The organism is Methylobacterium sp. FW306-05-D, assembly GCF_058782155.1.
Genome location: NZ_JBYSXL010000006.1, coordinates 56,184 through 111,813 on the forward strand (window position 1 = coordinate 56,184; position 55,630 = coordinate 111,813).

Here is a 55,630-nt window from a genome sequence, read left to right on the forward strand (position 1 = left end):
CGCCGATGAGCCGGTCTTCGGCGACGACGAGCTTGCGGTAGAGGCCGAGGCCGGGGTCCGACATCAGCACGGTCTCGGCCCCCTCCGGCGCCTCGATCTGGCCGGCGGAGAACACCGGCAGCCCCGAGACCTTCAGGCTGGTGGAGAGGGCGGTGCCGAGGTAGCTCGCCTCCTCGCCGACGAGGTGGCGGCTCAAGGCCTCGGCCTGCTCGTAGGCAGGCTCGACGAGGCCGTAGACCTGGCCCCGATGCTCCGCGCACTCGCCGAGCGCGTAGATGCGGGCATCGGAGGATTGCATCCGGTCGTCGACCGTGATGCCGCGCGCGGTCTCGATCCCGGCGTCCCGGGCCAGCGCCACGTTGGGACGCACGCCGACCGACATCACCACCAGGTCCGCCGGCAGGACCGTGCCGTCGGCCAGGACCAGGCGCTCGACCCGGCCGTCGCCCTCGACCGACGCGGTGTCGGCCTTGAGCAGCACCCTGACGCCGCGGGCCTCCATGGCCCGCTTCACCAGCCCGGCGGCGGCGTGGTCGAGCTGGCGCTCCATCAGCCGGTCCATGACGTGCAGGAGCGTGGTGTCGACGCCGAGCCGGGCAAGGCCGACGGCGGCCTCCAGGCCGAGGAGGCCGCCGCCGATCACGATGGCCCGGGCGTGCGCCACCGCCGCCCTGCGGATGGCGGCGACGTCGGCGAGGTCGCGGAAGGTCAGCACGCCGGGCAGGTCCATGCCGGGCTTGGGCAGGCGGATCGGCAGGGAGCCCACCGCGAGGACGAGCTTGTCGAAGGGCAGGACGTGGGCCTCCCCCACCATCACCAGGCCGTTCTCGCGGTCGATCTCGGTGACCGGCGCGCCGGTGATGAGCCGGATGCCGTGATCCGCGTACCAGTCGAGGCCGCGGAAGGCGCAGGCGCCCTCGTCGACTTCGCCGCCGAGCAGGGACGAGAGCAGCACGCGGTTATAGGCCGCCTGCGGCTCGGCCCCGACGACGGTGACGTCGTACAGGCCCGGCGCCCGCTCGGTGAGGCGTTCCAGGAAGCGCAACGACGCCATGCCGTTGCCGATCACCACCAGCCGTTCCCGCATCGTCCGAGACCCGTCCCTCAGGCCGCGATGGCGGGCTTGGCGTGGCGCGCGTAGAGGAATTCGAGCACCTCGGCGCGGGCGTGGGTGTAGGTGGCGTCCTCCACGAGATCGAGGCGGCGGCGCGGGCGCTCGAGGTCGACCCGCAGGATCTCGCCGACGGTCGCGGAGGGGCCGTTGGTCATCATCACGATGCGGTCGGAGAGGAGCACCGCCTCGTCGACGTCGTGGGTGATCATGATCACGGCGTTCTTCAGCCGGGCATGGATGTCCATGAGCGAGTCCTGGAGATGGGCGCGGGTGAGGGCGTCCAGCGCCCCGAAGGGCTCGTCGAGGAGCAGCACTTTCGGCTCCATCGCCAGGGCCCGCGCGATGCCCACGCGCTGCTTCATGCCGCCCGAGATCTCGCTCGGGCGCCGGTCGGCGGCGTGGGTCATGTTCACCAGCGACAGGTTGTGGTCGATCCAGGCATTGCGCTCGGCCCTCGACTTCTTGCCCTTGAAGACCTTGTCGACGGCGAGCGCCACGTTCTCGCGCACGGTGAGCCAGGGCAGGAGCGAGTGGTTCTGGAACACCACGGCGCGGTCGGGCCCGGGACTGTTCACCTCCTTGCCCTCGAGCAGCACCCCGCCGGTGGAGGCCTTGAGCAGGCCGGCCACGATGTTGAGCACCGTCGACTTGCCGCAGCCCGAATGCCCGATCAGCGAGACGAACTCGCCCTTGTCGATCTTCACGCTGACGTCGCGCAGGACCTCGTTGGTCCGGCCCGAGCGGGTGAAGCTGATGCCGACGTTCTCGATGCTGAGATAGCTCATGGGACTGTCTCCTCAGGCCGTCGCGGTGCCGCGGGTGACCAGGGTGCCGACGAAGGCGACGAAGCGGTCGAGGATGAAGCCGATGATGCCGACATAGACGAGGGCGACGATGATCTCGGAGATGTGGGAGGAGTTCCACGCATCCCAGATGAAGAAGCCGATGCCGACGCCGCCGATGAGCATCTCGGCCGCCACGATGGCGAGCCAGGACAGGCCGACGCCGATGCGCAGGCCGGTGAAGATGTAGGGGGCCGCCGAGGGCAGCATGATCTTGGAAAAGAACTCCAGCGGGTTGAGGCGCAGCACCGCCGCCACGTTGCGGTAATCCTGCGGGATGTTTCGGATGCCCACCGCCGTGTTGATGATGATCGGCCAGATCGAGGTGATGAAGATCACGAAGATCGCGGAGGGCTGGCCGTCCCGGAAGGCGGCGAGCGAGAGCGGCAGCCAGGCCAGCGGCGGGATCGTGCGCAGCACCTGGAAGATCGGGTCGAGGCCGCGCATGGCCCATTCCGACTGGCCGATCAGGGTGCCGGTGAGGATGCCGGCGACGGTGGCCAGGGCGAAGCCGAGGGCCACGCGCTGGATGCTGGCGGCGATGTGCCAGAACAGGCCCTTGTCGGTGCCGCCGTTGTCGTAGAACGGGTGGGCGATGATGTCCCAGGCCTCGGTGACGACCCGCGAGGGCGGCGGCAGGCCGGCGCCCGGGCGCGAGCACAGCATCTCCCAGATCACCAGGAAGGCGATCAGCACCACGACCGGCGGGATCAGGTTCTTGGCGATGGTGTTCAGGGTGGCCATCGTGACGAGGGGCGCCCGCTTCGGCTTGGCCGGCGCGGCGGCGGCCGGGCTGGCCGCCAGGGTGGTGGTGTTGGCCATCACGCGATCCTCTTGATGCCGAGGCTGGACAGGTAGGCGGCCGGATCGGCCGGATCGAAGACCTTGCCGTCGAAGAAGGTCTCCTTGCCGCGCGAGGTCGAGGCCGGGATCGCCGTGACGCCGAGGGCCTTCGCCGCCTCGCGCCAGAGGTCCTCGCGGTTCACCTTGGCGACGAGGGCCTTGGTGTCGGTCTGCGCGTCGAACTTGCCCCAGCGGATGTCCTCGGTGAGGAACCAGAGGTCGTGGGACTGGTAGGGATAGGAGGCGTTGTCGTTCCAGAACTTCATCACGAGGGGGCTGTTCTCGACCACGCGGCCGTCGCCGTAGTCGATCGTGCCCTTGATGCGGCCGGCGACGTCCGAGACCGGGACGTTCATCCACTGACGCTTGGCCGCGATGGCGGCGACCTCGTCCTTGTTCTCGGGCTTGTCGCACCATTGCTGGGCCTCGAGCACGGCCATCAGCAGCGCCCTGGTGGCGTTCGGGTATTTCTCCGTGAAGGAGGCCCGCATGGCGAAGGCCTTCTCGGGATGGTCCTTCCAGAGTTCGCCGGTGGTGAGCGCGGTGTAGCCGAGGCCCTGCTGCACGAGCTGGGCGTTCCAGGGCTCGCCCACGCAGAAGCAGTCCATCGTGCCGACCTTCATGTTCGCCACCATCTGGGGCGGCGGCACGACGATGGTCTCGATGTCCTTGTCCGGGTCGATGCCGCCGGCGGCCATCCAGTAGCGGATCCAGAGGTCGTGGGTGCCGCCCGGGAAGGTCATGGCCGCCTTCACCGACTTTCCGGCGGCCTTCTTCTTCTCGATCGCCGCCTTGAACACCTTCGCGTCGAGGGCGACCTTCTGGTCGAGATACTCCTTGGCCACCGAGATGCACTGGCCGTTGGTGTTGAGCCGGGCCAGGATGTGCATCGGTACGGGCACGTTGTTCTGCGTCACCCGGCCGGCCGAGATGAGATAGGGCATCGGCGTCAGGATGTGGGCGCCGTCGATGCCGTTGCCCTCGGAGCCGAGCACGAGGTTGTCGCGGGTGGTGCCCCAGGACGCCTGCTTGAGGACCTCCACGTCGGGCATGCCGTGCTTGGCGAAGAAGCCCTTCTCCTTGGCCACGAAGAGCGGGCTCGCATCGGTCAGGGCGATGAAGCCGAGCTTGGCCCCCTTCACCTCGGGGCCGGCGCCCTGCGCGAAGGCTCCGCCCGGCAGCGCGGTGCGGGCGAGCGCCGCCAGGGACAGCGTCGCGGCGGCACCCTTCAGCAGATCACGGCGGTTGTTGCGGAAACCGTCAGTCATCGAACCCGACATCCTCGAAAGCAATGGGCATCCGTCAAAGAAAAAACCGCCGACCAAGCACATCCATCGAACGCAAGATCTGCGTTCCGTGGGGGACTCGGGTCAGCGGCTCTGCCGACGGATAAGGCTCGTCATCGTTGGCGAGCCCTCCGACATCTGCACGGGGCGTGCCAAGTCGGGTCGGCTCACGGGGCCGGGGCGGTGCGGGCGATGTCGGAATCGTTCCAAGGTCTTCGAGGCGCAGCCGTTTGTCGAGAATGCCTCACCGTCCGAGCCCGCCCCCGGAGCCGGACGAGGCCGCGCCGGTCGCACCGGTCGGATGCGCTGACCCCGATGTCTGCCTCGCCGCGCGCCACCCGCCGCACTGCACAATTCACAGGCAGTTTGCCGGTACGGGCGGCAGCGTCCCGGCTCAGGCGCCGACCGCTCCGGCGTACAGGTCGGTCCGGTAGATCGCGCGGGCGCGGGCGGACAGGGTCGGGGTGGGGACGATCTGGCCGGCGGCGGCCATGCGGTCGAGAAGCCAATCCGCCTGCTCGGGCCGCGGCCGTTCGGCCCCCGCTCCGAACACCACGAACTGCTCCGCCCGCCGCTCGGTCCCGTCCGGGTCGATCACCACGGTGCCGGCCAAGGCCCGGTGGACGAGGCCCGGGTCGATGCCGAGATGGCTCGGATGGGCGAGCAGGCTCGCCAGTTCGTGTCGATTCTCGGGGGCGGCGCACCAGTGCCCCGCCCGCCGCACCGCCCGGACCAGGGCCGCGCAGGTCTCCGCCGCATAGGCCGGCAGGGCCAGCACCTTTTCCGGGCAGTTCGGCGCCAGCTCGCAGCCGAGGGCGATGATGCGGCCGTAGCCCTCGGCCACCGCGACGCTGTTCCAGGGGCTGCCGACGCAGAACCCGTCGATCTGACCCGATTGCAGGGCCTCGGCGATCCAGGGCGGGGGGATGACCACCAGCCGGGTCGCGGCGTCGAGGTCGAGGCCGCCGCGGGCGGCGAACATCCGGAGCTGGTAGGTATGGCAGGAGAAGGGGTGCACGGTGCCCAGGGTCAGGGGCCGGCCCTGCGCGGCCCGCCCGCGTGCGATGCGGGAAAACGCCTGCGCGATCGTGTCGAGGTCCTCGGCCTCCGGCGCCATCTCGGCCCAGAGCGGGCGCGAGACCGTGACCGCGTTGCCGTTGAGGCTGAGCCCCAGGGGCACCACGAGGTCGGTCTCGGGACCGCTGATTCCCAGCGCGCTGGCGATGGCGAGGGGCGCGAGCATGTGGGCCCCGTCGAGGTGGCCCAGCGCCAGCTTGTCCCGGAGCGTCGCCCAGGAGGGCTCGCTGACGAGGTCCACCGCCAGGCCCTCGGCGGCGGTGAAGCCGCCCTCCACGGCGGCGATCAGGGGCGCCGCGTCGATGAGCGGCACGTATCCGAGGGCGAGTCTCATCGGGGCGGGCCTCTCATCCCAGGAGGTCCGCCGCCGTCACGATGGCGCGGGCGATGTCGGCGATCTTCCGCTTCTCGTTCATGGCCTTGCGCCGCATCGTCCGGTAGGCTTCCTCCTCCGAGAGGCCCTTGGCGGTCATGAGGATGCCCTTGGCCCGCTCGATCAGCTTGCGGTCGGCGAGTTCGCCCCGCGCCTCGGACAGTTCGCGCTGCAGCCGCGCGAAGGCGTTGAAGCGCAGGATCGCCACGTCGAGGATCGAGCGGATGCGCTGCGGCTGCAGGCCGTCGACCACGTAGGCGGAAATGCCCGCATCCATCGCCGCCTGCATCATGGGCACGTCCGAGCGGTCGACGAACATCGCCACCGGCCGCTCCACGTGCCGGGACAGGCCCGACATCTGCTCCAGGATGTCCCGGCTCGGGCTTTCGAGATGAATCACGACCACGTCCGGGTTCAGCGCGGCCACCCGGGCGGACAGGTCGGGGGTGTCGGGCAGAACCACGACGCGGGTCGAGCCCGCCGCCGTGAGCCCCTCCTCGAGGATCGCGGCGCGCGCCCGGCTCGGATCGATCACGGCGACGGTCAGGGTCGGCTCGGTCATCGGGATCTGAGGGTGGGTCGGGATGGAGGAAGGGGTTCGGTTCGCAGCCGTTGGCTGGGGACTGCCATGGTCCGTCGGCGGAGAACAGGAAAACCTGCGCGATGACCCGACGGGTGAGGGCCCGGCACGCAAGCGGCGTGCCCGAACGACCGTTACCATCGCGAGAGGAAACAGCCCAGGTTCTGCCGCAAACGGGCCGGCTAATGCCGTCGGCCATCGAACCGATCGCCGAATCGCACAGCGAGGTGACCCGGATGTCAGCGTGCACGCCCCCCGCTCCCTCGGCGTTCGACACGGGCACCGCGCGCGGCGTCACCCCGCCCCTCCTGCCCACCCTGCTGATGGCGGTGATCCTCGGCGCCGCCTCTTATCTCTGTCACGAGCCGGGTCACGAGCCGGCGGCCGTGGCGCCGAAAGCCTCGGCTCCGGCGACGGCGGTCGCGACCGCTCCCCAGGCGGTGGCGGCGACGCCCCACATCCCCGCACCCCTCGCCTTCCAGACCCAGTTCCCGATGGGGGCGCTCGCTCAGGCCGAACCCGCTCCCACGGCGGTCCACAAGGCACTTCCTCGGACGGCGGCGCGCGCCGCGCCGCGCCGGCTCGACGCGGCGCGCGTCGCCGGCAAGGCACCCGCGGCCACGGCCACGGACAAGCCGCTGCCCTTCATGCCGGTGGCCGAGGCCGATGGGACGGTCGCCGCCGCGGAGGACGGCCTCCTGCCCGAGGTCGCCCTGCCCTTCGCACCGACGATCCGGGCCGTGACCCGGGCGGGCGCCGCGGCCGGTGCCTTCGTGGGCGCCGGCGGAGCGGCGATCGGGGCCGAGACCGCCACCCTCGGGGCCGCCGTGTCCGGCTGGGTCGAGCGCCTGCGCTGAGGCCGGGCGCCGTTTCGGGCGGCAGACACGCGGCAATTGCCGCGCCGACCCTGGACCCTGCCCGGTTCGGGGACTAGGTGGACGCCAGCGATGATGCACCGCCGCGCGCCGCGTGACGGTCGGCTGCGCGGACACGAGGACCTGGATGGCCGGACGGATCGAGGATTATGCGCTCGTCGGCGATGGCCGGACCGCTGCGCTGATCGCCCGCGACGGCAGCGTCGACTGGCTCTGCTGGCCCCGCTTCGATTCCGCCGCCTGCTTCGCCGCCCTGCTCGGCACCGAGGACCACGGCTATTGGAAGCTCGGCCCCGCCGAGCCCGCCACCACCACCCGGCAGTACCGCGAGGGCAGCCTCGTCCTGGAGACCCGGCACGAGACCGCCGGCGGCGCCGTGCGGGTGACCGACTACATGCCCGCCAACGACGGCGCGCACCTCGTCCGGATCGTCGAGGGGCTCGAGGGCGCGGTGCCCATGCGGATGCGCCTGCGCGTGCGCTTCGATTACGGGCTCGCCGTGCCGTGGGTCTCGCACAACGAACTCGGCGATCTGCGCGCGATCTCGGGGCCGCACAAGGTGGTGCTGCGCACCCTCGTGCCGACGTTCGGCCAGGACCAGACCACCGTCTCGGAATTCACGGTCGAGGCTGGCCAGAGCGTGGCCTTCACCCTGAGCTACGGCGCCTCCCACGAGGATGACCCGGCGCCGATCCAGCCCCGCAAGGTGCTGTTCGAGACCGACCGCTACTGGCGCGACTGGTCGGGCCGGGCCGCCTCCGGCACCCCCTGGGATGCAATCCTGAAGCGGTCGCTGCTCACCCTGAAGGCGCTGATCTACCAGCCCACCGGCGGCATCGTCGCGGCGCCCACCACCTCCCTGCCGGAGGATCTCGGTGGCGTGCGCAACTGGGATTACCGGTTCTGCTGGCTGCGCGATTCCACCTTCACCCTCATCGCCCTGATGGATGGCGGCTACCTCGACGAGGCGCGCGCCTGGCGCGACTGGCTGGTGCGCGCGGTCGCGGGCAATCCGGAGCAGGCCCACATCCTCTACGGCATCGCCGGGGAGCGCATGCTGCCCGAGATCGAGCTCGACTGGCTCCCCGGCTACGAGAACTCGAAGCCCGTGCGCATCGGCAACGCGGCGGTGGAGCAGTTCCAGCTCGACGTCTACGGCGAGATCTTCGACGCCCTCTACCAGGCGCGCCAGCGCGGTCTCCAGGGCGACGCGGACGGCTGGCGGGTGGGCGAGGCGCTGCTGCGCCATCTCGAGAAGGTCTGGTGCACCCCGGACGAGGGCATCTGGGAGGTGCGCGGCGGTCGCCGGCACTTCGTGCATTCGAAGGTGATGGCCTGGGTCGCCTTCGACCGGGCCATCCGCTCCTTCGAGGAGGCGGAAGGGCACGAGCAGGATGAGATCCGCGCCACCGGCGTGAACCACCGGCCGAGCCGAGCCCGCGACGTGCCGGTGGGGCGCTGGCGCGAGATCCGCGACCAGATCCACGCCGAGGTCTGTGCCAAGGGCTTCGATCCCGAGCTGAACAGCTTCGTGCAGTCCTACGGTTCGAAGCGTCTCGACGCGAGCCTGCTGCTGATCGCCCATATGGGCTTCCTGCCCCAGGACGATCCCCGCGTGGTCGGCACCGTCGACGCCATCGGCCGCACCCTGATGCGCGACGGCTTCGTGCTGCGCTACGACACCGAGAACCAGACCACCGACGGGCTGCCCGGCGACGAGGGCGCGTTCCTGCCCTGCTCGTTCTGGTACGCCGACAACCTCATCGGCCTCGGCCGCTGCGAGGAGGCGCGTGCGCTGATCGAGCGGCTGATCGGCGTTTGCAACGATGTCGGATTGGTGGCGGAGGAGTATGATGTGAAGGCACGGAGGCTCGTGGGCAATTTCCCGCAGGCCTTCAGCCACGTCACGCTGGTGAACACCATTCTCAACTACAGCCGGGCCAAGGGGCCGGCCAAGGAGCGGAGCAGCGGCTCCGCGGATGCCGGATCCCCGGGGGCGGCCATGGCCGCGCCCCAACGGCGCGACGCCTGAGCGTTCGGAACGCGGTCGGCGAACAAGCCCAGAAACGAAGGACGACGAGCAATGAGCGGAGCAGACACCAAGCCGAACGCGGCCCTGAGCGAGATCGACAAGCTCAGCATCGACACGCTCCGGACGCTCGCCATCGACGCGGTCCAGAAGGCCAATTCCGGCCATGCCGGCGCCCCGATGGCGCTGGCGCCGGTGGCCTACACCCTGTGGAACCGCTACCTGCGCTACGACCCGGCGCATCCGCACTGGCCGAACCGCGACCGCTTCGTGCTCTCCGCCGGCCACGCCTCGATGCTGCTCTACGGGCTGATCCATCTCGCCGGCGTCGCCGAGAAGGATAGCGGCAACGCGCCCGCGCTGACCATCGACGACCTCAAGAACTTCCGCCAGCTCGACAGCCGGACCCCGGGCCATCCCGAGTACCACTTCACCACCGGCGTCGAGACCACCACCGGCCCGCTGGGCCAGGGCGTCGCGAACTCCGTCGGCATGGCGATGGGCGGCCGCTTCCTCGGCGAGCGCCTGAACCGGCCGGACCTGCCGCTGTTCGACTACAACGTCTACGCGATCTGCTCGGACGGCGACCTGATGGAGGGCGTCGCCGCGGAGGCCGCCTCCATCGCCGGGCACCTGCGCCTGTCGAACCTGTGCTGGATCTACGACAACAACACCATCACCATCGAGGGCCACACCGAGCTCGCCTTCTCGGAGGAGGTCGCGGCCCGCTTCCTCGCCTATGGCTGGCAGGTCCTGCGCGTGGCCGACGCCAACGACGTCCACGCGATCGCGTCCGCCCTCGAGACCTTCCTCCAGTCCGGCGACCGCCCGACGCTGATCGTCGTCAACTCGATCATCGGCTACGGCGCCCCCAAGAAGCAGAACACCGCCAAGGCCCACTCGGACGCGCTGGGCGAGGACGAGGTCAAGGGCGCCAAGCGCGCCTATGGCTGGCCCGAGGACGCCCAGTTCCTGGTGCCGGACGGCGTCTACGACAATTTTCGCGACGGCATCGGCCGGCGCGGCGCCGAGCTCTACGCCACCTGGGAAGGCTTCTTCCACGAAGCCAAGGCTTCCGATCCGGAGCATGCCGAGGAACTCGCCGCCTACCTCGAAGGCCGGCTGCCGGAGGGCTGGGACCGGGACATCCCGGTCTTCGCGCCTGACGCCAAGGGCCTCGCCACCCGCGAATCCTCCGGCAAGGTGCTGAACGCCATCGCGCAGCACGTGCCGTTCATGCTCGGCGGCTCGGCCGACCTCGCGCCCTCCAACAAGACCAACCTCACCTTCGAGGGGGCCGGCTCGCTCACCCCCTTCGAGCCGGGCGGCCGCAACATCCATTTCGGGGTGCGCGAGCACGCGATGGGCTCCATCGTGAACGGCCTCGGCCTCGTGGGCCTGCGGGCCTACGGCGCCACCTTCCTGGTCTTCGCCGATTACATGCGCCCGCCGATCCGCCTCGCGGCGCTCATGGAGGTGCCGGTCTTCCACGTCTTCACGCACGATTCGATCGGCGTCGGCGAGGACGGCCCGACCCACCAGCCGGTGGAGCAGCTTCTCACCCTGCGGGCGATCCCCGGCCTCGTGACCCTGCGCCCGGCGGATGCCAACGAGGTCGCGGAGGCCTACCGGGTGATCCTGGGCCTGAAGGACCAGCCGGCGGTGCTGGCGCTCTCCCGCCAGCCCCTGCCGACCCTGGATCGCTCGAAATACGCCCCCGCCTCCGGCACCGCCCAGGGCGCGTACGTGCTCGCCGATTGCGCGGGCACGCCGGAAGTGATCCTCATCGGCACGGGCTCGGAGGTCCAGCTCTGCGTCTCGGCCTACGAGGCCCTGACCGCCGAGGGCGTGAAGGCCCGCGTCGTCTCGATGCCCTCCTGGGACCTGTTCGAGCGCCAGGACGAGGCCTACCGCAACAGCGTGCTGATCCCGGATGTGCTGGCCCGGGTCGCCGTCGAGCAGGGCTCGGTCATCGGCTGGGACCGCTACGCGGGCTCGGCCGGCACGATCATCGGCATGCACACCTTCGGCTCCTCGGCCCCGATCAAGGACCTGCAGACGAAGTTCGGCTTCACCCCCGAGAAGGTGCTCCAGGCCGCCCGCGACCAGATCGCCCGGCATCGAAACTAGGGCTGCACGAACGTGGTCGCCTCTCCCGTCATGGGGAGAGGGCACAACCGGTGATATCTATCGGCGACGCGGCTCCAGGCCCGGCGCCCGGACGACGAGGAGTTTTCCATGAACCCGCTCAAGGCTCTCTTCCCCGAACAGGGTCAGGCCGTGTGGCTCGATTTCGTCGCCCGGGGCTTCGTCGCGCAGGGCAAGCTCAAGGCCCTGGTGGACGAGGACGGCCTGCGCGGCGTCACCTCGAACCCCTCGATCTTCGAGAAGGCTATCGGCGGCTCCTCGGAATACGACGACGCCCTGAAGGCCGTGATGGACACGGGCGATGCCCGCGTCATCGACCTCTACGAGGGCTGCGCGGTGGCCGACATCCAGGCCGCCGCCGACGTGCTGCGCCCGGTCTACGATGAGAGCGACGGCGCCGACGGCTATGTCAGCCTCGAAGTCTCGCCCTACCTCGCCCTCGACACCGGGGAGACCCTGGCGGAGGCCCGCCGCCTGCACCAGCTGGTGGCCCGCGACAACCTCATGGTGAAGGTGCCGGCCACCCGCGAGGCCATCCCGGCGATCCAGGCCCTGACCGCCGACGGCATCAGCATCAACGTCACCCTGCTGTTCTCGGTCGGGACCTACGAGGCGGTGGCCCGGGCCTTCATCGCCGGGCTGGAGGCCTTCGCCGCCAAGGGCGGGGACGTCTCGAAGGTCGCCAGCGTGGCGAGCTTCTTCATCAGCCGCATCGACGTGGCCGTCGACAAGGCCCTCGACGAGAAGGGCGGCTTCGACGACCTCAAGGGCAAGGTCGCCATCGCCAACGCCAAGCTCGCCTACCAGCGCTACAAGGCCATCCATGCCGAGCCGGCCTGGCAGGCGCTTGCCGCGAAGGGCGCCAAGGCGCAGCGGCTGCTCTGGGCCTCCACGGGCGTCAAGAACAAGGCCTATTCGGACGTGCTCTACGTCGAGGAGCTGATCGGCCCCGACACCGTCAACACCATGCCGCCGGCCACCATGGACGCGTTCCGCGATCACGGGACCGTCAAGGCCGCCATCGAGAGCGACGTCGCGGGCGCGCAGGCCGTGATGGCGCGCCTCGCCGAGGCCGGCATCGACATCGAGACGGTCGGCGACACCCTGGTCGAGGAGGGCGTTCAGCTCTTCATCGACGCCGCCGACAAGCTCCTCGGCGTAGTGGCGAGCAAGCGGATCGACTTCCTCGGGCCGAAGCTCGATGGGCAGACCCTCGTGCTCGGCGAGACGCTCGGCGCCGCCGCCAAGAAGGCGGTCGAGGAGTGGCGCGCGTCCGGCAAGATCCGCCGGCTCTGGGCCCACGACAAGACCGTCTGGAGCGGGGCCGACGAGGACCGCTGGCTCGGCTGGCTGCGCATCGTCGAGGACGAACGCGAGCACGTCGCCGATTACGAGGCCTTCGCCGAGGAGGTGCGAGCCGGCGGCTTCAGCGACGTCGTCGTGCTCGGCATGGGCGGGTCGAGCCTCGGCCCGGAGGTGCTCGCCGAGACCTACGGCAGCCGCGAGGGCTTCCCCGCCCTGCGCATCCTCGATTCCACCGATCCCGATCAGGTCCGCGAGACGGAAGCCGCGATCAGCCTGCCGACCACTTTGTTCATCGTGGCGAGCAAGTCGGGCTCGACCCTCGAGCCCAACGTCTTCCGCGATTACTTCCTCGGCCGGATGAAGGAGGTCGTGGGGAGCGAGAAGGCCGGCGCCCACTTCGTCGCCGTCACCGACCCGGGCTCGGCCATGGAGAAGGCCGCGAAGGCCGACAACTTCCGGCGGATCTTCTACGGCGTCCCGCAGATCGGCGGACGCTACTCCGTGCTCTCGGCCTTCGGCCTCGTGCCGGCGGCGGCCTCGGGCATCGACGTGAAGACCTTCCTCGACACCGCCCGCACCATGGTCCGCTCCTGCGGCCCGGCCGTGCCGCCCGCCCAGAACCCGGGCGTGCTCCTCGGCACCGCCCTGGGCGCGGCCGCGCTCACCGCCGGCCGCGACAAGGTCACGATCGTCGCCTCGCCGGGCATCGACACCTTCGGCGCCTGGGCCGAGCAGCTCATCGCCGAATCCACCGGCAAGGCGGGCAAGGGCCTGATCCCCATCGACGGCGAGCCGGTCGACGTGCCGGCCGTCTATGGCCGCGACCGCTTCTTCGTCTACCTGCGCCTCGACGGGCGTGCCGATCCCCACCAGGACGAGGCCGTGCGCAACCTCGAGCGCGAGGGGCATCCGGTGGCGCACATCACCCTGGCCAACGAGGAGCAGCTCCCGCAGGAGTTCTTCCGCTTCGAGATCGCCACGGCGGTGGCGGGCGCGATGCTCGGCATCAATCCCTTCGACCAGCCCGACGTCGAGGCGAGCAAGATCGAGACGAAGAAGCTGTTCGATGCGGCCGAGAAGAGCGGCTCCCTGCCGGGCGAGACCCCGATCTTCGCCGACGAGACGATCGCCCTCTACGCGGATGCGGGCAATGCCGGCGCTCTGCCGCAGGCCGTCGAAGGGTTGGAGGCGGCCCTCGCCGCCCATCTCGCCCGGGCGAAGGACGGCGACTACGTGGCGCTGCTGGCCTACGTGGCCCGCAATCCCGGTCACCAGGCGATCCTGCAGGAGGCCCGGGTGGCGCTGCGCGACACGCGCCGCCTCGCGACCTGCCTCGAATTCGGGCCGCGCTTCCTGCACTCCACCGGTCAGGCCTACAAGGGCGGTCCCGATACCGGCGTCTTCCTGCAGATCACCGCAGACCCGTCGGCCGATCTCGCGATCCCCGGCCGCAGCCTCGGCTTCGGCACGGTGGTGGCGGCCCAGGCCCGGGGCGACTTCGCGGTCCTGGCCGAGCGCCGGCGCCGGGCCCTGCGCGTGCACATCAGGGGCGGCCAGGTCGAGGCCGGTCTGAAGCGCATCGCCGCGGCGATCCGGGCGGCGCTGTAGGGTCGGACGGCGGGCTCACCGGCAGCCGAATGAACCCGCAGATCAATGAAGACCCGGCCGTTTCCAGGAGGGAGCGGGCGGGTCTTCGGCGTTCGGGCGGTCCAGGCCGCGCGCGATCAGGTGCGGAGGACCCGTTGGCCTACGACGCGAAGCCGTTGTCCCGGCCCCAGATGATCGCCTCGCCACGGCGGTGGATGCCGAGCTTGCGGTAGAGCGCGGCCGCGTGATTGCGCACGGTGTTGGGGGTCAGGCCGAGGCGCTTGGCGATGGCGCCGTCGCCGAGGCCCTGGCAGATCAGGCGAAGCACCTCCGCCTCGCGTCGCGTCAGATCGGGCCTGGCCGGCGCGGGGTCCGACGCGCGCGATTGGCGCAGGTTGCCGAGCTTCTCGATCAGGCCCCGGCTGAACCAGGAGGTGTCGGCCATCACGGTCTCGATCGCGTCGAACAATTCCCGCTCGGAACGCTTGCGGTCGCTGATGTCCTGCAGCACGGCGAGGAGGCAAACCTCCTCGCCGATGGTGACGCTCTCGGCCGAGACGAGGCAGTCGAGGTCGACGCCGTCGTGGCGGCGCAGGCAGGCCTCGAAGCCGAGGACGCTTCCCTGTACGGCGAGTTCGGCTCCGAAGCGTTCGCGCTGGACGCGATCGGCCCACAGGCCGATCGCGTCCAGCGCCTGGCCGATCACGGCGTCCTCCTCGTGGCCGAAGGTCCGGCTGAAGGCCTGGTTGATCCCGAGAACCGCGAGGCCGTCGGCCCGGCACAGCAGCGTCGGCACGGGGGTCAGGCGGAAGGCTGTGGCGAAGCGCTCCTCACTGTGGCGCAGGGCCGTCTCCGCCTTCTTGCGCAGCTCGAGATCGGCGAAGGTGAAGAGCATGCAGGGCTCGTCGCCCATGTCGATGGGCTGGCCGGCCACGATGACGAAGCGGGTGCCGCCGTCCGGCAGGCGCAGGCAGGCCTCCATCTGCGGGATCGTCTCGCCGGCATTGAGGCGGGCGATGGCGAGGTCCCGGCTGCGGGCCTCGTTCAGCACGTCGATCTCGTAGACGCTGCGCCCGATCACATCGGCGCTGCGGTAGCCCGTCATCTCCAGGAAGCCGAGATTGACCTTCACGTGGCGCAGGTCCGACAGGCGGCAGATCACGGCTGGTGCCGGGTTGGCGCTGAAGGTCTTCTCGAAGCGCTCCTCGGCCTCGAATTGCGACGTGACGTCGGCCAGGATCAGCACGAGGCAGTCGGGCGCGCCGGCCGCGTCGGTGATGACGAGGCTGCGCACGCGCTGGGTCGCGTTGAAATCGGGTCGGTCCGTGCGCCGGACGTTGACGATGACCTCGTCGAAGGTCTCGCCGGCCAGGACCCGCTCGATCGGCGTGCGGGTGATGACGTGGTTGTTGCGGTAGCGCAGGACGAACGTGTCTCGGAACGTCGAGACGGTCCCGCCCAGTTCGGCGAGGTCGGTGGCCCCGTGCATCGCCAGGGCCGCCGCGTTGGCCCAGGTGATGCGCTGATCGGGCTCGATGAGGATGACGCCCTCGGAGAGGCCGGCGATGATCTGGTGCAGCTGAGATCGGTCGACACCCGTCGTCAAAGGTTCTGGCATCCTGCGTACGGAGCGGCGCGCGCGATCGGCGGCGCCTGGGTGCGTCGGCGCCCCTGTGCGAACGAAGCTGTTCCCCAGGATTCAAACGCGGGAGCCCGCGACTCGTTGCCGATTCGGCCCCGCCGGGGAAGCGTGGCCGCTGCTTTGCATGCAATATTCCTGCTCATTTCGTAAGCGGGAGGTTGCGATGTGCCAGGGTGACGATCCGAGTTGCGGCCATTTCGCGGAGCATCGCCGCCGCTTCCTGCGAGACCTCGCGCCGGAGCGGCGGGCCTTCCTGAAGAGCGGCTTCGTTGCCTCGGGCGGGGCGGCGGCCCTGATGGCCGGCGGCCTCACCCTGCCGGGGCCGGCCCTCGCCGAGGTGAGCGCGAAGCGAGCCCTGAAGCAGACGGCGCATTACCACCTGCCCGCCACCGCCGAGACGGTGCACTGGGGCTATTTCAGCCGCAGTCTCAAACCTCAGGTCGAGATCGAGTCCGGCGACTACGTCACCATCGAGACCCTGACCCACCACGCCAACGACGACGCCGAGCGCATGGTCACGGGCGATCCCGGTGCGGAGAGCGTCTTCCTCTGGACCAAGGACAAGAAGGGCGTCGCCCGGCGCGGGGCCGGGCCGGAGGACACCAAGTTCGGACCCGGCGGCGGCCTCGGCGTGCACATCTGCACCGGCCCGGTTGCGATCCGGGGCGCCGAGCCCGGCGACGTCCTGGAGGTGCGCATCCTCGACGTGGCGCCTCGCCCCTGCGCCAACCCGGCCTTCAAGGGCCGCACCTTCGGCAGCAACGCCGCCGCCAACTGGGGCTATCACTACAAGGACATGATCACTGGTGATCGGCCGCGCGAGGTGGTGACGATCTACGAGGTCGACGCCACGGGGGCCCGCGATTGGGCCCAGGCGGTCTACAGCTTCCGTTGGCCCGGCGTGACCGACCCCGCCGGAATCGACCACCCCACCATCGACTATCCGGGCCTGCCGGTGGACCACGCCAGGACGACGCGCAATTTCGACGTGCTCAAGGGCTTCCGGGTGCCGATCCGCCCGCATTTCGGCACCATGGGCCTGGCGCCCAAGGAGGCCGAGATGGTGAACTCCATCCCGCCGAGCTATACCGGCGGCAACATCGACAACTGGCGCATCGGCAAGGGCGCGACCCTGTACTATCCCGTCGCCGTGCCGGGAGCCCTGTTCTCGGTGGGCGACCCGCATGCGAGCCAGGGGGATTCCGAGCTCTGCGGCACCGCCATCGAGTGCTCGCTCACCGGCACCTTCCAGTTCATCCTGCACAAGAAGGCGGATCTTCCGGGTACGGCCCTCGAGACCCTCGATTTCCCGATGATCGAGACGGCCGAGGATTGGGTGCTCTCGGGTTTCAGCTACCCGAACTACCTCGCCGATCTCGGGCCCGACGCGCAGAACGCGATCTTCGCCAAATCCTCCATCGATCTCGCCATGCGCGATGCCTTCCGCAAGATGCGGCAGTTTCTGATGCACGGGCATGGGCTGACCGAGGACGAGGCGATCTCGCTGATGTCCATCGCGGTGGATTTCGGCATCACCCAGGTGGTCGACGGGAACTGGGGCGTCCATGCCATCGTGAAGAAGGCGATCTTCCCGGTGCGGACGACCTGATCCGCTTGCATCGCCCCCGTCAGAGGCGACCGACGCGCAGCGCCAGCGGCCAGCGGATGGCTCGCTGCGCGTCGGGCTCACCCCAGGCCGCCGCCAGGACTTTCCCCGAACGCCACGATCGGCGCTGGCCTCCGGCAGACCGATCCGCTCGGCGGGAGCGGTGCCGTAGGCGACGCGGGCATGCGGAGTCGCGTGGGCGATCTGCTGGCGCTCGCATCGGTGGCGACAACGCGCGCGAACCGATCGGTGAGCGGGACGGAAAGCTGGCCGGTGCCGCAGAGGCGCCGTCGAGAGCCAAGGCGTGCCCCGGCGCGGCCTCCGCGAGGGCGTCGACCAGAGCGCCCGCGGGTAGGTCGGCCGGTGCGCCGCATATCCGGCCGCATGGGTCGAGACATGATCCTTGAAGGTCGTCACCGGCGACGGGCCCCTCGTGATCGAGGCACCCGGCGGAGCGAGGACGACGCGCCACGAGCCCAAGGCCTTCCGGGTCGGTGCCCGGACGACAGGGGCTCGGGGCGTCGGCCTCGATTCGAGGCCTCAGCAGCTCAGGCGGCGTCCTTCGCGACGGCCGAAGACCCGGTAGTGCGCGGCGCCGGATTCCATCTGGCCGCGGTTCACCGCCCGGCGGACATCCGGGTTGCAGCGCAGGTATTCCGCCTCGTCGAAGCCGTAGTCGCGCCGGCCGCGGCCGCGATCCCGGAAGTCGTCGTCGCGATCGCGATATCCGTCGCCCCTGCCGCGGTAGCCGTCGTCGCGGCCGCGATAGCCGTCGTCGTATCCGCGGTAGGGCTGGGCGAGGACAGGGCTCACCGAGCCGAGGATCGTCAGCCCCAGAACCGCTGCTGCACAGAGTGACTTCATGTCCAAGTTTCTCCTTACCGGACGCGGAAAACGGTTGCGCTTGCGTTTTGGTTCAATCCGCCTCGACGATCCGGCCCTCGAGTCCGAACAGGCGACCGAGGCCGCGCACCCGGTTGAGGATTCGGTCTCCGGGCAGGGCGCTCTGATCCGCCGGCAGGGTCAGCGTCACCCGGCCGTCCGCGATGGTGACGGGACTGCGGCCGAGGGCGCCCGCCATTCCGGCCGAGAGCGGGAAAGCGAGGCGCAGCAGGGCTCCGAGCAGGCGGGCGCGCTCGAACAGGCGAGGCCCGGCGAGGTTGCGCAGCATCGGGCTCGCCTTCTCGGGTGCGATGCCCTCGTGACGGAAGTAGATGGCGAGGGCGAGATAAGCCCGGCCCGGGTGGTCGATGCCGACGAAGGCCGCGTGGGTGATGACGTTGACGCTCTGCTCGCCCCGGTAGTCCGGATGGGCCCGCCAGCCGATATCGGACAGGAAACACGCCGCGTGGCGCAGGCGCCGCTCGTCGGCGGTCTCCGGCTGTTCGAGGCTGGCGATGAAGCGGTCGCTCCAGGCGATGAGGTCGCCGGCATGGCCAGGCGAGCGGGCGCGCAGCGCATTCAACTCGGCCGCCGCCGCGAGCAGGGGGTCGGCGAGACGGGCGTCGCGGTCGAGCTGCTCGTAGAGCAGGCCTTCGCGCACGCCGCTGGCCGAGATCGCGAGCTCCCGCGGGCGGCCGATGCGGATGATCTCCTCCAGCACCACCGCACCGTAGGCCAGCAACGGCCGGCGGGCCTCAGAAACGCTCTCCACATCCTGCAGCAGGGCGGCGTCGGTGCGCTCCACCACTTCGAGGAAGTTCAACTCGTCCGAGGGCTCGACGCTGTAGCCGTGCATGACGTGGAGCGGATAGCCCCGGGCCGACTGGTGCAGGCGGGCGAGCGCACGCCAGGTGCCGCCCACCGCGTAGAAGCTGCGTCCGCGCAGGGTCTCCAGCTGCGGCGCGGCCTTCTTCAGGTTCTCTCGGACGATCTTGAGCGCCCTCTTGACCGAGCCCCCGGACAGGTCCTGGAGGGCGAGGCCGCCGAGCGGCATGGTCACGCCCATGCCGACCGTGGCGCCGCGCACGTCCACGAGCTCGAGGGAGCCTCCGCCGAGGTCGCCGACGACCCCGTCGGGGGCATGGAAGCCCGAGATGACGCCGAGCGCCGAGAGCTCGGCCTCGCGCCGGCCGGAGAGCAGCTCGATGCGCTGGCCGCAGGCGGCCTCCGCGGCCGCGAGGAATTCCCGGCCGTTCTCGGCGTCGCGCGCGGCGGCGGTCGCCAGCACGAAGATCCGCGAGACCCGCATGGTGTCGCACAGCACCTGGAAGCGCGCGAGCGCCACGAGCGCGCGGCGCACCGCCTCCTCGTTGAGGCGGCCCGTGGAGAGCACGTTCCGGCCGAGGCCGCACAGCACCTTCTCGTTGTAGAGCGGCGTCGGCGCCCGGGTGAGGCCGTCATAGGCGACGAGCCGCACCGAATTCGAGCCGATGTCGATGATCGCCACCGGCGCGATGTGGTCCCCGGCCCCCGGCAAGGGGTTCCCCTGGAAGGGCCCGGGGCGGGCTGGGTCGAGGCCCATGCGGGCTCCTCTGGACAAACAGTCAGGCACGCCGCCGTCAGCCACGCTGCGCGCGTCGGCTCAGGGCGCGCGGGCTCGACTTCTTCGACGACTTGCCGCGCCCGGACAGGCTCGGGTTCGTCATGAAATACTTGTGCGCGTTGAACGGCTCCTCCCCCTCGGCCGGTTGGATCCGTTCGCTGGCACCCGACGCCAGTACACGCCAGCTCTGGCGGTTGTCGAGGAGGTTGGCCAGCATGATCTGGTCCAGCACCTGCTGATGCACCGTCGGATTGGTGATCGGCAGGAGCGCCTCGACGCGGCGGTCGAGGTTCCGGCTCATCAGGTCGGCGGACGAGATGTAGACCACGGCCTTGGGGTGGGGCAGCCCGACGCCGTTGCCGAAGCAGTAGATGCGTCCGTGCTCCAGGAAGCGCCCGACGATCGACTTGACCCGGATCGTCTCCGACAGCCCCGGGATGCCCGGTCTGAGACAGCAGATGCCGCGCACCACGCAGTCGATCTGAACGCCGGCCTGGGAGGCGTCGTAGAGCGCGTCGATGATCTGCTGGTCGACCAGCGAGTTGCACTTGATCCAGATCGCGGCCGGCCGGCCCGCCTTCGCGTGAGCCACCTCCGCCGCGATGTTCTCGAGAAGTCGCGGCTTCAGGGTGAGCGGCGAGACCGACATCCGCTCCAGCTCGGCCGGTTCGGCGTAGCCGGTGATGAAGTTGAAGATCCGGCTGACGTCGCGGGCCACCGCCGGGTCGGCGGTGAAGAAGGACAGGTCGGTGTAGATGCGGGCGGTGATCGGGTGGTAGTTGCCGGTGCCGACATGGCAGTAGGTGACGAGGCGGTCGCCCTCGCGACGGACCACCATCGACAGCTTGGCGTGGGTCTTCAGCTCAATGAAGCCGAACACCACCTGCGCGCCGGCCTTCTCCAGGTTGCGCGCCCAGCGGATGTTGGCCTCCTCGTCGAAGCGGGCCTTCAGCTCGACGAGGGCGGTGACCGACTTGCCTAGCTCGGCGGCCTCCGCCAGCGCGGCGACGATCGGCGAGTTCGAGGAGGTGCGGTAGAGCGTCTGCTTGATCGCCACCACGTTGGGGTCGCGGGCGGCCTGGGCGAGGAACTGCACCACCGCGTCGAAGGACTCGTAGGGGTGGTGGACGATGAAGTCCTTCTGCCGGATCGCCGCGAAGACGTCGCCGCCGCTCTCGCGGATGCGCTCGGGGAAGCGCGGGTTGTAGGACTTGAACTTCAGGTCCGGCCGGTCGATGCCGACGATCTGCGACAGCTCGTTGAGGGCGAGCATGCCCTCGACGAAGATCACGGCGTCGCTGCCGATCTCGAGTTCGTCGGCCACGAAGGCGCGCAGGTCCTCGGGCATCCCGGCCTCGACCTCCAGCCGGATGACGACGCCGCGGCGGCGCTGCTTCAGGGCCGTCTCGAAGTGCAGGACGAGGTCCTCGGCCTCCTCCTCGATTTCGAGGTCCGAATCGCGGATGACGCGGAACGCGCCCTGCCCGCGCAGGGCGTAGCCGGGGAACAGCCGGCCGGTGAACAGGACGATGACCTGCTCGATGGCGATGAAGCGGGCGGTCGCGTCGTTCTCGGCATCCGGCAGGCGCACGAAGCGGTCGAGCACCGCCGGTAGGCGGATGAGCGCCCGCAGGGTGCGCCCGTCGCGGGGGCGGACCAGCATCAGCGCGATGGTGGAGCCGAGATTCGGAATGAACGGGAACGGATGCGCCGGATCGATGGCGAGTGGCGTCAGGACCGGGAAGACGTGGTTGAGGAAGTAGTCCTCCAGCCACGCCCTGTGCTCCGGCGTCAGGCCGGCGGGCTCCGTCAGCTCGATGCCGGCGCCGAGGAGTTCGTGGCGCAGCTCGCGCCAGCGCGCCTGCTGGTCGAGGGCGAGGTGCGAGACTTCCGTGCCGACGCGGGCGAGCTGCTCGGCCGGGGTCAGGCCGTCCTGCGAGGGCAGGACGAGGCCGGCGCGGACCTGGTCGTGCAGGCCGGCGACCCGCACCATGAAGAACTCGTCGAGGTTGTTGGCCGAGATCGAGAGGAAGCGGACCTGCTCGAGGAGGGGATGGTTGGCGTTCGAGGCCTCCTCCAGCACGCGGCGATTGAACTGGAGCCAGGATAGCTCCCGGTTGACGAACCGCTCGGGGGAGTGGCGCAGGGCGAGTCCCGCCTCCCGCACGGAGTCGCGCGCCTGCGCGCCGGGCCCCGCCTCCACGGGCGTGGGCAAGTCGCCGGCCATGGGCAGGTCCAGGTCGGCATCGGGCAGAGCGTCCGGCACGGCAGGCGGCGGAGTCTCCGGGGACGGCGCCAGGGCCTCGGGCGCATGGTCGGCGGAGGCCCCGGCGCCGGGGGGCTTCGCGGCAGGCGTCCTTGCATCGGATGGCTTTGCCCCAACTGGCTTTGGACCGAGCGTCTTGTCATCGAGCGTCTTGTCATCGAGCGTCTTGTCATCGAGCGTCTTGGCAACGGATGACCGAGCAACCGGGGCCTTCGCGGAGGGGGCCCTGGCGGCCACGCTGGCGGAGGCGGTTCGGCGCATGGCGGGCTGGGCCGGCTGGGCGCGGGCCTGGCTGCCACGGGGGGTGGCGCTCTCCACTGCGGTTGCGTCCGGGTCCATGTCCGCCAAGTGCGTCTCTCCTATGGGTTGCGTGACCGGCTCCCTAGCACGGGCCGGGCCGGTGTTCCTGACAGTTCGATGACAATCACGGCCGCGCGATCCGGTGGATCACGGGCCGTCGACGTCCTCGTCCCCGCTTTCGTCGCCCTCGGTCTCGTCCGTTCCGAAGCCGAGGCGTTCCAGCACCGCCAGCGCCAGGGGCTTGGTGATGCGCCGCCCCCGGCTCAGGGCATCCCGGTCCAGGGCGGTGACCACGTCGCGGGCCCGCCCGAGGGAACGGTCGATCCGCAGGGCGAGGGCCTCGACGATGGCGAGATCCACCACCAGCTGCCGGTCGACGAACAGCTTGACGAGAACGGCGCGCAGCAAGGCGTCGTCGGGCGGCAGGATGGTGGCGCCGGGCGCGAGGCGCAGACGCGAGCGCAGATCCGCCGTGGTCAGGCCCAGTCCCTCCACCGAACTGGCCGAGGTCAGGAGCACCGGGCAGCCGCGCTCACGCGCGAGGTTGAGGAGGTGGAACAGGGCCGCTTCATCGCGGGGCGCACCGCCGGCCGCACCGGCTCGGTCGATGTCCTCGATCACCAGGGCGCCGTTGGACAGGAAGCGCGGGACGGTGGCGGCGGTGATCTCCGAGGCCTGCGCCGTCCAGGCATGGGAGCGCGTCGCCCAGATCGAGGCGAGGTGGCTCTTGCCGCTGCCCGGCGGCCCGGTGAGCAGGCACACCGTGTCGGGCCAGTTGGGCCAGGCCTCGATGAGCGCGTAGGCGGCCTCGTTGGCCGGTCCCACGAGGAAATCCTCGCGCCCGTAGCGCGGGTCGGCCGGCAGGTCGAAGGCCAGTTGCTTCGGGGGGACGGTGTCGCGGGTTGCCATTCAGGGTTCGGGCTTGGACAGGAGCACGGGCGCGTCCGCGTAGTAGAGCGGGCTCTGCAGGTAGCGCTCCAGGACGAAGCGGACCAGCACGCCGATGGAGGCTGCCACCGGGACGGCGAGCAGCAGCCCGAGGAAACCGAACAGCGAGCCGAAGGCGAGGAGGGCGAACATCAGCCAGACCGGGTGCAGGCCGACCGACTCGCCCACGAGCTTGGGCGAGATGATGTTGCCTTCGAGGAACTGCCCGACCACGAACACCCCGATGGTCAGCCCGATATGCAGCCAGTCGGAATCCGGCCAGAACTGCGCCAGGGCGACGCCGGCCGAGAGCAGGAACCCGGTGAGCGTGCCGACATACGGGATGAAGGTGAGGAACCCTGCGATCAAGCCGATGAGCACGCCGAAGTTCAGGCCGACGAAGAACAGGCCGACGGCGTAGAAGGTGCCGAGGATGAGGCAGACCAGCGTCTGCCCGCGGACGAAGCCCGTCACTGCCCCGTCGATCTCGCGCCCGAGGCGCCGCACCACCGGGCGATGGCGCGGCGGAACCCAGCCGTCGAGGGTCGCGATCATCCGGTCCCAGTCGACGAGGAGATAGAAGGCCACCACTGGCGTGACGACGAGGAGCGACGCGATGGAGATCAGGGCCTGGCTGCCCGACCACAGGGACTTCAGGAAGGTCAGGAACCAGGTGCCCCCCTGCCCCACCAGGGTACCGACCTGGGATTGCAGGTCGGTGAGCACGTCGGCCCCGCCCACGCGCTGCAGCAGCGAGCCGGCCCGCTCGGCGAGGATGCCCTGGAGCCGCGAAACCATCCCCGGCAGGGTCGCCACGAGGGCGGAGACCTGATTGGCGGCGAGCGGCACAACGAGCAGCAGGGCGATCACGAGACCGACCACGAAGACCGCTAGGATGAGGAGCGAGGCCGAGAGCCGTCCGAGCCCGAGGCGCTCGAGGCGGTCGGCGATCGGGTCGAGGAGGTAGGCGAGGGCGAGACCCGCCACGAAGGGCAGCATCACGTCGGCGAGCAGGTAGAGCAGCAGGACAAGGCCCACGAGGGCCATCAGCCCGATCATCGCTCTGCCGCGCATCGGCCGTTCCCCGTCCACGTCGTCCGTGACCCAACAGTGGGAACGGGAGGGGACGCGGTCAAGGCTGCGATGCGCGGGCCGAGGGTCCGCCCTCGCCCGCGTCGGCACCCCGGGCGACGCCGCCGCGAAGACCCGATCCCCGCGACGACGGACTCGCGGAGGCGCGCGGGAGCGGTTAGAGGTCGCGGAACACGGACCCTCGGAGAGCGGCGCGGATGACCGGCGAGCCCAAAAACGGAATGACCTACGCGCAGGCGGGCGTCGACATCGATGCCGGCAACGCCATGGTCGAGACGATCAAGCCACTGGTGCGCGCCACCCGTCGGCCGGGTGCGGATGCCGAGATCGGCGGATTCGGCGGGCTGTTCGACCTGAAGGCCGCGGGCTTCCGCGACCCGATCCTGGTGGCGGCCAACGACGGCGTGGGCACCAAGGTCAAGATCGCCATCGAGACGAACCGCCACGACACGATCGGCATCGACCTCGTGGCGATGTGCGTGAACGACATCATCGTGCAGGGCGCCGAGCCGCTGTTCTTCCTCGACTACTTCGCCACCGCCAAGCTGGTGCCGGGGGTCGGCGCCGACATCGTGCGCGGCATCGCGGCCGGGTGTCGTCTCGCCGGCTGCGCGCTGATCGGCGGCGAGACCGCCGAGATGCCGGGCCTCTACGACGGCTCCGACTACGATCTCGCCGGCTTCAGCGTCGGGGCGGCCGAGCGGGGTACCCTGCTGCCGCGCGGCAACATCGTGCCCGGCGACGTGGTCCTGGGTCTGCCCTCTTCCGGCGTCCATTCCAACGGCTTCTCCCTGGTGCGCCGGATCGTCGAGCGGAGCGGCCTGTCCTACGACGACCCGGCGCCCTTCGAGCCCGCCCGGACCCTCGGCGAGGCCCTGCTGGAGCCGACCCAGATCTACGTGAAGCCGCTGCTGGCGGCCCTGCGCACCACGGACGGCATCAAGGCGCTCGCCCACATCACCGGCGGCGGCTTCCCCGACAACCTGCCCCGCGTGCTCCCCGACGGCGTCGGCATCAGCATCGATCTCGACGCGATCATCCCGCCGCCGGTCTTCGGCTGGCTCTCGGACGTCGGCGGAGTCGCCGAATCCGAGATGCTGCGCACCTTCAACTGCGGCATCGGCATGGTGGTGGTGGTGTCGCCCGAGAGCGTGAGCGCCGTCTCCAAGGCCCTCGACCTCGGGGGGGCCTCCCCGGTCCGCCTCGGCCGGATCACCCCGCGCAGGGCCGAGCCCGTGACCTTCGAAGGCCGGCTGGCCTTCTGATGGCGCCCGCCCGCCCGTCATCGCCCGGACGCAGGACCCGCGTCGCCATCCTCATCTCGGGCCGCGGCTCGAACATGGCCTCGCTGATCGCGGCGGCCGAGGCGCCGGACTACCCGGCCGAGATCGTGCTGGTGGCGGCCAACCGGCCCGAGGCCCCCGGCCTCGCCTACGCCTCCGGGCGGGGAATCCCGACGCGCGCCCTCGACCACAGGGCCTATCCGAGCCGGGAGGCCTTCGACGCGGCGCTGCACGCCGAACTGGAGGCCGCCGGCATCGACCTCGTGTGCCTCGCCGGCTTCATGCGGATCTTCTCCGCCGGCTTCGTCGAATCCTGGGCGGGGCGGATGATCAACATCCACCCGTCGCTGCTGCCGCTGTTCAAGGGCGTGCACACCCATGAGCAGGCGCTCGCCGCAGGGGTGCGCCTGCACGGCTGCACCGTGCACTACGTTGTCCCTGAGCTCGATGCCGGCCCGATCATCGCGCAGGCCGCCGTTCCGGTCCGCCCCGGCGACGATCCGGAGGCCCTCGCCGCCCGAATCCTGGTGCAGGAGCACCGGCTCTACCCCCGGGCCCTGGCCCTCGTCGCGGGCGGGCAGGCGCGCCTCGACGGCGCGCGGGTGGTGTTCTCGGAGGGCGTGCCGGATGCGGAGGGTGCGCTGCTGAGCCTGTAGCCGGGCAGACGCCGCGGTCCGCTCATGCGTTCGGCAGGTGGGTCGCCAGGGCTTCGAGAACGGCCATGCGCACGGCGACCCCCATCTCGACCTGCTCGCGGATGAGCGACTGCGCTCCGTCGGCGATCTCCGAGGAAATCTCGACGCCACGGTTCATGGGGCCCGGGTGCATCACCAGGGCGTCGGGCGCGGCCAGCCGCAGCTTCTCGGCATCGAGGCCGAAATAGCGGAAGTATTCCTTCACGGAGGGCACGAAGGAGCCGTTCATGCGCTCGCGCTGCAGGCGCAGCATCATGACGATGTCGCAGCCCTCCAGGCCCTTGCGCATGTCGGTGAAGACCTCGACGCCGAAGCGCTCGATGCCGGTCGGCAGCAGGGTCGAGGGTCCGATCACCCGCACCCGCGCGCCGAGAGCCTGGAGCAGGATGAGGTTCGAGCGGGCCACGCGGCTGTGCAGGACGTCGCCGCAGATCGCGACGCGCAGGCCCTCGATCCGGCCCTTGTTGCGCCGGATGGTCAGGGCGTCGAGCAGGGCCTGCGTCGGATGCTCGTGGGCGCCGTCGCCGGCATTGACCACCGCGCAATCGACCTTGCGGGCCAGCAGGTGCACGGCGCCGGCCGCGTGGTGACGCACCACGATGATGTCCGGCCGCATGGCGTTGAGCGTGGCGGCGGTGTCGATGAGGGTCTCGCCCTTCTTTACCGAGGACGAGGCCACCGACATGTTCATCACGTCGGCCCCGAGGCGCTTGCCGGCGAGCTCGAAGGAGCTCTGCGTGCGCGTCGAGGGCTCGAAGAACAGGTTGATCTGCGTGCGGCCGCGCAGGGTGGTGCGCTTCTTCTCGACCTGGCGCGAGAGCGCGACGGCGTCCTCCGCCCGGTCGAGCAGGATCTCGATGTCGGGTCGGGAAAGCCCCTTGATCCCGAGCAGGTGCCGGTGGGGGAAGCTCTGGGGCGCGGCTGTCATGCTGGGTCCAGGGCTATAGGCCGGGCCCGAGGGACCAGCAAGGGGGCCGGCAGAGGGGTCTCGGCCTGGCGGCCGGCACGGGGCTCAGCCTCCTCCCGGAGCGACCAGCGGGCGCAGGGATTCGGCCAGGTCCGTGAGGCTCAGGCCCCCCTTCTGCAGCACCCGGTCGGCGCGCCCGGCGAGCCGCCTGCGGTCGTCGGCGGTGATGTCCTTGGCCGTCAGCACCACGACGGGGATGTCCCGCCATTCCGCCCGCTCGCGCAGGGCTCTCAGGAAGCCGAAGCCGTCCATCTCCGGCATCATCAGGTCGAGCAGGATGAGGCAGGGCTTCTTGGCCGCGGTCGCCTCCAGGCCGGCCACGCCGTTCTCGGCCGCGGCGACGCGCCAGCCCTCGCGGGTCAGCATCGCGGAGAGGCGCTCGCGCGCGTCCGGATCGTCGTCGATGATCAGCACCGGACCCTCGTGCTCGGAGGGCTTGAACCGCTCCATGGCCGACTTGAGCTGGCTCCACTCGATCGGCTTCTGGAGGTAGTCGGTGGCGCCCAGCGAGAAGGCGAGGTTCTGCTCGTCGAGCACCGTCACCATGATGATCGGGGTCACGCCGAGTTCCGGGTCGGCCCGCAGCGTCCGCAGCACCGACCAGCCGTCCATGCGCGGCATGGTCACGTCGAGGAGGATGACCCGCGGTCTGAGCTCGCGGGCCCGCTCGACGCCCTCGCGCCCGTCGCGGGCGGTGGCGACGGTGAAGCCGTCGCGCTCCAGAAAGCGCGCCAGGAGGTCCCGCGTCGCCGCGTCGTCGTCGATGATGAGGACATGGCCGCCGGGGATCGGCCGCGCCTCGCCCTGGCGATGCAGGACGTTAGGGTCGTGGTGGGCCGCCTCGATCGGATTCGGCGCCACGTAGCTCGCGGGGACCGCCAGGGTGAAGGTGGTGCCGGCGCCCTCCTCGCTCTCCACCTCGATGCGCCCGCCCAGCATCTCGGCGAAGGCGCGGGTGATGGCGAGGCCGAGGCCGGTTCCGCCGAACCGGCGGGTGGTCGAGGCGTCGGCCTGGGTGAAGCGCTGGAAGAGCTTGGCCTGCTGCTCGGGATTCATGCCGATGCCGGTGTCGGTGACCCGGAAGGTGAGCCAGTCGACCCCGTCGCGGGTCGCGCGCGAGACCGCCAGGACGATGCGCCCGCCCTCGGTGAACTTGGCCGCGTTGCTCAGAAGATTGATGAGGCACTGGCGCAGCTTGGTCTGGTCGGTCCGCGCCTCGCCGAGCCCGTCGGCCATCTCCAGGGCGAGGGCGTTGCCCTTCTTGTCGACCAGCGTCTCCACGGTGGCGGCGACGTCGCGGACGGTCTCGGCCACCGGGAAGGTCTCGGCGAAGATCTCCATGCGCTCCGCCTCGATCTTCGAGAGGTCGAGCACGTCGTTGATGAGGCCGAGCAGGTGGCGGGCATTCGCCTCGATCTTGCGCATGTCGGCGAGGAGCCCCTCCTCGCCGAGGTCCTCGATCTCCTCCTGCAGCATCTCCGAATAGCCGATCACCGCCGAGAGCGGCGTGCGCAGCTCATGGCTCATGTTGGCGAGGAACTGGCTCTTGGCGCGGTTGGCCTCCTCGGCCGCCTCCTTGGCGGCCTCCAGGGCGAGTTCGGCCTCCTTGCGGGCGGTGACGTCGGAATGGGTGCCGACCCATTCGCGGATACTGCCGTTCTCCTCCAGGATCGGGACGGCGCGGGCCGACATGATCCGCCACACCCCGTCCTGGCGCCGGACGCGGTGCTCGATCTCGTAGGGCGAGCGGGTCTCCAGGGCCTGGGTCCAGGCCGTGCCGGTGCGTGCGCGGTCTTCGGGATGGATGGAACCCAGCCATCCGTCCCCGGCCGCCTCCTGGGGCGTCTGGCCGGTGAAGCGGGTCCATTCGGAGGGCGTCACCTCGAAGCCGCCCTCGGGATTGGTCGTCCAGACGATGGCCGTGGTGGCTTCGGTCAGCGAGCGGAAGCGCTCCTCGCTGTGGCGCATGCGCTCCTCGGAGAGCTTGCGCAGGGTTTCGTCCGAGACCACGAGGCCGACGCCGTCGGCCTGGACCCGGCCTGCCGCCGCGGCCCCGGTGCGGCCGCGCAGGGGATAGAAGCTCATCTGGAAGTGGCGCACCCCCCGCGGGGCGCTCGGCGTCGGAACCGCCACGTCGACATTGGTGGTCACCAGACCCTCGTCGCGGGCCGCCTTGAGTTTCGGGATCAGCTGTTCCCGAAGGGTCTGCACGTTCGCCCAGATCGGTGCGCCGAGATCGGCGCCGAAGCCGCGCTCGTTCATGGTGGCGAGCGCCCGGTTCATGTGCTGGATCGTCAGGTCGCGGTCGAGGAAGCCGAGGCCGACGGGGGCATTGGCGAAGACCCCGTCGAGGAGGGCGGCCGTGCGCTGCTCGTCGCGCCGGCGCACCAGGGCGAGGCGTCCGAGGAGCCCGACGGCCCCGAGCGCCGAGGCGATCGACACGAGCAGCAGCACCAGGGAGAGCACGCGGTCGCGCGCCTCGCTGGCGGCGAGGACGTCGTTGGCGTGGTCCTGCACGGCCTTGGCGGCGGCCCGCACGCCGTCCATGGTGCGCTTGCCCTCGCCCATCCGGGCCAGCGAGACGGCCGCGTCGTAGCCCTGGTTCCGGCGCAGATCGATGACGTGCGCGGCGTAGCTGCGCTTGGCCTCCACGAATCGGCGCAGGTCGCGCATGTGCTGGGGACCCTGCGCGTCGGTCTCCCGCGTCAGGGCCTCGATGGCGTTGAGCTGGCCGTCGATGGTGTTCTGCGCCGCCTGATAGGGCTCCAGGTAGGGCTCCTCGCCGAACAGAACGTAGCCGCGCATCCCCGTCTCGAGCTCGACCATGTTCGAGAGCAGACGCTCGCTCTCTGTCAGGATCGCATGCTGGCGCGTGCCCTCCATGCGGCTCGCCTCGCCGGCGAGGTAGTTTCCGACGCCCGCCGCCACCGCGACGCCGATGAGCACCAGGGCGAGGGGCGAGCTCGGCACGCCCGCGAGGATGCGCGGCTTGCGCCAGGCACGATCGGGACGCTTCGGGGAGGCGCTGGTCATGCGATGCGGTTCATGGAGTTGGCGCCCTGGGGCGGGAGGGAAGTCCGGCGTGGTCGCGGCGGCGACGGAACCGCAGTAGCAGGATCGGCGTCCCGACGCTCGCAAACGCGCCGGCTCCGCTTCCGTTCATCCAGGCTCCCGCCGCACCGCACGCGAGGCTCGCTCCTCGCTCAATCGGCGCCCTCGTCCGGAATGGCGAGGCGCGTGCCGCAGGCCTTGCAGTGGACCGCATCGCTGTCGTGGCGCTGCAGGCCGCAGGCCGGGCAGGGAAACCGCACCTTGGGCGGGCGGAACAGCACCTGGGCCAGGCGCAGGAACAGCGTCACCCCGAAGATCATCACGGCGACCGAGATCAGGCGTCCGGTCGGACCCGGCAGGGTGATGTCGCCGTAGCCGGTCGTCGTCAGCGAGGTCACGGTGAAGTAGAGCGCATCGATGGCGTTGCCGATCGCCGGGTTGCTGCCGTGCTGGGTCGCGTAGACGATCCCAGTCATCACGAAGACGAAGACCGCGAGGTTGGTGGCCGCCAGGATGGCGTCCTCGTTGGCGCGGAAGATCGTGCTGTCGGTGCGCAGCCGGTCGAGGAGCTGATAGGTGCGGAGCAGGCGCAGGGTCCGCAGGATGCGCAGGAATCCGACCCCCTCCCCGATCACCGGCGCGAGGAACGAGATCACCGCGGCGATGTCCGCCCAGGTCGAGAGGTGCAGGAATTCCCGCGCCCGGTTCCGGCTGATGGCGAGGCGCGCCAGGAAGTCGAGGAGCACGACGAGGCCGAGGGCGACGTCGATCCCCTCGATCCAGGCGTGGCGCGGCAGGAACGAGGTCACCACGACATAGACCACCGTGGCGGCGTCGACGACGAGGAGGCCGTAGCGGAAGCGGTGGGCGCGGTCCGTGGAGCCCTCGTAGAGGGCGGCGATGCGCGCGGTGAGCGTGGTCATGGCGAACGGACGGTCGGGTTCCCGGCGCTCAGCGCCGGAGGCGGTTGCCGAGGACGAAGCCGAACAATCCCATCAGGATGATGCCGGCGGCCCCCTCGATGCCCACCAGCAGGTTGGTGACCCGGCCCACCGGCTTGACGCCGATCTCGGGCGGGTTGGCGGTCATCATGTTGAGGGCGCTGTAGCTGACGAGATCGAGGGGATTGTAGGTCGCCCGCCCGTCGCCCCCCTCGGGGATGAGGCCGCCGGTGAGGCCGTAGAGGCCCGCGAACACGAAGATGAGGATGACGAAGGCGCGGGCGATGCGGGACAGGCTCTCGCCGTAGTCGCAGAGCCACTCCACGAAGCGGTCGGCGACCCACTGATAGCCGTGCCGGGCGAGGTCCGGGCCCGCGCGCCGCTCCCAGGCCGCCCGGGCCTGGGCGCCCGCGTGGAACCGGCCCATCCGGCGCCCGCGCTTGTAGGCCCAGCTCGCCGCATCCTGGCTGCCGATGCTCTTGAAGTTCTGCTCCAGGGCGAGGTAGCTCGCCTGGGCCGCCACGTAGTCCCGGACGATCTCCTCGCCCACAGCGCCGCCGAGCTGGTCCACCCGCATCCGCGTGCCGTTGAGCCAGGCCCCGGCGAAACGGGCGTGGCGCAGGTCGCAGGTGGACAGGTTGAGCCGCACCAGGCTCGTCTCGGACAGGTCCGCCTCCGACAGGTCGGCCCCGTCGAGCTTCACCCCGGTGAAGTTGGCGCCCCGCAGGCGCGAGCCCCTGAGCTGCGTCTTCTTCAGGCTGGCACCCTCGAAGTCCGCATAGGTGAGGTTGACGCCCACGAGCTTGACCTCGTCGAGGCGGGCGCCGCGGAAGTGCGTGTAGTCGGCATCCGCCCCGGTGAAGTCGGCGCCCCAGAGGTCGGCCCCATCGAAGTTGGCCCCATCGAGGAGCGTGCGGCGGAGCTTGGCGAAGCGCATGGCGGCGCCGCCGAAATGGGCATCCTCCAGCATGGCGTCGTCGAAGCAGGCCTCGCCTCCGGCGACGCCCGTGAACCGGGCGCCGCTGAGATCGGCGCCCGCGAAGTTCGCCTCCTCCACCGTGGCGCCGGCAAAGAGGGCAGAGCGTCCGAGGACACCCGCGAGGGTGGCGCCCGCGAGATTCGCCCCGGTGAGGTCCGTGTCTTCCAGGTGTGCGTCGGTGAGGTCCGCCCCAGCGAGGGCGAGGCCGGCCTGCTTCGGGTCCCACCAGGCCGGCGGTTCCGGGGCCTCGGTAAGCCGGGCCGCGAGGGCGTCGCGCCCCAGGGGCAGGCCGCCAAGGTTGTGGGATTCTCCGTCCGGCACGCCTGCGAGACCGCCGGCCTCGAAGCGGGCGAGCAGAGCGTCGACGCGGATGCGCGCGGCTGCGGCCTCGTCGGCGTCAGGCTGCACGACCGGCCTCCCGGCCCATGCGGGCACCATTCCGGACCTCGGGCGTTCCGCAAGGCTTGGCCACGGGGTGCCGGCGACGGCACGGGAGACGACGTGTGGCGGGGACGTGGATGGCACTCGGCCTGAAGGCCTTCGGGATGCTGCTCGTGGTGGCGACGCTGCTGCCGTTCATTCCCAGCAATTCCGGCTTCATCCGCACCTTCGATTTCCCGCGACTGCAGATTGCGGCCCTGATCGTGCCGGTGGTCCTGGGCCTGCTGCTCGTGGCTCGCGACGCCACCGGGGTGACGCTCGCCGCGGGCCTCCTCGCAGCCCTAGCCTACCAGGTGGCCTGCATCTACCCGTTCACGCGGCTGGTCTCGCCGCAGGCGGTCGCGGCCGAGCCGGGGGCCTGCCGCTCCGAAGCCGGCGTGTCGATCATGATCGCCAACGTGCTCGAGTCCAACCGCGCCTACGCACCGATCCTCGAACTCGTCGCGGCGCGGGATCCCGACCTGCTGCTGCTCGTCGAGACCGATGCGGCCTGGGCGCAGGCGCTCGAACCCCTGCGGGCGCGCTATCCCCACGTGCTGGCCCAGCCCCAGGGCAACACCTACGGCCTGATGTTCTATTCCAAGCTCGTCCTCACGGACCCGCAGGTGCGCTTCCTCCTGGAGGAGGACGTCCCCTCCGTCCGCACCGGCGTGACCCTGCGCTCGGGCCAGACCTTCACCTTCTTCGGGGTGCATCCGCGCCCGCCCCATCCGGGCCAGAGCAGTGCCGCGCGCGACGCCGAACTCGTCCTGGTGGCCCGCGAGGTGAAGGCGGAGGGTCGTCCGGCGGTGGTCGCGGGCGACCTCAACGATGTCGCCTGGTCCAGGACGAACGACCTCTTCCAGCGGATCAGCGGGCTCCTCGACCCACGCATCGGGCGCGGTCTCTACCCAACCTTCAACGCGAAATGGCCGCTGCTGCGCTGGCCCCTCGACCACATCTTCTTCAGCGACGACTTTCTCCTCGGCCGGATCGAGCGCCTGGGCCCTATCCAGTCCGACCACTTCCCGATCCTCATCAGCCTGTGCCGCAGCGAGCAGGCCCCGCACCGGCAGGCGGCGCCGGAGGCCACGGCGGAGGATCATACGGACGCCCGGGAGGCCCTGGAGGCCGCGCCCTGAGGGCCGGCACCGCGGTTGCGCGCTCAATGCTGCGCGACCCCCGCCGCCATGTTGATCGCCAGCGCCAGGACGCTGGTGTTGAAGAAATAGGCGTAGATCGTCTGCACCGTCGCCACCCGGCGCATCGCCTTGCTGGTGATGTCGGTGTCCGAGGTCTGGGACGTCGCCCCGATGGTGACGGAGAAATAGAAAAAATCCCAGAAGTCCGGATTCGCGTCGCCGTTGAAGTCCAGGCCGCCGCGGGAGGTGTCGTCGTCGGCGCCGTAATAGAGGTGCGCGTAGTGCACCGTGAACACGACCTGCACGAAGAGCCAGGCGCAGATCATGGTCGCGGCGGCGAGGGCCAGATGGCTCAGGCGATAGGCCTCGCTGCCGTTGCCGCCGAGGACGAGCATGGCCACGGCACCGAAGCTCGCCGCCGCCGCCAGGATCGCGAAGAGGGAGACCGTGAAGGCGCTGTCGTCGAGGCGCGAGGCCTCCGCCCGCAGGGAATCCTGCGACTGATGGGCCGCCTTGCCGACGATGAGCCCGCAATAGACGAGGACGCCGAGGCACCAGCCGATCAGGAGCCGAACCGACAGGTCGGCGAAGGGCAGGACCAGGGCGAGCACCAGGGTGAGCCCGACGCTGACGAGGAGGCGCGGCCGGAGCCAGAAGGCGTGGATGGGATTGAGCATGCGCCGCCTCGACGGAGTGAGCCCTGCTCCTGCGCCCGCAGGTGCCCTATCCGCAAGCCTTGTCGCAGCGTGGTCCACCGACCCGAACGAACCGGGCGATCCAGGGCCGCATCGGCAGAAAGACACGGTAGGCCATCTCGCCCAAACGGAGCGCGCCCGGCAGGCGGGCGAGGCGCGCGAGGAGGCGCCAGCGCGGCAGGACGGACCAGAGCGCGGCGAAGCCGGCGGCGCCCGAGACCAGGGCGCCATCGGGGTGCCGGACGTGGAAGCGGGCTCGGGCCGCATCCCGCGTGAGGCCGGACCCGAGTTCCGCCGGACCCTCGGCACCGACATCGATCCAGGCGACCCGCTCGGCGCCTTCGGAGCGCCGGTACAGCCAGATCTCGGCGGCGCAGAGGGGGCAGGCACCGTCGTAATAGACCGTCAGCGCGGGAGTCGCGGTCTGGAGCGTGGACATCTCCGGGAGATAGGGCGCTGCCCACGACGCGCCACGGCCGCGGATCGCTCCGCGGCCGTGTCGAATTCCCTCAGGGGCCGGCGTCAGCGGCGGGCGAGGGCCTTGAGGGCGTTGCGGCCGGCATACAGGGCCTGGGAGCCGAGGCCCTCCTCGATGCGGATCAGCTGGTTGTACTTGGCCAACCGGTCCGACCGGGCCAGCGAGCCGGTCTTGATCTGCCCGCAATTCGTCGCGACCGCGAGGTCGGCGATGGTCGAGTCCTCGGTCTCGCCGGAGCGGTGGGACATGACGGCGGTGTAGCCGGCGCGCTGGGCCATATCGACGGCCGCCAGCGTCTCGGTGAGCGAGCCGATCTGGTTGACCTTGACCAGGATGGAGTTGCCAGTCTGCTCGGCGATGCCACGCGACAGGCGCGTCACGTTGGTGACGAAGAGATCGTCGCCCACGAGCTGGCACCGGTTGCCGACCCGGTCGGTGAGCAGCTTCCATCCCTCCCAGTCGTCCTCGGACATGCCGTCCTCGATCGACAGGATCGGGTAGGCGTCGACCAGGCCGGCGAGGTAGGCGACCTGCGCCTCGATATCGCGGGTCTGGCCCTCGCCCTCGTAGTGGTAGGCCCCGTCCTTGAAGAACTCGGTGGCGGCGCAGTCGAGGGCCAGGACCATGTCGGTGCCGGGCTTGAAGCCGGCGGCCTGGATCGACTGCATCACGAAGTCGAGGGCGGCCTCGGCCGAGGGCAGGTTCGGGGCGAAGCCGCCCTCGTCGCCCACGTTGGTGTTGTGGCCGGCCTTCTTGAGGGCACCCTTCAGGGTGTGGAACACCTCGGCGCCCATGCGCACGGCCTCGGCGAGCGAGGACGCGCCCACCGGCATGATCATGAATTCCTGGAAGTCGATCGGGTTGTCGGCATGCGCGCCGCCGTTGATGATGTTCATCATCGGCACGGGGAGCACCCGGCCCTGCGTTCCACCGATGTAGCGGTACAGCGGCAGGCCCGCGGTCTCGGCGGCCGCCTTGGCGACAGCCAGCGAGACGCCGAGGATCGCGTTGGCGCCGAGGCGGCTCTTGTTCGGCGTGCCGTCGAGCTCGATCATCGCCTCGTCGATGGCGATCTGGTCCTCGGCATCCATGCCGCCGATGGCGTCGAGGATGTCGGACTGCACGGCATTGACCGCCTTGCGCACGCCCTTGCCGCCGTAACGGCCCTTGTCGCCGTCGCGCAGTTCCATCGCCTCGTGCGCGCCGGTGGAGGCGCCCGACGGAACGGCCGCACGGCCGAAGGAACCGTCCTCGAGCAGCACGTCGACCTCGATGGTCGGGTTGCCCCGGCTGTCGAGGATCTCGCGGGCGGCGATGTTGGTGATCGCGGTCATGCAGGCGCCTTCCGGACGTTTCGGCTTGTCGAGGCCTCAATCCGCATGAGGCCGGGTCCGTCCCGGACGATGCCCATGTGGCCGCGTCCGGGATGGGTGATCCCGCCGAGGCTTATCCGCCAACGCCTCGCGTCCGGCAAGCGCCCTTGGTAGCCTGTCACCTCCGGGCCGACAGATTCTCCCGCATCCGGTCCGGGCCGGATCGCGTCAGCGGTCGCCGGCGCCCGACAGGAGCAGTTCGATCTGCGCCATCCCGTTCTCCCGGGCCTTGGCCTCCGTGGGATGATTGCGGTCGGAGCGCTGAATCAGCTTCCCCTTCCGGCGAATCGCCCACTGGTATGGACTGCCCGGCGCCTTGGGCGGCTGGATCTCCAGGGTGTAGGGGTAGGTGGCCGTGTTATCGTCGCTCATGCCCCCCATATGGCACGCGGACCCCGCGCCTGCCACTCGCCGACGACACTTGGGTGGCGAATTGGTTGGATTTTGGCATAAGGCCTGACGCTCGCGACGAGGTCCGCGTCCCGCCTCCGGAAGATTTTGCCCATGACGCAACCGCCTTCAGGCGCCGAGAGTCTGCAACTCGGACAGATGACGCCCCTGCCCGGCAGTCCGGACGAGGCCCGCCTCGACCGCGTGCCGAACCCCCATCCCGGGACCGACTATCTCGCCCGCTTCACGGTGCCGGAATTCACGTCGCTCTGCCCGGTCACCGGCCAGCCGGATTTCGCGATCCTGGTGATCGACTACGTGCCGGATCAATGGCTGGTCGAGTCGAAGTCGCTGAAGCTCTATCTGACGGCCTTCCGCAATCACGGGGCTTTCCACGAGGATTGCACGGTGGGCATCGGCCTGCGCCTGACGGAGTTGCTGGCGCCGCGCTATCTGCGGATCGGCGGCTTCTGGTACCCGCGCGGCGGCATTCCCATCGACGTGTTCTGGCAGACGGGCGAGCCGTTGAAGTCCGTCTGGCTCCCCGATCCCGGCGTTCCGCCCTATCGGGCACGCTGAGCGGTCCGTATCGGACCTATCGGTCCTCGACGAGAGCGCGTCGAAGCTGCTCGATGAGCTCGCCCTGCGCCTCCGTCGGGCCCGCATGGACGGACCCGACCGTCCGCAACATGTCGACGAGTTCTGCGGTCTCGAATCGCGTAAGCTGGTCTTTCAGGAGCGGGGCCAGGGTCTCGATGACCGCCCACGTCTCCGGGGCCTGGTCCGCCGCATGGCGAAACACCGCCATCCGTGCGGCGAGGTCCTCTTGCGACGCTTCGGTCACTGAACGCATTCGAGACAGTATCTCATTCTCCTGTTCGGGTGTCGGCAGGCCTCGCTTGCGAGCGACCAGCATCATCAGAACGCCTGCGGCATCCGCTGGGTCCCGCAGAGATTTCAATGGCGCGAGGCGGGTTTGAAGGTCGCTGGACCTGAGTCGCCGGCGCCTGCGCCAGTCGTGCAAGGCGTGATCGAGATGAGCCCACCCGTCGCCGTAGCGGAGCCAGTAGGTCAGCCCCGTGATGAGAAGGCTCGCGACCGCGAGAAGGATTGGCATCGACGGCCGCCCGGGTGGTCTGCACGGCACCATTCCATGCAACCGATCCGGTGGTTCTGCAACCTTCGATTTCGCCTGTGGGAGAGGTATAGCCCCCTGGCCGGAGACATCCGCCACCCATGAGAAAGGGCAGCCGGCTCGCGCCGACTGCCCTCCTGAAAGACGGGAACGGAAGGCTTAGTAGCCGTAACCGTAGGCCGGCGCACCGTAGCCGTAGGCCGGGCGGGCATAGCCGTCACGATAATAGGCGTCACGGGCCGCACCGGCGGCGATCGCACCGGCCGCGAGGCCGGCGATGCCGAGGCCGACGGCCGCGCCGGTTCCGATCCCACGACGGCGGCCGCCATAGGCGTAGCCACGACCATAGCCGCGACCGCCATAGACATGCCCGTGGCCGTAGCCGCCATGGCCATAGCCGTGGCCGCGCGGGCCGGCTTCGGCCGAGGTCGCGGCGGCGAGGCCGCCGAGCGAGAGGGTCAGAGCGGAGACGAGGGCGAGCTTGCGCATGGTATCCTTCGGCATTCGAGGACGTATTGGATATTCCAACGCCACGCCGACGCGATCGTTCCCGGAAGCCCCATCGGGCACGCGACGCAGCGCCCGGATCATGCGTCTTGGTGAATCGATCCGGTCCGACGGCCTCCCGCTCCGCCCCGCCTGGATTTGCCGATCCGCGCGCCGGAGCCCGGCTTGCCCCGGAGGGCCTAGCCGGCCGGTCGCGCCTTGGCCAAGCGATCGAAGGCCTGCAACTCGGCGAGCAGCGCCGGCATCGCCTTCAACGGCACCATGTTCGGGCCGTCGGACGGGGCATGGTCCGGATCGGGATGCGTCTCGATGAACAGGCCGGCGACGCCCACCGCCACGGCGGCCCGGGCCAGCACGGCGACGAACTCCCGCTGCCCGCCGGAGGTGGCGCCCTGCCCGCCCGGCTGCTGCACCGAGTGGGTCGCGTCGAACACCACAGGAGCGCCGTGCGTGACCCGGGCCATGATCGGCAGGCTGCGCATGTCGGAGACCAGGGTGTTGTAGCCGAACGAGGCGCCGCGCTCGGTCACCAGGACGTTGGGATTGCCCGCGCCCGTCACCTTGGCGGCCACGTGCGCCATGTCCCAGGGCGCCAGGAACTGGCCCTTCTTCACGTTCACCACCCGCCCGGTGGCGGCCGCCGCGAGCAGCAGGTCGGTCTGACGACAGAGGAAGGCCGGGATCTGGAGCACGTCGATCACCTCGGCCGCGGGGGCGCATTGCGCCGCCTCGTGCACGTCGGTGAGGACGGGCAGGCCGAAGCGCTCCTTGATCTCCGAAAAGATCGGAAGCGCTCCCGCCAGGCCGAGCCCGCGGGCGGTGGTGCCCGAGGTCCGGTTCGCCTTGTCGAACGACGCCTTGAAGACGAGGCCGATCCCGAGCCGGTCGGTCATCGCCTTGAGGGCGTCGGCGATCTCGATCGCGTGGTCGCGACTCTCGAGCTGGCACGGGCCGGCGATGAGCGCGAAGGGCAGGTGATTCGCGAAGGCGACCGAACCGGCGCTGACGGTGGGAGCGGAAGGAGAACTCTCGGGCATGGCGCCCGGTCTAGCCCGGCCGGGCGCCCGCGGGAAGGCCGGCGCGACGGCGAAGCACGCTCCGGGTGCTCGGCACCAGCACGCAGCGGCTGCGCGGCGAGGCGAAGGGATCGGCGTCGGGGGCGGTCTCGCACCGCAGGGCGGCACGGCCCGCGAGGCCCCGCTGCGGCAGCCCCGTCACCAGGGCCTCCTGATGCAGGGCGAGGGCGAGGGCCTCGACCGCCTCGGGCTTCGCGCCGGCCAGCGCCCCGGCGGCGCGGCCGATCACCTCGTAATAGCGGCGACCCGGCTCGCGCTCCAGGGCCGAGAAGACCATTCGGCGCATCCGGCAGTCGAGGCTCATCCGCTCGGCATCGGCCGCGCGGAACACGGCCTGGGTCCCCTCGCGCCCGGCAAGCGACGCGCCGGTGGCCCGGATCATCCGCGCCGTGAGGGCATCGCAGGCATCGACCGCCGCCGCGGGCGCCGCGGCGCCGAGGGCCAGGGGAAGCAGGATCGCGGCGAGCCGGGAGGAAAGCGTCATGGGGTCGATCTAGCGCAGGGGACGTCCACCGCCCACCGCCTACCGCCGCGGACCGATCGAACCCGTGGTTTCGCCCTGGCAGGCTTCGTGGGCGTGGGAGCGCAGGACCCGGGGCAGGTGAACCGGATGGGCACCGACCTCGTCCTCGAAGGTCCCGGTGAGCGCATCGACACCGGCGACGCCCTGGAAGTGGAGCGGCCCGGCTTCGGTTTTCACCGCGAAGCTGATCGCCTTGGTGGCGTCGTCGAGCGTCATGTCTGCGGCCGCGCGGGGACCGGACTGCTCGGCCCCCTCATAGGTCAGTCCGTCGCCGTTCGGCGAGCGACGCAGGATGATCCGCTGGCCGCTGCGCGCACCGGTCTCCTTCAGGGTGCAGAGGTCGGCATAGACGAAGGTGCCGGACGCCCAGGCGGTGCGCGCCTGGGCCGGGGCCGTCTCGACGAGGAGGAGGCAGAGGGCCAGGCCGGGCAGGACCTGCGCGCCGGTGCACTGTAACCGCCTCGCGGTCACCGTCTTCGGGGTCGTCATCGCGTCACCTCCCGGATACGCGCCGCATGATCCGGCGCGGACGTTTCCGGATTGCGACAGGAGTTCAGGCCGCCGGGCGCGCGCGAACCCGACGCTCGGCCTCCAGGGATGCAAGAAGGATGCAGAGGGCGATGCCCTCGGCCGCCTTCGTCACGTCGCCGAGGCTCGGGAAGGTCGGCGCGAGGCGCAGGACGCTGTCCTGCGGGTCGCGGCCGTAGGGCGAGGTCGCCCCGGCCGGGGTCAGGGCGATGCCGGCCTCCTTGGCGAGCCGGACCACCTCGGTGGCCGTCCCTTCGCGGGCTTCGACGGTGATGAAGTAGCCGCCTTCCGGACGGGTCCAGCGCGCCGCGCCGGTGCCGGCGAGATGCCGCTCCAGGGCTTCCTGCACGGCCGCGAACTTCGGTGCGATCAGGGCGCGGTGGGCGTCCATGTGGGCCTGGAGGCCGGCGGCGTCGCGCAGGAAGCGTACGTGGCGCAGCTGGTTCAGCTTGTCGGGGCCGATGGTCTGCTTGCCGGCGCGGGCCAGGAACCAGCGGGTGTTCTCGGGCGAGCCGGCGAAGACCGCGAGACCGGCGCCCGCCAGGGTGATCTTCGAGGTCGAGGCGTAGAGGAAGGGCCGGTCCGGATGGCCGGCCTCGGCGCAGGCGGCCAGGATGTCGCGCACCGGGTGGCGATCGGCGGTGAGGTGGTGCACCGCGTAGGCATTGTCCCAGAACAGGCGGAAATCGGGCGCACCGGTCTTCATCGCCGCGAGGCGCCGGACGGTCTCGTCGGAAAAGATCTCGCCCGAGGGATTGGCGTATTTCGGCACGCACCACATGCCCTTCACGGCCGGGTTCGTGACGAAGGCCTCGACCACGTCCATGTCGGGCCCCTGCCCCGTCATCGGCACCGGGATCATGCGGATCCCGAACTCCTCGCAGAGGGCGAAGTGGCGGTCGTAGCCCGGCACCGGGCAGAGGAAGACCGGCTCCTCCTCCTGCGACCAGGGCCGCTCGGAGCCCGGCACGCCCTTCAGGAGCGCCCACACGATGGTGTCGTGCATCAGGGCGAGGCTCGAATTGCCGCCCACCACGATCTGGTCGGCCGGCGCATCGATGAGATGGGAGAACAGCGCCCGCAACTCGGGCAGGCCCTGCTGGCCGCCGTAGTTGCGCGCGTCCTCGCCGGCCGCGGTGGTGTAGTCGCCGTTGCCCGGCAGGGCGAGCATGCCGGTGGAGAGATCGAGCTGCTCGGGCGCCGGCTTGCCGCGCGTCATGTCGAGCTTGAGGCCCCGGGCCTTGAAGGCGTCGTAGGCGCTCCGGGCCTGCGCGTGCAGGTCCGCGAGGTCGGCCGTACTGCGGTCGGCGATCGTCGTCATGGCGGGTCAGGTCCGGGTGGGGCCGCGCGGGCGGTCGAAAAAGCGGACGCACCATGACGTCTCGCGCCCTCCGCGTCACCCCGCACGGGCGCGGGGCTCGCGGCTTCAGGGTTGCGTGGCATGCCAGGCGGCGAGGCCCTGCACCTCGCGGGCGGCGCCCGCGCCTGGACGGCGCCGCCCCGGGGTTGAGATCTTGTCCACGCAGGCGGGCTGCCGGCCGCCGGGGATCGTCCGTTCGGCACGCGCAAGCGCCGGCCCTCGGGGGAGGACCGGCGCTTCGGCATCCGATCGGGGGACTGAGAGCGGGCCTGCCGCCCGCTCCGGCTCAGCCCGCCTTGTTCAGGGCCACCGCGACGAAGCGGGTGACGCCCTTGGCGCTCTTGACCCGCATCAGCACCGCCTTGCGGCCGCTCGACTCGGCGGAGCGGACGCGCTCGGCCACCTCCGAGGGCTGCGAGACGCTGGAGCCCGCGACATCGAGGATGATGTCGCCCTGCTCGATGCCCTTGGCCGCGGCCGGACCGTCGGGATCGACCTCCATCACCGCCACACCCTCGGAGCCGGCACCGACCTCGGAGGCCGGGGCGAGGCTGAGGCCCAGCCGCGGCTGTCCATTGGCCGAGGAGCCGCGGTCGGTGCTCGCCACCTTGGTGTCGTTGGGCAGGACGCCCAGTTCCACCGTCGCGGTGTCGGACTTGCCGCCGCGCAGGTAGGTCAGCTCGACCTTGGCCCCCGGCTTGATGCCGGCGATCTTGCGGGACAGCTCCTTGGCGTCGTTGATCGGGGTGCCGTTGACCGATTCGATCACGTCGCCCGACTTCAGGCCCGCCTTCGCGGCCGGGGTCCCGGCTTCGGCATGGTCCACCAGGGCGCCCTTGGCCTTGTCGAGGCCGAGGCCGTCGGCGATGTCCTTCGTCACCGGCTGGACCTGCACGCCGAGGTAGCCGCGCGCCACCTTGCCATCGGCCCGGAGCTGATCGACCACCGCCTGCACGGTCTCGGCCGGGATGGCGAAGGCCAGGCCGACGCTGCCGCCGGAGGGCGAGGCGATCGCGGTGTTCACGCCCACCACCTCGCCGCCGACGTTGAAGGTCGGGCCGCCGGAATTGCCCTTGTTGATCGGCGCATCGATCTGCAGGAAGTCGTCGTAGGGCCCGGCGCCGATGTCGCGGCCGCGGGCCGAGACGATGCCGGCCGTCACCGTGCCGCCGAGGCCGAACGGGTTGCCGATGGCCACCACCCAGTCACCGACCCGGGGCGCCGACTTGCTGAGCGAGACGTAGGGGAAGGTGCCGCCCTCGGTGATCTTGAGGAGCGCGAGATCGGTCTTGGGGTCCTTGCCGATCACCTTGGCGTCGAGGGTGCGGTTGTCGTCCAGCGTCACCTGCACGGTCTTGGCCTTGTCGACCACGTGGTTGTTGGTGACGACGTAGCCGTCGGCCGAGATGATGAAGCCGGAGCCCATGGCGCCGCGCTGGCCCTGGCGCTTGGGCGCACCGAAGCCCTGGCCGGGACCACCCTGGCCCGGGCCGCCCTGGCCGAAGCGCTTGAAGAACTCGCGCAGCTGCGGCGGGATCTGCTGGTTCGGGCCCTGGCCGGGACCGTCCTCGTCGTCGGAATCGGCGCTGTCGTCGAGCTTCACCTTCACGGCGACGACGCCGGGCTTCACCTTGTCGACGACGCTGGCGAAGGAGCCCGGCGGATGGTCGGGGGTCTCGATCGGGTTCTTGGACAGGGACTGGGCGTAGGCCGGGGTGGCCGGCTGGGTCAGGCCGACGCCGGCCGCGCCGGTCGCCACGAGGGTGGCCACGGCGACGGAGGCGAGGGCGTTGCGGCGCAGGCGGTTGGGCTGAGCGGTCATAGGGGTCTCCGGAACGGGGGGCCGCCATCGGCAGGCCGTGATCCGGTTTGTAGGGGGGGCCGCCTGACCCCGGCGTGGCGTGAAGATTACGGTTTGGACAGGTTCGGGTCCGCTGGCGGCAGGGGCACGAGGCCGGCCCGCGCGCGCAGGTCGAGCAGCAGGCCCGCCGGGTGCGTGTCGAGCACCGGCGTGACGGGCAGGCCGGCGGCATTCAGCAGGCGCGCCGCCCAGTGGTTGCAGACGTTGGCGTAGGAGAAGCGCCCCGCGCCGTCGTAGAACAGGCTCGGTCCGTAGAGACCCGGGCCGCCGGCCACCGGCTGCCCGTCGGCGATGCGGAAACTTCCCTCCAGGCGCGCGAGCAGGTGCGCGAGGCCCTGCTTCGAGACCTGCAGCGGCACGAGATCGGAATACGGGAAGCTGTCGCGGGCGGGCCGCTCCAGGCCGACCACCTGGACGACCCCGTCCCGGCCCCCAGGCGTGAACAGGGCCGCGAGGGCGAGGCCGAGATCGAACTGGGCGAGCGTCGGGGTCGACCGGTAGAAGCGGGCCTCGCCCCAGCCGAACTCGATCTCCGGATAGGCCCGGAACCGCATGGCGATGCTGGCGAGGGCCGGCCCGCTGCCCGCTCCCGTCAGGGCCGCGCGCGGCAGCACGAGGCCGGAATGCCAGCCGTGCGACACCAGCGCGATGGCGACGCCGTCCCCGACGGGCGCCGGATAGAGGCCCGGGTCGCCCGGACGCGCCGTCAGCAGCGCGGCGAGGAGCAGCCATCCCACCACGAGGGCCGGGAGGGCGCCGAGGCCCGCGAGAACCGGTGCGATCCGCGAGCAGCCCACGTGTCCGCCGCCGCGCCCGGTCAGGGCGCCTGCCAGACCTGGCCGTGATAGTCGAACCGGTCGGGCCGGCTCGCCAGGGCGGCGAGGCCCGTCAGCGCCGGATCGTGCACGGCGATGACGCTGGTCGGGATCGCCTGCATCTGTGCGACGAAGGGCGGCTTGTTCTCGAAGGCCGCGCGGAAGGCGCCGCGCCGAAGCACCTCGACGATGCGGGGCGCGATGCCGCCGCCGATATAGACCCCGCCGGTGGCCAGGAAGGTGAGCGCCAGGTCGCCGCAGACGCGGCCCAGGAGCTTGGCGAACAGGTTGAGGGCGGCCGCCGCGTCCGGGTCGGTGCCGGCGAGCCCCGCCTCGGTGATCGCGGCGGGGTCGAGCCGCGGCCCGTCCGCACCGGTCCGGAGCCTGTGCAGGCCGGCATGGAGCCGGGTCAGCCCGGGCCCGGAGAGCAGGGTCTCGACGGTGATGCGGCCCTCCACCTTCTCAAGCTGCGGCCAGAGCGCGAACTCGGCCGGTGAACTCGGCCCGAAATCGACGTGACCGCTCTCGGTGGAGACGATGACGAGGCGCTGTCCCACCGGCAGCAGGGCCGCCGCGCCGAATCCGGTGCCGGGACCGAGGACGAGGCGTGCGCCCTGGTCCCCGGACCGGCCCTCCTCGCGATCCGGGCCGATGGGGGTCAGTTCCGAGGGGCTGATCCCCGCGGCACCCGCCGCCACGGGCACGTAGTCGTTCACGACCACGGAGCGCGACAGGCCGAAATCCTGTCCGATCCGGGCGCCCTCGATCACCCAATGGGCATTGGTCAGCTGGACCGCCGGTCCGTCGACCCGGGCCGCCACCGCCAGGATGGCCGAGCGCGGCGCGGCGCCGTTCCCCTTGGCCAGGGAGGCGCGGATGGCGCCGCTGGGGTCGGCATGACCGGCCGTCGCCTCGTGTGAGAGGAGGACCGGCTTCGCCCCCGCTTCGGGGACCAGGGCGAAGCGGGCGTTGGTGCCGCCGATATCGCCGACGAGGACGGGAAATTCGAACATGCGCGCCGCTTCCGTCTGGAGCCCGGGAGAGAACGGGGATTGAGGGGATCGATCGAGGGACGCTGCTCAGGCGGCCGGCAGGGCGTCGGGGTCGATCTCCGCCCCGTCGGCCCAGGCGTAGAGCAGGCGGCGCACGTCCTCGGGATCGATGAGACGGCGCGAGGCGATCGTCTCGGCCCCGCCGATGCGGACGCTGACGCCGCCCTCCGCGTTGACCACCGCGAAGGCCTTCTCGTCGGTGAGATCGTCGCCGAGGAAGATCGCCCGCCGGCCGGCATAGGGCGGGTTCTCGGCGAGCGCCCGGATGGCATGGCCCTTGGTGGCGGAGGCGGGCACGATCTCGCCGACCGCCTTGCCGAGCTGGAGCCGGTAGTCGGACCCGAGCGCCTGGGCCGCGGCCTTCACGGCCTCCTCGGCGGCGGCCGCATCGCTCGGCGTGGCGAGGCGCCAGTGCACCGCGACGGAGGCGCCCTTGTCCTCGATCAGGACGTGTTCGAGGGCGGCGACGGCCGCGTGCAGGGCCGGCACCTGGGCACGCAGGTCCGGATGATCCTCGGCGGAGCCGCCCGAGACGACGCCGTCGACCCGGCGCTCGACCCCGTGCAGGCCGGCGATGTCGAAGCGGGCGGGAGTCAGGAAATCGTCGATCACCCCGATGGGCCGGCCCGTGACGATGGCGAGTGCGCCGCCGAGCCGGGCGCGCAGGCGCTCCAGGGCCGGGGCGAGGGCCGGGTCGACCCGGACCTGGTCGGGCTTGGGCGCGATCTCCACCAGGGTGCCGTCGAAGTCGAGATAGAGGGCGAAGGCGGTCGGGTCGGTCACGCGGGATGTCCCTTCGTCTGATCCGGGCCTGCGCTAGCATGCCCTGCGCCAGGGGAAAACGCGGGACGGGGAAATCCGGAGACGGGAACACGGGGCGGGCGCAACACCCTGCCCTATCTGTCCGGACTTCCGATCCCCGCACGGCAAGGTCCCGATCGCATGTGGCCCACCCCGATGCCGCCCGGCCCGAACGAGGAGAGCGTCTGGGACTACCCGCGTCCGCCCCGGCTCGAGCGGGTTCCCGAACGGCTGCGCGTGGTGCTCGCCGGCCGGACCATCGCCGAGACCGGCGCCGGGTTCCGGGTGCTGGAGACCAGCCATCCCCCGACCTACTACTTTCCGCCCGGCGATGTGGTGGCCGGCGTGCTCGGGCCCGCCCGCCGGGCCGGCATCTGCGAGTGGAAGGGACGCGCTGTCCTGTACGACGTCGCGGTGGACGGCTTCCGCGCCGAGGGCGCCGCCTGGGCCTATCCGGACCCGACGCCAGATTTTGCCGCGATCGCCGGCTACATCGCCTTCTATGCCGGTCCGATGGAGGCCTGTTTCGTCGGAGACGCGCGGGTGACGCCGCAGCCCGGCGGGTTCTACGGCGGCTGGATCACGCCCGGCATCGTCGGCCCGTTCAAGGGCGGTCCCGGCAGCAGGGGGTGGTGAAGGCTGCACCGGATCGCACCGGCATCCCGCCCGGAGCGGGCGACGCCGTCCGGTCCCGGAGGCGTCGCCGCCTTCAGGAAGCGCGCCGCAGGGTAATGCGGGTCAACTCGGACGGGCGGCCGAGACGGAGCGCGAACCCGGCCCACAGGCCGGTCCCGTTGTTGACGTAGAGGGTCATGGCGCCGACCCCGTAGGCGCCGGAGACGAAGCCGTTGTTGCCCCGCGCCACGAGCCGGTCCAGCCCGACGATCATGCCGCCGTGGGTATGGCCGGACAGCTGCAATGCCACGCCGCGGGCGGCGGCCCGGGGGGCGTTCGCCGGCTGGTGATCGAGCAGCACGATCGGCGCGCCCGCGGGCGCGCCCGCCAGCGCGGCGTCCAGGTCGGGGCCCGGATGGCCGGTGGCGGGCGCCGAGCGGTCGGTGACCCCCGCCAGCACCAGCGCGTCGTCGCCGCGCGTCAGGACGGCATGCGTGTTGGCGAGGATGTGCATCCCCATGCCGGCGAAGTGGCGCATCCAGGCGTCGACGTCGAAGAAGTACTCGTGGTTGCCGGGAACGGCCCAGACGCCGTCCCGCGCCGTCAGGGCGCGCAGGGGCTCCACGTCGGCCCGCCGCGCCGCGAACGAACCGTCGATGAAATCCCCCGTGATCAGGATCGCATCCGTGCCGAGTCCGTTGGCCCGCGCGACCACCGCCTGCGCCCAGGATGCGGGGAACAGGCGGCTGATGTGAAGGTCGGTGAGGTGGAGGATCGTGTAGCCCTCGAAGCCGGGCGGCAGGTCCGCGACCGCGACCGTGACGTCCTTCAGGGGCGGCACGCGCACGGCCTGCGCGACCGCGACCGCCGCCAGCACCGCGGCCGTCAGCGCCGCCGTCAGGCGCCCTGCGGTGGAGACCTGCCAGTCGGCACCCGGCAGGATGCGGGAGGCCAGAGCCGCGGCATCGAGCACGACGAGCAGGAGCGCCATGAGGACGATCGCGCCGAACGCCCCGCTGAACAGCATCACCACGGGTCGCGGAAATTCGGGCGAGAAGACGGAGCCGGAGGAGAGGCGGCTCCACAGGTGGTACTGCGAGGCCACCAGCAGGATCATGGTGAGCCCGAGCTTGAGCGGAAGCGGCCAGGGCAGCGGCCAGACCCCCCGGGCGACGACGTAGAGGCAGGGCAGGCTGAAGATCAGGTGGATCATGGCTCCTCCATGGACCGGGGCACGGGCCCAGCGCAAAGCTTTCCGCTCTGCGTTGCGGGGCCCGCGGGACGCGTCCGGCCCGCAGGGCAGGCACCGGGAGGGCAGCCTCCCGTGCCCTTCGAGGCGGGATGTCGCGTGGGGGCGGTCGCGTCGGCCTGCCGGTGCACCCCAGGGTTTGCGCCGTCCGGCCGCGCCGCTATGCCAGGGCCGGTCGGCGGCGCTGCCGGCCGGGGACGGAGCAGGTGTGATGCACGGTGAGATCGCAAGCGAGCCACGGGCCCTCGGGCTCTGCCCGGACCGCCTGGAGCGGATCGACGGCTGGATGCGGCGCCTTGTCGAGGACGGCAAGGTCGCGGGCCTGTCGGTGATGCTGGCCCGCGGCGGGAAGACCGCGTTCTTCCGCGCTCAGGGCCGTGCCGACATCGCCCGCGGCACGCCCTTCGCGCCCGACACCATCGCCCGCATCTACTCGATGACGAAGCCGCTGACTTCGGTGGCGGTGATGATGCTCTACGAGGAGGGCCGCTTCCAGCTCGACGACCCGATCACGCGCTTCCTGCCGGAATTCTCGGACCTTCGCGTTCTCACCGGCGGCAACCGGGCGAAGTTCGACAGCGAGCCGGCGCGGCGCCCGATCACGATCCGGGACCTCCTGACCCACACCTCCGGCCTGACCTACGGCTTCATGGAGGCGACCCTCGTCGATGCCCTCTACCGCCAGAACGGCGTCGATTTCGGCGAGGCCCAGGAGGCGAGCCTCGCCGAGGTGGTGGGCCGCCTCGCCCGGCAGCCCCTCCTCGCCCAGCCCGGCGCCGAGTGGAACTACTCGGTGGCGACCGACGTCCTCGGACACCTCGTGGCCGTGGTCTCGGGGCAGGACTTCGCCGATTTCCTGCGGCAGCGGGTGATCGAGCCCCTCGGCATGGTCGACACCGACTTCTTCGTGCCCGCCGACAAGCTGCCGCGCCTGGCCGCCAATTACAGCCTGTTCCGGGACCGCACCCTGAAGCTCTACGACGACGCGGTGGGCAGCCGTTTCGCCCGTCCGCCGGCTCTGGCCTCGGGCGGCGGCGGCCTCGTCTCGACGGCCTCCGACTACATGCGCTTCTGCCGCTTCCTCCTCGGGCGCGGCGAACTCGAGGGCACCCGGCTGCTGGGGCGCAAGACCGTCGACCTCATGCTGATGAACCACCTCGACGGGGACCTGGCCGCCATGGGCCAGCCGCGCTTCTCCGAGACCGCCTATACGGGCATCGGCTTCGGCCTCGGCGTCTCGGTGATGCTCGATCCGGCCCGGGCCCAGATCGTCGGCACGCCGGGCGAGGTGGCGTGGGGCGGGCTGGCCAGCACCGCCTTCTGGGTCGACCCGGCCGAGGATCTCGCCGTGGTGCTGCTGACGCAGCTCATCCCCTCCTCGGCCCTGCCCCTGCGGCGCGAGTTGCGCGTGCTGACCTACGCCGCCCTGGTGGATTGAGGGACACCCGAAACGCGAAACGCCGCCGGCCCGAGGCGGGACGACGGCGTTTCGTAGTTCCTTGCGCGCCCCTTAGGCGCTCTTTCCGCGCGGGGGCACCGGCCTACTCGGCGGGCGCTGCGGCCGGGGCGGCCCCGGGCTTGCCCGCCGGCTTCGGCGCCGGCGTCTTGGCCGTACCGGTCGCGGCGGGGGCGCCCGCCCCGGCGGCCGGCGCCTTGGGGGCCCATTCCGCATCGGCGCGGGGGCCGCCCGGACCGTTGGTCGGGCCGGTGAGCTGGCCCGGCACCACGTCGTTCACCCGGTTCCAGGTCTGCGAGCCGCAGAGGAAGCCCAGCAGGCAGCCCCGCACCGACAGTTCCGTCGGCTGGTCCGACCACATCGTGACGTCGTAGAACTTGCCCTCGTCGGCGTTGTAGATCTTGCCGCCGTAATGGCCGTCCGGCTGCGGCTTCAGGCCCATGATCAGCTGGAGTCCGAGGGACGGACGGGTCTGCTTCTTCGGATCGGGATTCTTGAAGTCGATGCGGGGCTGGCCCTGGTCGTTGAGGGGCACCTTCAGCCAGACCACGTAGCCGCACAGGTTGGTGTTCTGCGGTCCGCACTTCTCGGTGCGGATGCGGGCGCGCCCATCCTCGGTGAGCCAGGTGCCGCTGGCGTCGTTGGGGGCGGCAGCCAGTGCGAGGCCCGGCAGAGCGGCGGCAACGAGCCCGGCCAGGGGCGCCAGCCGGCGCAGGGCGCCCGCGATGGTGGATCGATTCGTCATGCTTCCAACAACCCTCATGCGCTCGCCCCGTGGCGACCCGCCCTCGTCCGCAGGACGGCAAGCGCTTGTCACGTGATGCCTCGCCATCGGATGCGAAGGTGACGGGATCATGGCCGGCGCGGCACGAATCCCGCAGATTCCGCGTGACGACGCGGCGTTGTCTCCGGTTCCGAAGTCGGCACGCGACGAAGTCTTGCGGATTGATGAAGTCGTGGGGGACCGGCGAAATCTTGAGAGGCCGGCGAAGTGTTCAGGTATCGGCGAAGTCTCGGGCGCCGCGCGCATCGCGAAGAACGTTCGGTCATGCCGGCGAACGACACCGCGAACGATCGGCCAAGCTCCGCGTTTACGGCCGTGCTACTTTCGGATGGCGGGCGGATCGATGACGGATGGACCGGTCGGGATGGGGCGGCGCTTCGAGGCCGCGGACATCCGTCTCGGCGTGGCGCTCGCCCGGGACAAGGATACCCGCCGGGTGCGGGCGCTGGCGGCGGCGAGCGAGGCCGGCGGCTGGAAATGGCTGCTCGCCCTCTCCACCGGCACCCTGGCGCTCGGGGTGCTGCGGCGGAATCCGCACCTGGCGGAGGCCGGGCGGCACATGCTGCTCGCCGGAATCCTGGCCGCGGGCACCAAGACGACGATCAAGCGGGTGGTGCACCGGACCCGGCCCAACGTGTTGATGGACAAGGGTCTTTACGAGAAGGGCTGGTTCGGGCCGAATGTCGGTCCCTGGCAGTCCTTTCCCTCGGGCCATTCGGCCCTGAGCGTCGCGGTGGCGGCGGGCGCGACCCGGGCCTATCCGGAGATCCGCGGCGTCGCGACGGCGGCGGCCCTCGGGGTCGTGGTCGTCCAGGTCCTGCGCGGCGCGCACTTCCCGGTGGACGTCGCCGCGGGGGCGCTGATCGGGTTTTCGGCCGAGGCGGTCGGGCACCGGATCGGCCTCGGGCGGGAGGTCGTTTCGGGCCTGGCGACGCCCGGTATGCCAGGATGATCGCGTCGAGGTCGCGCGGCATCGCGTGCCGGGAACGCCGCGACGCGAGCTCCGGTTGACGCGGCATTCCATCGGAGATGCCGCGTGACCGACAACCCCCTGACGACCTATCCCCGCCCGCCCTTCGAGGCCCAGCCCCAGAGCTTTCCCGGCAAGACCGGACGGATGTCGCCCGAGCCGGATCACGGCGAGGCGAGCTACCGGGGCTCTGGCAAGCTGACGGGCCAGGCCGCGCTGATCACCGGCGGCGATTCCGGCATCGGCCGGGCGGTGGGGATCGCCTTCGCCCGCGAGGGTGCCGACGTGGCGATCGCCTACCTGCCCGAGGAGCAGGCGGATGCCGAGGCGGTGGCGGGCTGGGTCGAGAAGGCCGGCCGGCGCGCCCTCCTCCTGCCGGGCGACCTCAAGGACCCGGCCCATGGCCGCGACCTGGTGGCGCGCACCGTCGCCGCCTTCGGCCGCCTCGACGTCCTGGTCAACAACGGCGCCTTCCAGCAGCCGAACCAGGGCCTCGACGCCATCGAGGACGCGGTCTTCGAGGACCATTTCCGCACCAACGTGTTCGGGCCGTTTTACGTGACCAAGGCCGCCCTGCCCCACCTGAAGCCCGGGGCCTCGGTGATCTTCACCTCCTCGGTGAACTCCAAGCACCCGATGCCCTCGCTGATGGCCTACAGCGCCACCAAGGGCGCGCTCAGCAACATGGTGCTCAGCCTGTCGCAGCTGCTGGCCGAGAAGGGCATCCGGGTGAACGGCGTGCTGCCGGGGCCGATCTGGACGCCGTTCATCCCGGCCGGGATGAGCGAGGATGCGGTCAAGTCCTTCGGCAGCCAGGTCCCGTTCGGGCGCCCGGGCCAGCCGGCCGAGCTCGCCTCCGCCTACGTGATGCTGGCCTCGGCCGAGAGCAGCTACACCTCCGGCGCCCTCGTCACCGTGGCCGGGGCGATGCCGGTCCTCTGAAGGCCTGCGGCCGGCCCCGGCCGTCGCGCCGGGGTCGACTGGAAGGATGATGCCGAACGGTTCGGCCGGTTCGCGCGTTCCTGTGGCCTCGGAGGGGGAGGAACAGGATGCGCACCTGGAGGGCGATGGACCGGGCCCCGCATGACGGCCGCTGGATCATCGCGATCCACCGGGCCGACCCGGACCGGCGCGCGGTGATCCGCTGGGACCCGGCGGGCCTCGGCGATCCCCGGCCCTGGCATGTCGCCTCCTGCCAGCACAGCTACCCCGCCGAGGCCTTCACGGACTGGATGGACTTCCCCGATTGTCCGCCCTCCGCCGAGGCCCTTGAACCCGGCACCGCAGGAGGTCACGATGGCGCGCGAAGCGATGGGTCCCTTCACCCTGGAGGTTGAGGCCTGCCCTGAGGACGCCACCCGCTACCGCTGGACCGTCCGGCAGGCGGCCCATGTGGTGCGCAGCGCCCCCTACTCCCTGCCCGATGCGCAGGCCGCCCTGTGCCAGGGCCGCGCGGCGATGACCGAGGCGGCCGCCCTCAGCCGCGACACCGAGATCCGCGCGCCGGACTGAGTTTTCCGGACGGACGGCACGGAACGCCCCTCGGCGAGATTACGAGAAGGGGCGCTGGCCGCCGATCCCGGCCACTCTTGCGGCCATCAAAGCTGCGCTTGAAGCTCAAGCAATCGAGTTCGTTGATGACGGGCAGACATTAGGCATCTCGCTAGCAAAGCTCGCTGGCGCGTAGCCTTCGCGCTAGACTAAGAGCCTAGTCGGTGATACTCATTGACGTATGGTGCACCAGTAAGGAATCCGACCGTCGGACAGACGGAAAGTCCCAGGCCAGCACTAGTCCTAGCCCAGTTCGGAACCGAACGGCGACGCTCGTAACGCTGCCGCCGGCCCCGAAAAGGGTCAGACTATGTTGTCATCCACCACCTACCTCTCTGTGGTTTGCGAGCCACGGTCAGGGTTAGTCAAAAACGCTCGGTTGAGCGTTCTTAACAGAAGCCGTAGGCGCGTCCCCAATGGACATCTCGCCTGCGGCTTCGTTCGTTTGAGCCTCGGCATCACCATTATCGGCGTCTGCTTCGACCGCGTTGTTGGGAGCGACGGGATAGATACCATCCGCGCGACGCTCGATCACCTTTTCCTGCTGAAGCGTCCAGAGCGTTCCCCGAATACTGTTCAGCTTAAAGCCCGTAAGTCGCTGAAGGTCTCGCGTTGAAAGGCCAGGCCGCTCGACAACCAGTTTGTGGATCGTAGGCTTCACACTACCCGGCGTCGCTCGCTTCTTGTCTTCAGCCCCCGATTCCTGTGACCAGCTGCCAGTATGATCAGACGATTGATCTGACTCCGCTGGGCTCGATCCCATACCGGTGAGAGTATCAGTCAGCCCCGTTAAGCGCGCCTTGAACTCAGCCATTGCCTCAGCGCGACCAACCTCACGCCCTCTCTCATACGCTTCGTCGAGAAGCTTCTTGTGAGCAAGGCCAGCCTGTTCAAGGAGCCCGAAAAAGGTTGCGACAGCCGACACGATTGATCCTCCGAATCGTCATATAGCATGCCTTCTGATGCCCTTCAACATTGCATCTTCAGACGCATGATAGAGCGCGAACATATAGCGAGCGCACGAAATGTTCGCAGCCTGTTGGTTTAATCACGGCACACTCGCGGTGCGCGCTGATAGTTGGGTGCATCAGAGAGAGGCCTTCTCATGCTAAGAAGACGTCTAACGAGAGGCGAAGTCTCTAGGGCTGATGCCCTGTTGGCCGATGTGAGGCGCATGGTGACGGACGCGGCCAGGAGCGATACGGGCCTGCTATTTGCGCTCCGGCGACGCCTGTTCATTCGTCTGATGTACTAGGAGCGCGGTACGCCAGGCAGTGAAGCACAAGGCGCGGAGGCGGACGCTGCGTGATGTGCGGCGAGTTGATGGACATGAAGGGGTCGGAGTTGGTTTGGGCTGACCCAGTAGACGGGAACACGGCCGAGAATATCCAGCTTGTACATCATATGTGCCGCCAGACGGATCAGGCAGAGCAGGGGTTCAGGTATGGCCGGATGCATGATCAAAATCGAGAACCGGCACACCGGGTCTAGAAGCTCGAAGCTGGCTGGAAGCCGCGAGGAAGCCATGATCTGGGTCGCTCGGCAGCTTGAAGCCACCGCCGATAATCCTGAGACCTATTGCCTGAGCGTGGAGCCGGAAAAGTTTTACAAAAGCCCCTCCGACCTGCCATGGCAGGAAGGCTATGGCGACTGGGAGTAGGCACCCAGCACTCAGGCGAATTTGCTACCTAACATCGCGCTGACGCGCCTCCGATCCGGCACCTGCCTCCCGGCGGGGTGGCGTGACACCGACGGCCCGTCGGCGCGGGCCTACCGGACCTCTGCGACCAGCCGCTGCACGGCCGCCATCACCGCCTCGGGCCGGTAGGGCTTGGCGAAGAACACCCCGCGGGCGGGCAGGCGGTGCGGCTCGGGGATGCGCTTGCCCGACACGACGATGATCGCCACCGGCGGCCAGCGATCGCGGATCGCCTGGGCGAGCTCCAGGCCGTCCCCGCCGTCCGTCGGATCGATGTCGGAGAACACCAGCCGGATGTCGGGGCGCGTCTCCAAGAGCCGCAGGGCGTCGTCCGCCCCGCTGGCCTCCAGCACCTCGAGGCCCGCCGCCTCCACCAGGTCCACGGCCTGCATGCGCAGGACCGGCTGGTCCTCGATCACCAGCGCGGCGCCCCTCCGCGCCGGCGGCCCGTCCGATCGTGCGCCCACGGCCCCTCCTCAAGCATGCTGCAGCTGGGCGAGCGGCGCCCGCATCGTCGCCTCGAACCCCGCGGGGGGATAACGGAGGTCGACGTCTCCGGCTCCGTCCAGGCCCATGCGGATCAAGCGCGAGCCGAAGCCCTTGCGCCCGGAGCTCGCCGGCGCCACCGGGGGCGGCCCGCCGCGCTCGACCCAGTCCAGCACGACGCTGCGCTCCGCGTCGGGGCCTTCCAGGCGCCACGCGACCCGGACCCGTCCCTCCGGGGCGGAGAGCGCACCGTACTTGGCCGCATTGGTCGCCAGCTCGTGCAGCAGCAGCGACAGCGACAGCGTCGCCCGCGGCCCGAGGTCGAGGTCCGGCCCGGAGACCTCGACCCGGTCGCCCTGCCCGGCCGCACC

50 protein-coding genes (2 of these 50 only partly in view) are annotated in these 55,630 nt (G+C 70.6%); 15 read left to right on the plus strand and 35 right to left on the minus strand.

Annotated features, from left to right (window positions below):
* The 6 genes from AC3WLN_RS04280 to AC3WLN_RS04305 form a co-directional block, all read right to left on the minus strand.
* Positions 1-1,087 carry the 5' portion of an NAD(P)/FAD-dependent oxidoreductase gene (locus AC3WLN_RS04280; RefSeq protein WP_492479784.1) on the minus strand. 134 nt of this gene lie to the left of the window's left edge, so the window shows 1,087 of its 1,221 coding nt (coding positions 1-1,087); it begins with the start codon at positions 1,085-1,087; its stop codon lies off the left edge, out of view.
* A 17-nt stretch (positions 1,088-1,104) separates the two neighbouring features.
* Positions 1,105-1,899 carry an ABC transporter ATP-binding protein gene (locus AC3WLN_RS04285; protein WP_463777510.1) on the minus strand — a complete coding sequence of 265 codons (795 nt, stop codon included), beginning with the start codon at positions 1,897-1,899 and terminating at the stop codon, positions 1,105-1,107.
* Between the two features lie 12 nt (positions 1,900-1,911).
* Positions 1,912-2,778: a nitrate ABC transporter permease gene (gene ntrB, locus AC3WLN_RS04290; protein WP_492479786.1), complete on the minus strand. Its 867-nt coding sequence runs from the start codon at positions 2,776-2,778 to the stop codon at positions 1,912-1,914.
* A complete protein-coding gene (locus tag AC3WLN_RS04295) occupies positions 2,778-4,067 on the minus strand; it encodes a CmpA/NrtA family ABC transporter substrate-binding protein (protein ID WP_492479788.1) in 1,290 nt (429 codons plus the stop codon). The genes ntrB and AC3WLN_RS04295 overlap by 1 nt, the downstream gene beginning before the upstream one ends.
* A gap of 412 nt (positions 4,068-4,479) precedes the next feature.
* A complete protein-coding gene (locus tag AC3WLN_RS04300; RefSeq protein ID WP_492479790.1) occupies positions 4,480-5,496 on the minus strand; it encodes a CmpA/NrtA family ABC transporter substrate-binding protein in 1,017 nt (338 codons plus the stop codon).
* A gap of 13 nt (positions 5,497-5,509) precedes the next feature.
* Positions 5,510-6,097: an ANTAR domain-containing response regulator gene (locus AC3WLN_RS04305; RefSeq protein WP_492479792.1), complete on the minus strand. Its 588-nt coding sequence runs from the start codon at positions 6,095-6,097 to the stop codon at positions 5,510-5,512.
* 254 nt (positions 6,098-6,351) lie between these two features.
* On the opposite strand from AC3WLN_RS04305, the gene AC3WLN_RS04310 reads away from it, so the two are divergent.
* The 4 genes from AC3WLN_RS04310 to AC3WLN_RS04325 all read left to right on the plus strand — a co-directional run bounded on the left by AC3WLN_RS04310 (position 6,352) and on the right by AC3WLN_RS04325 (position 14,080).
* Entirely contained in the window at positions 6,352-6,972 is a 621-nt protein-coding gene (locus AC3WLN_RS04310) for a hypothetical protein (protein ID WP_492479794.1), read from the plus strand.
* Positions 6,973-7,117: 145 nt separating this feature from the next.
* Complete coding sequence (locus AC3WLN_RS04315) at positions 7,118-9,022, plus strand: glycoside hydrolase family 15 protein (RefSeq protein WP_492479796.1); 1,905 nt, start codon at positions 7,118-7,120, stop codon at positions 9,020-9,022.
* Between the two features lie 51 nt (positions 9,023-9,073).
* Positions 9,074-11,149 carry a transketolase gene (gene tkt, locus AC3WLN_RS04320; RefSeq protein WP_492479798.1) on the plus strand — a complete coding sequence of 692 codons (2,076 nt, stop codon included), beginning with the start codon at positions 9,074-9,076 and terminating at the stop codon, positions 11,147-11,149.
* Between the two features lie 108 nt (positions 11,150-11,257).
* Positions 11,258-14,080, plus strand: a complete 2,823-nt coding sequence (locus AC3WLN_RS04325) for a bifunctional transaldolase/phosoglucose isomerase (protein ID WP_492479800.1) — start codon at positions 11,258-11,260, stop codon at positions 14,078-14,080.
* A gap of 139 nt (positions 14,081-14,219) precedes the next feature.
* On the opposite strand, the gene AC3WLN_RS04330 is transcribed toward AC3WLN_RS04325, so the two are convergent.
* The gene (locus AC3WLN_RS04330) at positions 14,220-15,665 is read right to left on the minus strand and encodes a helix-turn-helix transcriptional regulator (protein WP_492479802.1); all 1,446 of its coding nucleotides are present in this window, start codon (positions 15,663-15,665) and stop codon (positions 14,220-14,222) included.
* A 199-nt stretch (positions 15,666-15,864) separates the two neighbouring features.
* Between AC3WLN_RS04330 and AC3WLN_RS04335 the strand changes: the two genes are divergently transcribed.
* Complete coding sequence (locus tag AC3WLN_RS04335; protein ID WP_492479804.1) at positions 15,865-17,310, plus strand: acetamidase/formamidase family protein; 1,446 nt, start codon at positions 15,865-15,867, stop codon at positions 17,308-17,310.
* Positions 17,311-17,847: 537 nt separating this feature from the next.
* Here the strand turns inward: AC3WLN_RS04335 and AC3WLN_RS04340 are convergent.
* The 5 genes from AC3WLN_RS04340 to AC3WLN_RS04360 all read right to left on the minus strand — a co-directional run bounded on the left by AC3WLN_RS04340 (position 17,848) and on the right by AC3WLN_RS04360 (position 24,359).
* Positions 17,848-18,171, minus strand: coding sequence for a hypothetical protein (locus AC3WLN_RS04340; protein ID WP_463777477.1), 324 nt, complete (start codon positions 18,169-18,171; stop codon positions 17,848-17,850).
* 52 nt (positions 18,172-18,223) lie between these two features.
* Positions 18,224-19,771: an exopolyphosphatase gene (gene ppx, locus AC3WLN_RS04345; protein ID WP_492479806.1), complete on the minus strand. Its 1,548-nt coding sequence runs from the start codon at positions 19,769-19,771 to the stop codon at positions 18,224-18,226.
* 37 nt (positions 19,772-19,808) lie between these two features.
* On the minus strand, positions 19,809-22,019 hold the full coding sequence (locus AC3WLN_RS04350) for an RNA degradosome polyphosphate kinase (protein ID WP_492479883.1): 2,211 nt from the start codon (positions 22,017-22,019) through the stop codon (positions 19,809-19,811).
* A 486-nt stretch (positions 22,020-22,505) separates the two neighbouring features.
* Positions 22,506-23,267 carry a P-loop NTPase family protein gene (locus AC3WLN_RS04355; RefSeq protein WP_492479808.1) on the minus strand — a complete coding sequence of 254 codons (762 nt, stop codon included), beginning with the start codon at positions 23,265-23,267 and terminating at the stop codon, positions 22,506-22,508.
* Positions 23,268-24,359, minus strand: coding sequence for an AI-2E family transporter (locus AC3WLN_RS04360; RefSeq protein WP_492479810.1), 1,092 nt, complete (start codon positions 24,357-24,359; stop codon positions 23,268-23,270).
* A gap of 215 nt (positions 24,360-24,574) precedes the next feature.
* Between AC3WLN_RS04360 and purM the strand changes: the two genes are divergently transcribed.
* Both purM and purN read left to right on the plus strand, forming a co-directional pair.
* Positions 24,575-25,642: a phosphoribosylformylglycinamidine cyclo-ligase gene (gene purM / locus AC3WLN_RS04365; protein ID WP_492479812.1), complete on the plus strand. Its 1,068-nt coding sequence runs from the start codon at positions 24,575-24,577 to the stop codon at positions 25,640-25,642.
* Entirely contained in the window at positions 25,642-26,316 is a 675-nt protein-coding gene (purN, locus tag AC3WLN_RS04370) for a phosphoribosylglycinamide formyltransferase (RefSeq protein WP_492479814.1), read from the plus strand. The genes purM and purN overlap by 1 nt, the downstream gene beginning before the upstream one ends.
* Before the next feature lie 22 nt (positions 26,317-26,338).
* Here the strand turns inward: purN and AC3WLN_RS04375 are convergent, their stop codons facing one another.
* From AC3WLN_RS04375 to AC3WLN_RS04390, 4 genes are all read right to left on the minus strand, one after another.
* On the minus strand, positions 26,339-27,283 hold the full coding sequence (locus AC3WLN_RS04375; protein WP_492479816.1) for an aspartate carbamoyltransferase catalytic subunit: 945 nt from the start codon (positions 27,281-27,283) through the stop codon (positions 26,339-26,341).
* Positions 27,284-27,367: 84 nt separating this feature from the next.
* Positions 27,368-30,355: a response regulator gene (locus AC3WLN_RS04380; RefSeq protein ID WP_492479818.1), complete on the minus strand. Its 2,988-nt coding sequence runs from the start codon at positions 30,353-30,355 to the stop codon at positions 27,368-27,370.
* 170 nt (positions 30,356-30,525) lie between these two features.
* Positions 30,526-31,296, minus strand: a complete 771-nt coding sequence (locus tag AC3WLN_RS04385) for a potassium channel family protein (RefSeq protein WP_492479820.1) — start codon at positions 31,294-31,296, stop codon at positions 30,526-30,528.
* Between the two features lie 28 nt (positions 31,297-31,324).
* Positions 31,325-32,701, minus strand: a complete 1,377-nt coding sequence (locus AC3WLN_RS04390; RefSeq protein ID WP_492479822.1) for a pentapeptide repeat-containing protein — start codon at positions 32,699-32,701, stop codon at positions 31,325-31,327.
* 110 nt (positions 32,702-32,811) lie between these two features.
* Here AC3WLN_RS04390 and AC3WLN_RS04395 point away from each other — a divergent pair, with 110 nt between their 5' ends.
* Complete coding sequence (locus AC3WLN_RS04395; protein ID WP_492479824.1) at positions 32,812-33,855, plus strand: endonuclease/exonuclease/phosphatase family protein; 1,044 nt, start codon at positions 32,812-32,814, stop codon at positions 33,853-33,855.
* A 23-nt stretch (positions 33,856-33,878) separates the two neighbouring features.
* On the opposite strand, the gene AC3WLN_RS04400 is transcribed toward AC3WLN_RS04395, so the two are convergent.
* The 4 genes from AC3WLN_RS04400 to AC3WLN_RS04415 all read right to left on the minus strand — a co-directional run bounded on the left by AC3WLN_RS04400 (position 33,879) and on the right by AC3WLN_RS04415 (position 36,773).
* On the minus strand, positions 33,879-34,532 hold the full coding sequence (locus tag AC3WLN_RS04400; RefSeq protein ID WP_492479826.1) for a DUF1345 domain-containing protein: 654 nt from the start codon (positions 34,530-34,532) through the stop codon (positions 33,879-33,881).
* A 46-nt stretch (positions 34,533-34,578) separates the two neighbouring features.
* Positions 34,579-34,989, minus strand: coding sequence for a thiol-disulfide oxidoreductase DCC family protein (locus tag AC3WLN_RS04405; protein ID WP_492479828.1), 411 nt, complete (start codon positions 34,987-34,989; stop codon positions 34,579-34,581).
* 83 nt (positions 34,990-35,072) lie between these two features.
* Positions 35,073-36,362, minus strand: coding sequence for a phosphopyruvate hydratase (gene eno, locus AC3WLN_RS04410; protein ID WP_463777442.1), 1,290 nt, complete (start codon positions 36,360-36,362; stop codon positions 35,073-35,075).
* Between the two features lie 207 nt (positions 36,363-36,569).
* Complete coding sequence (locus AC3WLN_RS04415; protein WP_055951167.1) at positions 36,570-36,773, minus strand: hypothetical protein; 204 nt, start codon at positions 36,771-36,773, stop codon at positions 36,570-36,572.
* A 132-nt stretch (positions 36,774-36,905) separates the two neighbouring features.
* On the opposite strand from AC3WLN_RS04415, the gene queF reads away from it, so the two are divergent.
* The gene (gene queF / locus AC3WLN_RS04420; RefSeq protein ID WP_492479830.1) at positions 36,906-37,370 is read left to right on the plus strand and encodes a preQ(1) synthase; all 465 of its coding nucleotides are present in this window, start codon (positions 36,906-36,908) and stop codon (positions 37,368-37,370) included.
* A 16-nt stretch (positions 37,371-37,386) separates the two neighbouring features.
* Here queF and AC3WLN_RS04425 read toward each other — a convergent pair whose 3' ends face one another.
* The 10 genes from AC3WLN_RS04425 to otsB form a co-directional block, all read right to left on the minus strand.
* Positions 37,387-37,908 (minus strand): hypothetical protein, encoded by a 522-nt coding sequence (locus AC3WLN_RS04425; RefSeq protein ID WP_492479832.1) that lies wholly within the window; start codon positions 37,906-37,908, stop codon positions 37,387-37,389.
* 177 nt (positions 37,909-38,085) lie between these two features.
* On the minus strand, positions 38,086-38,415 hold the full coding sequence (locus AC3WLN_RS04430) for a hypothetical protein (protein ID WP_492479834.1): 330 nt from the start codon (positions 38,413-38,415) through the stop codon (positions 38,086-38,088).
* Between the two features lie 197 nt (positions 38,416-38,612).
* Entirely contained in the window at positions 38,613-39,470 is an 858-nt protein-coding gene (gene kdsA / locus AC3WLN_RS04435) for a 3-deoxy-8-phosphooctulonate synthase (protein ID WP_492479836.1), read from the minus strand.
* Between the two features lie 10 nt (positions 39,471-39,480).
* Entirely contained in the window at positions 39,481-39,993 is a 513-nt protein-coding gene (locus AC3WLN_RS04440) for a hypothetical protein (protein WP_492479838.1), read from the minus strand.
* 39 nt (positions 39,994-40,032) lie between these two features.
* On the minus strand, positions 40,033-40,521 hold the full coding sequence (locus AC3WLN_RS04445) for a hypothetical protein (protein ID WP_492479840.1): 489 nt from the start codon (positions 40,519-40,521) through the stop codon (positions 40,033-40,035).
* A gap of 64 nt (positions 40,522-40,585) precedes the next feature.
* Positions 40,586-41,881, minus strand: a complete 1,296-nt coding sequence (locus AC3WLN_RS04450; RefSeq protein WP_492479842.1) for an aspartate aminotransferase type Ic — start codon at positions 41,879-41,881, stop codon at positions 40,586-40,588.
* A gap of 325 nt (positions 41,882-42,206) precedes the next feature.
* Positions 42,207-43,742 carry a Do family serine endopeptidase gene (locus AC3WLN_RS04455; RefSeq protein WP_492479844.1) on the minus strand — a complete coding sequence of 512 codons (1,536 nt, stop codon included), beginning with the start codon at positions 43,740-43,742 and terminating at the stop codon, positions 42,207-42,209.
* An 86-nt stretch (positions 43,743-43,828) separates the two neighbouring features.
* Positions 43,829-44,578: a DUF2459 domain-containing protein gene (locus AC3WLN_RS04460; protein WP_492479846.1), complete on the minus strand. Its 750-nt coding sequence runs from the start codon at positions 44,576-44,578 to the stop codon at positions 43,829-43,831.
* Positions 44,579-44,598: 20 nt separating this feature from the next.
* A complete protein-coding gene (locus AC3WLN_RS04465) occupies positions 44,599-45,609 on the minus strand; it encodes a glucokinase (RefSeq protein ID WP_492479848.1) in 1,011 nt (336 codons plus the stop codon).
* 66 nt (positions 45,610-45,675) lie between these two features.
* A complete protein-coding gene (gene otsB, locus AC3WLN_RS04470) occupies positions 45,676-46,431 on the minus strand; it encodes a trehalose-phosphatase (RefSeq protein WP_492479850.1) in 756 nt (251 codons plus the stop codon).
* A gap of 159 nt (positions 46,432-46,590) precedes the next feature.
* On the opposite strand from otsB, the gene AC3WLN_RS04475 reads away from it, so the two are divergent.
* Positions 46,591-47,085: a DUF427 domain-containing protein gene (locus AC3WLN_RS04475; RefSeq protein WP_492479852.1), complete on the plus strand. Its 495-nt coding sequence runs from the start codon at positions 46,591-46,593 to the stop codon at positions 47,083-47,085.
* Positions 47,086-47,158: 73 nt separating this feature from the next.
* On the opposite strand, the gene AC3WLN_RS04480 is transcribed toward AC3WLN_RS04475, so the two are convergent.
* Complete coding sequence (locus AC3WLN_RS04480; RefSeq protein ID WP_492479854.1) at positions 47,159-48,277, minus strand: metallophosphoesterase; 1,119 nt, start codon at positions 48,275-48,277, stop codon at positions 47,159-47,161.
* 247 nt (positions 48,278-48,524) lie between these two features.
* Between AC3WLN_RS04480 and AC3WLN_RS04485 the strand changes: the two genes are divergently transcribed.
* Positions 48,525-49,751 (plus strand): serine hydrolase domain-containing protein, encoded by a 1,227-nt coding sequence (locus AC3WLN_RS04485; protein ID WP_492479856.1) that lies wholly within the window; start codon positions 48,525-48,527, stop codon positions 49,749-49,751.
* Between the two features lie 103 nt (positions 49,752-49,854).
* Here AC3WLN_RS04485 and AC3WLN_RS04490 read toward each other — a convergent pair whose 3' ends face one another.
* Positions 49,855-50,514, minus strand: coding sequence for a DUF2147 domain-containing protein (locus AC3WLN_RS04490; RefSeq protein ID WP_492479858.1), 660 nt, complete (start codon positions 50,512-50,514; stop codon positions 49,855-49,857).
* Between the two features lie 382 nt (positions 50,515-50,896).
* On the opposite strand from AC3WLN_RS04490, the gene AC3WLN_RS04495 reads away from it, so the two are divergent.
* The 3 genes from AC3WLN_RS04495 to AC3WLN_RS04505 all read left to right on the plus strand — a co-directional run bounded on the left by AC3WLN_RS04495 (position 50,897) and on the right by AC3WLN_RS04505 (position 53,035).
* On the plus strand, positions 50,897-51,505 hold the full coding sequence (locus tag AC3WLN_RS04495; protein WP_492479859.1) for a phosphatase PAP2 family protein: 609 nt from the start codon (positions 50,897-50,899) through the stop codon (positions 51,503-51,505).
* 84 nt (positions 51,506-51,589) lie between these two features.
* Complete coding sequence (locus AC3WLN_RS04500; protein ID WP_492479861.1) at positions 51,590-52,465, plus strand: SDR family oxidoreductase; 876 nt, start codon at positions 51,590-51,592, stop codon at positions 52,463-52,465.
* 354 nt (positions 52,466-52,819) lie between these two features.
* On the plus strand, positions 52,820-53,035 hold the full coding sequence (locus AC3WLN_RS04505; RefSeq protein ID WP_492479863.1) for a hypothetical protein: 216 nt from the start codon (positions 52,820-52,822) through the stop codon (positions 53,033-53,035).
* Positions 53,036-53,435: 400 nt separating this feature from the next.
* On the opposite strand, the gene AC3WLN_RS04510 is transcribed toward AC3WLN_RS04505, so the two are convergent.
* Complete coding sequence (locus tag AC3WLN_RS04510; protein ID WP_492479865.1) at positions 53,436-53,999, minus strand: hypothetical protein; 564 nt, start codon at positions 53,997-53,999, stop codon at positions 53,436-53,438.
* A gap of 531 nt (positions 54,000-54,530) precedes the next feature.
* Between AC3WLN_RS04510 and AC3WLN_RS04515 the strand changes: the two genes are divergently transcribed.
* Complete coding sequence (locus AC3WLN_RS04515) at positions 54,531-54,734, plus strand: hypothetical protein (RefSeq protein ID WP_492479867.1); 204 nt, start codon at positions 54,531-54,533, stop codon at positions 54,732-54,734.
* Positions 54,735-54,844: 110 nt separating this feature from the next.
* Here AC3WLN_RS04515 and AC3WLN_RS04520 read toward each other — a convergent pair whose 3' ends face one another.
* Both AC3WLN_RS04520 and AC3WLN_RS04525 read right to left on the minus strand, forming a co-directional pair.
* Positions 54,845-55,240, minus strand: coding sequence for a response regulator (locus AC3WLN_RS04520; RefSeq protein WP_492479869.1), 396 nt, complete (start codon positions 55,238-55,240; stop codon positions 54,845-54,847).
* A 9-nt stretch (positions 55,241-55,249) separates the two neighbouring features.
* Positions 55,250-55,630 carry the end of a GAF domain-containing protein gene (locus AC3WLN_RS04525; protein ID WP_492479871.1) on the minus strand. 2,127 nt of this gene lie beyond the right edge of the window, so the window shows 381 of its 2,508 coding nt (coding positions 2,128-2,508); its start codon lies beyond the right edge, outside the window — the gene reads right to left on this strand; its stop codon occupies positions 55,250-55,252.

What these genes read in the sequence shown, in the direction of transcription:
- AC3WLN_RS04285 (WP_463777510.1), bottom strand. Translation starts at nt 1,899, where the DNA reads ATGAGCTATCTCAGCATCGAGAACGTCGGCATCAGCTTCACCCGCTCG.
- ntrB (WP_492479786.1), bottom strand. Translation starts at nt 2,778, where the DNA reads ATGGCCAACACCACCACCCTGGCGGCCAGCCCGGCCGCCGCCGCGCCG.
- AC3WLN_RS04295 (WP_492479788.1), bottom strand. Translation starts at nt 4,067, where the DNA reads ATGACTGACGGTTTCCGCAACAACCGCCGTGATCTGCTGAAGGGTGCC.
- AC3WLN_RS04300 (WP_492479790.1), bottom strand. Translation starts at nt 5,496, where the DNA reads ATGAGACTCGCCCTCGGATACGTGCCGCTCATCGACGCGGCGCCCCTG.
- AC3WLN_RS04305 (WP_492479792.1), bottom strand. Translation starts at nt 6,097, where the DNA reads ATGACCGAGCCGACCCTGACCGTCGCCGTGATCGATCCGAGCCGGGCG.
- AC3WLN_RS04310 (WP_492479794.1), top strand. Translation starts at nt 6,352, where the DNA reads ATGTCAGCGTGCACGCCCCCCGCTCCCTCGGCGTTCGACACGGGCACC.
- AC3WLN_RS04315 (WP_492479796.1), top strand. Translation starts at nt 7,118, where the DNA reads ATGGCCGGACGGATCGAGGATTATGCGCTCGTCGGCGATGGCCGGACC.
- tkt (WP_492479798.1), top strand. Translation starts at nt 9,074, where the DNA reads ATGAGCGGAGCAGACACCAAGCCGAACGCGGCCCTGAGCGAGATCGAC.
- AC3WLN_RS04325 (WP_492479800.1), top strand. Translation starts at nt 11,258, where the DNA reads ATGAACCCGCTCAAGGCTCTCTTCCCCGAACAGGGTCAGGCCGTGTGG.
- AC3WLN_RS04335 (WP_492479804.1), top strand. Translation starts at nt 15,865, where the DNA reads ATGTGCCAGGGTGACGATCCGAGTTGCGGCCATTTCGCGGAGCATCGC.
- AC3WLN_RS04340 (WP_463777477.1), bottom strand. Translation starts at nt 18,171, where the DNA reads ATGAAGTCACTCTGTGCAGCAGCGGTTCTGGGGCTGACGATCCTCGGC.
- ppx (WP_492479806.1), bottom strand. Translation starts at nt 19,771, where the DNA reads ATGGGCCTCGACCCAGCCCGCCCCGGGCCCTTCCAGGGGAACCCCTTG.
- AC3WLN_RS04350 (WP_492479883.1), bottom strand. Translation starts at nt 22,019, where the DNA reads ATGGCCGGCGACTTGCCCACGCCCGTGGAGGCGGGGCCCGGCGCGCAG.
- AC3WLN_RS04355 (WP_492479808.1), bottom strand. Translation starts at nt 23,267, where the DNA reads ATGGCAACCCGCGACACCGTCCCCCCGAAGCAACTGGCCTTCGACCTG.
- AC3WLN_RS04360 (WP_492479810.1), bottom strand. Translation starts at nt 24,359, where the DNA reads ATGCGCGGCAGAGCGATGATCGGGCTGATGGCCCTCGTGGGCCTTGTC.
- purM (WP_492479812.1), top strand. Translation starts at nt 24,575, where the DNA reads ATGACCGGCGAGCCCAAAAACGGAATGACCTACGCGCAGGCGGGCGTC.
- purN (WP_492479814.1), top strand. Translation starts at nt 25,642, where the DNA reads ATGGCGCCCGCCCGCCCGTCATCGCCCGGACGCAGGACCCGCGTCGCC.
- AC3WLN_RS04375 (WP_492479816.1), bottom strand. Translation starts at nt 27,283, where the DNA reads ATGACAGCCGCGCCCCAGAGCTTCCCCCACCGGCACCTGCTCGGGATC.
- AC3WLN_RS04380 (WP_492479818.1), bottom strand. Translation starts at nt 30,355, where the DNA reads ATGACCAGCGCCTCCCCGAAGCGTCCCGATCGTGCCTGGCGCAAGCCG.
- AC3WLN_RS04385 (WP_492479820.1), bottom strand. Translation starts at nt 31,296, where the DNA reads ATGACCACGCTCACCGCGCGCATCGCCGCCCTCTACGAGGGCTCCACG.
- AC3WLN_RS04395 (WP_492479824.1), top strand. Translation starts at nt 32,812, where the DNA reads ATGGCACTCGGCCTGAAGGCCTTCGGGATGCTGCTCGTGGTGGCGACG.
- AC3WLN_RS04400 (WP_492479826.1), bottom strand. Translation starts at nt 34,532, where the DNA reads ATGCTCAATCCCATCCACGCCTTCTGGCTCCGGCCGCGCCTCCTCGTC.
- AC3WLN_RS04405 (WP_492479828.1), bottom strand. Translation starts at nt 34,989, where the DNA reads ATGTCCACGCTCCAGACCGCGACTCCCGCGCTGACGGTCTATTACGAC.
- eno (WP_463777442.1), bottom strand. Translation starts at nt 36,362, where the DNA reads ATGACCGCGATCACCAACATCGCCGCCCGCGAGATCCTCGACAGCCGG.
- AC3WLN_RS04415 (WP_055951167.1), bottom strand. Translation starts at nt 36,773, where the DNA reads ATGAGCGACGATAACACGGCCACCTACCCCTACACCCTGGAGATCCAG.
- queF (WP_492479830.1), top strand. Translation starts at nt 36,906, where the DNA reads ATGACGCAACCGCCTTCAGGCGCCGAGAGTCTGCAACTCGGACAGATG.
- AC3WLN_RS04425 (WP_492479832.1), bottom strand. Translation starts at nt 37,908, where the DNA reads ATGCCAATCCTTCTCGCGGTCGCGAGCCTTCTCATCACGGGGCTGACC.
- AC3WLN_RS04430 (WP_492479834.1), bottom strand. Translation starts at nt 38,415, where the DNA reads ATGCGCAAGCTCGCCCTCGTCTCCGCTCTGACCCTCTCGCTCGGCGGC.
- kdsA (WP_492479836.1), bottom strand. Translation starts at nt 39,470, where the DNA reads ATGCCCGAGAGTTCTCCTTCCGCTCCCACCGTCAGCGCCGGTTCGGTC.
- AC3WLN_RS04440 (WP_492479838.1), bottom strand. Translation starts at nt 39,993, where the DNA reads ATGACGCTTTCCTCCCGGCTCGCCGCGATCCTGCTTCCCCTGGCCCTC.
- AC3WLN_RS04445 (WP_492479840.1), bottom strand. Translation starts at nt 40,521, where the DNA reads ATGACGACCCCGAAGACGGTGACCGCGAGGCGGTTACAGTGCACCGGC.
- AC3WLN_RS04450 (WP_492479842.1), bottom strand. Translation starts at nt 41,881, where the DNA reads ATGACGACGATCGCCGACCGCAGTACGGCCGACCTCGCGGACCTGCAC.
- AC3WLN_RS04455 (WP_492479844.1), bottom strand. Translation starts at nt 43,742, where the DNA reads ATGACCGCTCAGCCCAACCGCCTGCGCCGCAACGCCCTCGCCTCCGTC.
- AC3WLN_RS04465 (WP_492479848.1), bottom strand. Translation starts at nt 45,609, where the DNA reads ATGTTCGAATTTCCCGTCCTCGTCGGCGATATCGGCGGCACCAACGCC.
- AC3WLN_RS04475 (WP_492479852.1), top strand. Translation starts at nt 46,591, where the DNA reads ATGTGGCCCACCCCGATGCCGCCCGGCCCGAACGAGGAGAGCGTCTGG.
- AC3WLN_RS04480 (WP_492479854.1), bottom strand. Translation starts at nt 48,277, where the DNA reads ATGATCCACCTGATCTTCAGCCTGCCCTGCCTCTACGTCGTCGCCCGG.
- AC3WLN_RS04485 (WP_492479856.1), top strand. Translation starts at nt 48,525, where the DNA reads ATGCACGGTGAGATCGCAAGCGAGCCACGGGCCCTCGGGCTCTGCCCG.
- AC3WLN_RS04490 (WP_492479858.1), bottom strand. Translation starts at nt 50,514, where the DNA reads ATGACGAATCGATCCACCATCGCGGGCGCCCTGCGCCGGCTGGCGCCC.
- AC3WLN_RS04495 (WP_492479859.1), top strand. Translation starts at nt 50,897, where the DNA reads ATGACGGATGGACCGGTCGGGATGGGGCGGCGCTTCGAGGCCGCGGAC.
- AC3WLN_RS04505 (WP_492479863.1), top strand. Translation starts at nt 52,820, where the DNA reads ATGGCGCGCGAAGCGATGGGTCCCTTCACCCTGGAGGTTGAGGCCTGC.
- AC3WLN_RS04515 (WP_492479867.1), top strand. Translation starts at nt 54,531, where the DNA reads ATGATCAAAATCGAGAACCGGCACACCGGGTCTAGAAGCTCGAAGCTG.